The organism is Pseudomonas sp. LH21 (genome assembly GCF_036549575.1).
GTDB lineage: Bacteria > Pseudomonadota > Gammaproteobacteria > Pseudomonadales > Pseudomonadaceae > Aquipseudomonas > Aquipseudomonas peradeniyensis.
In genome coordinates, this window is the sequence record NZ_CP144367.1 from 448,319 (window position 1) to 504,285 (window position 55,967).

Annotated in this window: 51 protein-coding genes and 1 tRNA gene (2 of these 52 running past the window's edge); 22 read left to right on the forward strand and 30 right to left on the reverse strand. The window is 64.3% G+C overall.

Annotated features, from left to right (window positions below):
- The 9 genes from bioB to VUG52_RS02180 all read left to right on the forward strand — a co-directional run.
- Window positions 1-360 carry the final stretch of a biotin synthase BioB gene (gene bioB, locus VUG52_RS02140; RefSeq protein ID WP_050703478.1) on the forward strand. The gene continues 699 nt to the left of window position 1, outside the view, so the window shows 360 of its 1,059 coding nt (coding positions 700-1,059); its start codon lies off the left edge, out of view; its stop codon occupies window positions 358-360.
- Between the two features lie 2 nt (window positions 361-362).
- Window positions 363-1,535 (forward strand): 8-amino-7-oxononanoate synthase, encoded by a 1,173-nt coding sequence (bioF, locus tag VUG52_RS02145; protein WP_050703479.1) that lies wholly within the window; start codon window positions 363-365, stop codon window positions 1,533-1,535.
- Entirely contained in the window at window positions 1,528-2,259 is a 732-nt protein-coding gene (locus VUG52_RS02150) for an alpha/beta fold hydrolase (RefSeq protein WP_050703480.1), read from the forward strand. Before bioF ends, VUG52_RS02150 begins: the two co-directional genes overlap by 8 nt.
- On the forward strand, window positions 2,252-3,076 hold the full coding sequence (bioC, locus tag VUG52_RS02155; protein WP_220689965.1) for a malonyl-ACP O-methyltransferase BioC: 825 nt from the start codon (window positions 2,252-2,254) through the stop codon (window positions 3,074-3,076). The genes VUG52_RS02150 and bioC overlap by 8 nt, the downstream gene beginning before the upstream one ends.
- 1 nt (window position 3,077) lies before the next feature.
- Window positions 3,078-3,758, forward strand: a complete 681-nt coding sequence (gene bioD, locus VUG52_RS02160) for a dethiobiotin synthase (RefSeq protein ID WP_028689066.1) — start codon at window positions 3,078-3,080, stop codon at window positions 3,756-3,758.
- Between the two features lie 109 nt (window positions 3,759-3,867).
- Window positions 3,868-4,164 (forward strand): hypothetical protein, encoded by a 297-nt coding sequence (locus VUG52_RS02165; RefSeq protein WP_050703481.1) that lies wholly within the window; start codon window positions 3,868-3,870, stop codon window positions 4,162-4,164.
- A 250-nt stretch (window positions 4,165-4,414) separates the two neighbouring features.
- A complete protein-coding gene (locus VUG52_RS02170) occupies window positions 4,415-6,220 on the forward strand; it encodes a phenylacyl-CoA dehydrogenase (protein ID WP_050703482.1) in 1,806 nt (601 codons plus the stop codon).
- A gap of 358 nt (window positions 6,221-6,578) precedes the next feature.
- Complete coding sequence (locus VUG52_RS02175) at window positions 6,579-7,862, forward strand: GGDEF domain-containing protein (RefSeq protein ID WP_050703483.1); 1,284 nt, start codon at window positions 6,579-6,581, stop codon at window positions 7,860-7,862.
- A gap of 135 nt (window positions 7,863-7,997) precedes the next feature.
- Window positions 7,998-9,776, forward strand: a complete 1,779-nt coding sequence (locus tag VUG52_RS02180) for an acyl-CoA dehydrogenase C-terminal domain-containing protein (protein ID WP_050703484.1) — start codon at window positions 7,998-8,000, stop codon at window positions 9,774-9,776.
- Between the two features lie 387 nt (window positions 9,777-10,163).
- Here VUG52_RS02180 and VUG52_RS02185 read toward each other — a convergent pair whose 3' ends face one another.
- A complete protein-coding gene (locus VUG52_RS02185; protein ID WP_050703485.1) occupies window positions 10,164-11,087 on the reverse strand; it encodes a LysR family transcriptional regulator in 924 nt (307 codons plus the stop codon).
- Window positions 11,088-11,295: 208 nt separating this feature from the next.
- Between VUG52_RS02185 and VUG52_RS02190 the strand changes: the two genes are divergently transcribed.
- Together VUG52_RS02190 and VUG52_RS02195 are read left to right on the forward strand one after the other, a co-directional pair.
- Window positions 11,296-12,573 carry an aspartate aminotransferase family protein gene (locus tag VUG52_RS02190; RefSeq protein ID WP_050703486.1) on the forward strand — a complete coding sequence of 426 codons (1,278 nt, stop codon included), beginning with the start codon at window positions 11,296-11,298 and terminating at the stop codon, window positions 12,571-12,573.
- 157 nt (window positions 12,574-12,730) lie between these two features.
- Window positions 12,731-12,889 (forward strand): YqaE/Pmp3 family membrane protein, encoded by a 159-nt coding sequence (locus VUG52_RS02195; protein WP_009681539.1) that lies wholly within the window; start codon window positions 12,731-12,733, stop codon window positions 12,887-12,889.
- Between the two features lie 127 nt (window positions 12,890-13,016).
- Here the strand turns inward: VUG52_RS02195 and VUG52_RS02200 are convergent, their stop codons facing one another.
- The 9 genes from VUG52_RS02200 to VUG52_RS02240 all read right to left on the reverse strand — a co-directional run bounded on the left by VUG52_RS02200 (window position 13,017) and on the right by VUG52_RS02240 (window position 23,325).
- A complete protein-coding gene (locus VUG52_RS02200) occupies window positions 13,017-14,870 on the reverse strand; it encodes a S9 family peptidase (RefSeq protein WP_050703487.1) in 1,854 nt (617 codons plus the stop codon).
- A complete protein-coding gene (pqqE, locus tag VUG52_RS02205) occupies window positions 14,836-15,984 on the reverse strand; it encodes a pyrroloquinoline quinone biosynthesis protein PqqE (protein ID WP_050703488.1) in 1,149 nt (382 codons plus the stop codon). The genes VUG52_RS02200 and pqqE overlap by 35 nt, the downstream gene beginning before the upstream one ends.
- The gene (pqqD, locus tag VUG52_RS02210) at window positions 15,956-16,231 is read right to left on the reverse strand and encodes a pyrroloquinoline quinone biosynthesis peptide chaperone PqqD (protein WP_050703489.1); all 276 of its coding nucleotides are present in this window, start codon (window positions 16,229-16,231) and stop codon (window positions 15,956-15,958) included. Before pqqD ends, pqqE begins: the two co-directional genes overlap by 29 nt.
- Entirely contained in the window at window positions 16,228-16,983 is a 756-nt protein-coding gene (gene pqqC / locus VUG52_RS02215) for a pyrroloquinoline-quinone synthase PqqC (protein ID WP_050703490.1), read from the reverse strand. Before pqqC ends, pqqD begins: the two co-directional genes overlap by 4 nt.
- Window positions 16,984-17,101: 118 nt before the next feature.
- Window positions 17,102-18,013, reverse strand: a complete 912-nt coding sequence (pqqB, locus tag VUG52_RS02220) for a pyrroloquinoline quinone biosynthesis protein PqqB (protein ID WP_050703491.1) — start codon at window positions 18,011-18,013, stop codon at window positions 17,102-17,104.
- 91 nt (window positions 18,014-18,104) lie between these two features.
- Window positions 18,105-18,176 (reverse strand): pyrroloquinoline quinone precursor peptide PqqA, encoded by a 72-nt coding sequence (gene pqqA, locus VUG52_RS02225; protein ID WP_003243383.1) that lies wholly within the window; start codon window positions 18,174-18,176, stop codon window positions 18,105-18,107.
- A gap of 171 nt (window positions 18,177-18,347) precedes the next feature.
- Window positions 18,348-20,663, reverse strand: a complete 2,316-nt coding sequence (pqqF, locus tag VUG52_RS02230; protein WP_050703492.1) for a pyrroloquinoline quinone biosynthesis protein PqqF — start codon at window positions 20,661-20,663, stop codon at window positions 18,348-18,350.
- Window positions 20,664-20,843: 180 nt separating this feature from the next.
- Window positions 20,844-21,626, reverse strand: a complete 783-nt coding sequence (locus tag VUG52_RS02235) for a carbon-nitrogen hydrolase family protein (protein ID WP_050703493.1) — start codon at window positions 21,624-21,626, stop codon at window positions 20,844-20,846.
- A gap of 16 nt (window positions 21,627-21,642) precedes the next feature.
- Entirely contained in the window at window positions 21,643-23,325 is a 1,683-nt protein-coding gene (locus tag VUG52_RS02240; protein ID WP_050703494.1) for a flavin monoamine oxidase family protein, read from the reverse strand.
- A 652-nt stretch (window positions 23,326-23,977) separates the two neighbouring features.
- On the opposite strand from VUG52_RS02240, the gene VUG52_RS02245 reads away from it, so the two are divergent.
- Window positions 23,978-24,268 (forward strand): DUF3077 domain-containing protein, encoded by a 291-nt coding sequence (locus VUG52_RS02245; protein ID WP_050703495.1) that lies wholly within the window; start codon window positions 23,978-23,980, stop codon window positions 24,266-24,268.
- A gap of 16 nt (window positions 24,269-24,284) precedes the next feature.
- Here VUG52_RS02245 and VUG52_RS02250 read toward each other — a convergent pair whose 3' ends face one another.
- The gene (locus VUG52_RS02250) at window positions 24,285-24,746 is read right to left on the reverse strand and encodes an Lrp/AsnC family transcriptional regulator (protein ID WP_050703496.1); all 462 of its coding nucleotides are present in this window, start codon (window positions 24,744-24,746) and stop codon (window positions 24,285-24,287) included.
- A 156-nt stretch (window positions 24,747-24,902) separates the two neighbouring features.
- On the opposite strand from VUG52_RS02250, the gene VUG52_RS02255 reads away from it, so the two are divergent.
- Window positions 24,903-25,598: a CatB-related O-acetyltransferase gene (locus tag VUG52_RS02255; protein WP_050703497.1), complete on the forward strand. Its 696-nt coding sequence runs from the start codon at window positions 24,903-24,905 to the stop codon at window positions 25,596-25,598.
- A 54-nt stretch (window positions 25,599-25,652) separates the two neighbouring features.
- Here the strand turns inward: VUG52_RS02255 and VUG52_RS02260 are convergent, their stop codons facing one another.
- Entirely contained in the window at window positions 25,653-26,024 is a 372-nt protein-coding gene (locus VUG52_RS02260; RefSeq protein ID WP_046857393.1) for a hypothetical protein, read from the reverse strand.
- 451 nt (window positions 26,025-26,475) lie between these two features.
- Between VUG52_RS02260 and VUG52_RS02265 the strand changes: the two genes are divergently transcribed.
- From VUG52_RS02265 to VUG52_RS02285, 5 genes are all read left to right on the forward strand, one after another.
- Window positions 26,476-27,612: an RNA ligase RtcB family protein gene (locus tag VUG52_RS02265; protein WP_050703498.1), complete on the forward strand. Its 1,137-nt coding sequence runs from the start codon at window positions 26,476-26,478 to the stop codon at window positions 27,610-27,612.
- Entirely contained in the window at window positions 27,612-28,232 is a 621-nt protein-coding gene (gene prfH / locus VUG52_RS02270; RefSeq protein WP_050703536.1) for a peptide chain release factor H, read from the forward strand. The genes VUG52_RS02265 and prfH overlap by 1 nt, the downstream gene beginning before the upstream one ends.
- Before the next feature lie 114 nt (window positions 28,233-28,346).
- Window positions 28,347-28,790: a hypothetical protein gene (locus VUG52_RS02275; RefSeq protein ID WP_156329572.1), complete on the forward strand. Its 444-nt coding sequence runs from the start codon at window positions 28,347-28,349 to the stop codon at window positions 28,788-28,790.
- A 243-nt stretch (window positions 28,791-29,033) separates the two neighbouring features.
- Window positions 29,034-29,348 (forward strand): type II toxin-antitoxin system RelE/ParE family toxin, encoded by a 315-nt coding sequence (locus tag VUG52_RS02280; protein WP_050703499.1) that lies wholly within the window; start codon window positions 29,034-29,036, stop codon window positions 29,346-29,348.
- On the forward strand, window positions 29,348-29,638 hold the full coding sequence (locus tag VUG52_RS02285) for a helix-turn-helix domain-containing protein (RefSeq protein WP_050703537.1): 291 nt from the start codon (window positions 29,348-29,350) through the stop codon (window positions 29,636-29,638). Before VUG52_RS02280 ends, VUG52_RS02285 begins: the two co-directional genes overlap by 1 nt.
- A gap of 113 nt (window positions 29,639-29,751) precedes the next feature.
- Here VUG52_RS02285 and VUG52_RS02290 read toward each other — a convergent pair whose 3' ends face one another.
- The 6 genes from VUG52_RS02290 to rpsU form a co-directional block, all read right to left on the reverse strand.
- A complete protein-coding gene (locus VUG52_RS02290; protein ID WP_050703500.1) occupies window positions 29,752-29,940 on the reverse strand; it encodes a hypothetical protein in 189 nt (62 codons plus the stop codon).
- Between the two features lie 561 nt (window positions 29,941-30,501).
- Window positions 30,502-30,578, reverse strand: a tRNA-Ile gene (locus VUG52_RS02295).
- A gap of 17 nt (window positions 30,579-30,595) precedes the next feature.
- The gene (locus tag VUG52_RS02300; protein ID WP_050703501.1) at window positions 30,596-34,339 is read right to left on the reverse strand and encodes a bifunctional diguanylate cyclase/phosphodiesterase; all 3,744 of its coding nucleotides are present in this window, start codon (window positions 34,337-34,339) and stop codon (window positions 30,596-30,598) included.
- 120 nt (window positions 34,340-34,459) lie between these two features.
- Window positions 34,460-36,310 (reverse strand): RNA polymerase sigma factor RpoD, encoded by a 1,851-nt coding sequence (rpoD, locus tag VUG52_RS02305; protein WP_050703502.1) that lies wholly within the window; start codon window positions 36,308-36,310, stop codon window positions 34,460-34,462.
- A 67-nt stretch (window positions 36,311-36,377) separates the two neighbouring features.
- On the reverse strand, window positions 36,378-38,366 hold the full coding sequence (dnaG, locus tag VUG52_RS02310; RefSeq protein WP_050703503.1) for a DNA primase: 1,989 nt from the start codon (window positions 38,364-38,366) through the stop codon (window positions 36,378-36,380).
- A gap of 281 nt (window positions 38,367-38,647) precedes the next feature.
- Window positions 38,648-38,863: a 30S ribosomal protein S21 gene (rpsU, locus tag VUG52_RS02315; RefSeq protein WP_003255575.1), complete on the reverse strand. Its 216-nt coding sequence runs from the start codon at window positions 38,861-38,863 to the stop codon at window positions 38,648-38,650.
- A gap of 205 nt (window positions 38,864-39,068) precedes the next feature.
- Here rpsU and tsaD point away from each other — a divergent pair, with 205 nt between their 5' ends.
- Window positions 39,069-40,094: a tRNA (adenosine(37)-N6)-threonylcarbamoyltransferase complex transferase subunit TsaD gene (tsaD, locus tag VUG52_RS02320; RefSeq protein ID WP_050703504.1), complete on the forward strand. Its 1,026-nt coding sequence runs from the start codon at window positions 39,069-39,071 to the stop codon at window positions 40,092-40,094.
- A 25-nt stretch (window positions 40,095-40,119) separates the two neighbouring features.
- Here the strand turns inward: tsaD and plsY are convergent, their stop codons facing one another.
- The gene (gene plsY / locus VUG52_RS02325; protein ID WP_050703505.1) at window positions 40,120-40,689 is read right to left on the reverse strand and encodes a glycerol-3-phosphate 1-O-acyltransferase PlsY; all 570 of its coding nucleotides are present in this window, start codon (window positions 40,687-40,689) and stop codon (window positions 40,120-40,122) included.
- Window positions 40,690-40,763: 74 nt separating this feature from the next.
- On the opposite strand from plsY, the gene folB reads away from it, so the two are divergent.
- Together folB and folK are read left to right on the forward strand one after the other, a co-directional pair.
- Window positions 40,764-41,120, forward strand: coding sequence for a dihydroneopterin aldolase (folB, locus tag VUG52_RS02330; RefSeq protein ID WP_050703506.1), 357 nt, complete (start codon window positions 40,764-40,766; stop codon window positions 41,118-41,120).
- Window positions 41,111-41,620 carry a 2-amino-4-hydroxy-6-hydroxymethyldihydropteridine diphosphokinase gene (folK, locus tag VUG52_RS02335; protein ID WP_050703507.1) on the forward strand — a complete coding sequence of 170 codons (510 nt, stop codon included), beginning with the start codon at window positions 41,111-41,113 and terminating at the stop codon, window positions 41,618-41,620. The genes folB and folK overlap by 10 nt, the downstream gene beginning before the upstream one ends.
- 109 nt (window positions 41,621-41,729) lie before the next feature.
- Here folK and VUG52_RS02340 read toward each other — a convergent pair whose 3' ends face one another.
- From VUG52_RS02340 to VUG52_RS02390, 11 genes are all read right to left on the reverse strand, one after another.
- Window positions 41,730-42,827 (reverse strand): hypothetical protein, encoded by a 1,098-nt coding sequence (locus tag VUG52_RS02340; RefSeq protein WP_050703508.1) that lies wholly within the window; start codon window positions 42,825-42,827, stop codon window positions 41,730-41,732.
- A gap of 57 nt (window positions 42,828-42,884) precedes the next feature.
- Window positions 42,885-44,453 carry a SpoVR family protein gene (locus tag VUG52_RS02345; protein ID WP_050703509.1) on the reverse strand — a complete coding sequence of 523 codons (1,569 nt, stop codon included), beginning with the start codon at window positions 44,451-44,453 and terminating at the stop codon, window positions 42,885-42,887.
- Complete coding sequence (locus VUG52_RS02350; RefSeq protein WP_050703510.1) at window positions 44,450-45,721, reverse strand: YeaH/YhbH family protein; 1,272 nt, start codon at window positions 45,719-45,721, stop codon at window positions 44,450-44,452. Before VUG52_RS02350 ends, VUG52_RS02345 begins: the two co-directional genes overlap by 4 nt.
- A gap of 119 nt (window positions 45,722-45,840) precedes the next feature.
- The gene (locus VUG52_RS02355; RefSeq protein ID WP_050703511.1) at window positions 45,841-47,763 is read right to left on the reverse strand and encodes a PrkA family serine protein kinase; all 1,923 of its coding nucleotides are present in this window, start codon (window positions 47,761-47,763) and stop codon (window positions 45,841-45,843) included.
- Between the two features lie 282 nt (window positions 47,764-48,045).
- Entirely contained in the window at window positions 48,046-48,375 is a 330-nt protein-coding gene (gene glpE / locus VUG52_RS02360; RefSeq protein WP_050703512.1) for a thiosulfate sulfurtransferase GlpE, read from the reverse strand.
- A gap of 13 nt (window positions 48,376-48,388) precedes the next feature.
- Window positions 48,389-49,246: a symmetrical bis(5'-nucleosyl)-tetraphosphatase gene (locus tag VUG52_RS02365; protein WP_050703513.1), complete on the reverse strand. Its 858-nt coding sequence runs from the start codon at window positions 49,244-49,246 to the stop codon at window positions 48,389-48,391.
- Window positions 49,246-49,626 (reverse strand): Co2+/Mg2+ efflux protein ApaG, encoded by a 381-nt coding sequence (apaG, locus tag VUG52_RS02370; RefSeq protein WP_050703514.1) that lies wholly within the window; start codon window positions 49,624-49,626, stop codon window positions 49,246-49,248. The genes VUG52_RS02365 and apaG overlap by 1 nt, the downstream gene beginning before the upstream one ends.
- Before the next feature lie 116 nt (window positions 49,627-49,742).
- Window positions 49,743-50,543: a 16S rRNA (adenine(1518)-N(6)/adenine(1519)-N(6))-dimethyltransferase RsmA gene (gene rsmA / locus VUG52_RS02375; protein ID WP_050703515.1), complete on the reverse strand. Its 801-nt coding sequence runs from the start codon at window positions 50,541-50,543 to the stop codon at window positions 49,743-49,745.
- Complete coding sequence (gene pdxA, locus VUG52_RS02380; RefSeq protein WP_050703516.1) at window positions 50,540-51,529, reverse strand: 4-hydroxythreonine-4-phosphate dehydrogenase PdxA; 990 nt, start codon at window positions 51,527-51,529, stop codon at window positions 50,540-50,542. Before pdxA ends, rsmA begins: the two co-directional genes overlap by 4 nt.
- Window positions 51,526-52,845, reverse strand: a complete 1,320-nt coding sequence (locus VUG52_RS02385; protein ID WP_052896494.1) for a peptidylprolyl isomerase — start codon at window positions 52,843-52,845, stop codon at window positions 51,526-51,528. The genes pdxA and VUG52_RS02385 overlap by 4 nt, the downstream gene beginning before the upstream one ends.
- A complete protein-coding gene (locus tag VUG52_RS02390; protein WP_050703518.1) occupies window positions 52,826-55,636 on the reverse strand; it encodes an LPS-assembly protein LptD in 2,811 nt (936 codons plus the stop codon). Before VUG52_RS02390 ends, VUG52_RS02385 begins: the two co-directional genes overlap by 20 nt.
- 132 nt (window positions 55,637-55,768) lie before the next feature.
- On the opposite strand from VUG52_RS02390, the gene VUG52_RS02395 reads away from it, so the two are divergent.
- Window positions 55,769-55,967, forward strand: the 5' portion of a protein-coding gene (locus VUG52_RS02395; protein WP_050703519.1) for an aminoglycoside phosphotransferase family protein. It continues 821 nt past the right edge of the window; only the first 199 of its 1,020 coding nucleotides appear in the window; the start codon lies at window positions 55,769-55,771; its stop codon lies beyond the right edge, outside the window.

Here is a 55,967-nt window from a genome sequence, read left to right on the forward strand (position 1 = left end):
GCCGGCACGCCGCTGGCCGATGAAGAGGACGTCGATCCGTTCGATTTCATCCGCATGCTGGCCGTGGCCCGGATCCTCATGCCCAAGTCCCATGTGCGCCTGTCGGCCGGTCGCGAGCAGATGAACGAGCAGATGCAGGCCCTGGCGTTCATGGCCGGCGCCAACTCGATCTTCTACGGCGAGAAACTGCTGACCACCGGCAACCCGCAGGCCGACAAGGACATGCAGCTGTTTGCCCGCCTCGGTATCCAGCCGGAAGCCCGTGAGGAGCACGCTGACGAAGTGCACCAGGCCGCCATCGAGCAGGCGCTGGTCGAGCAGCGCAGCAGCGAGTTGTTCTACGACGCAGCCTCGGCCTGAGCATGGCCTTCGATCTCGCCGCGCGGCTGGCCGAACGGCGTGCCGCCGACCTGTATCGCCAGCGACCGCTGCTTGAAAGCCCGCAGGGGCCGCAGGTGGTGGTCGATGGCCAGCCGCTGCTGGCCTTCTGCAGTAACGACTACCTGGGCCTGGCCAATCACCCCGAGGTGATCAAGGCCTGGCGCGACGGCGCCGAACGCTGGGGTGTCGGCGGCGGTGCCTCGCACCTGGTGATCGGCCACAGCACCCCGCACCATCAGGTGGAGGAGGCGCTGGCCGAGCTGACGGGCCGGCCGCGCGCGCTGCTGTTCTCCACCGGCTACATGGCCAACCTCGGCGCGATCACCGCGCTGGTCGGGCAGGGCGACACGGTGCTGCAGGACCGCCTCAACCACGCCTCCCTGCTCGACGGTGGACTGCTCAGTGGCGCCCGCTTCAGCCGCTACCTGCACAACGACCCGGCCAGCCTGGCCAGCCGCCTGGACAAGGCCAGCGGCAACACCCTGGTTGTCACCGACGGCGTGTTCAGCATGGATGGCGACTGCGCCGACCTGCCGGCCCTGGCCAAGGAGGCCCGCGCACGCGGTGCCTGGCTGATGGTCGATGACGCTCATGGCCTGGGAACCTTGGGCGCCAATGGCGGTGGCCTGGTCGAGCATTGCGGCCTGGGTGTCGAGGACGTGCCGGTGCTGATCGGCACGCTGGGCAAGGCCTGCGGTACCTCCGGCGCCTTCGTCGCCGGCAGCGAGGAGCTGATCGAGGCGCTGGTGCAGTTCGCACGGCCCTACATCTACACCACCAGCCAGCCACCGGCACTGGCCTGCGCCACGCTCAAGGCCCTGGACTTGCTGCGTCGCGAACACTGGCGGCGCGAACACCTGGCCGCGCTGATCCGGCAGTTCCGCACGGGCGCCGAGCAGATAGGCCTGACCCTGATGGACAGCTACACCGCGATCCAGCCGATCCTGATCGGCGATGCGGGGCGGGCGCTGGCATTGTCCCGTTTGCTGCGCGAGCGCGGGCTGCTGGTCACGGCGATTCGCCCGCCCACCGTGCCCGCCGGCAGCGCCCGCCTGCGGGTGACCCTGAGCGCTGCCCACAGTGAGGCGCAGGTGCAGCTATTGTTGAATGCATTGGCCGAGTGTTATCCACAGCTGGAGTCCGCCGATGCGTAACCGACTGATCCTCCTGCCCGGCTGGGGCCTGGGCACCGCTTCACTGGAGCCGCTGGCCGCCAGCCTGCGCGCCCAGGATCCACGCCTGCAGGTCGAGTTGATGCCGCTGCCGGAACTGGCCCACAGCGATGTCCAGGCCTGGGTCGACCATCTCGACCGCAAGCTGCCGACCGACGTGTGGCTGGGCGGCTGGTCGCTCGGCGGCATGCTTGCCAGCGCCCTGGCGCACCAGCGCGGCGACCACTGCTGCGGCTTGCTCACCCTGGCCAGCAACCCCAGCTTCGTGGCCCGGCCGGACTGGCCGCACGGCATGCCCGCCGACACCTTCGGCACCTTCCTCGACGGCTGCCGCAGCCACACCCATGTCACCCTCAAGCGCTTCCGCACCCTGTGCAGCGAGGGCGCGCAGCAACCCCGCACCTTGCTGCGGCAGCTGGGGGTGGGCGTGCCCGACACCGATCCGCTGTACCTGGCCACCGGACTGGAAGTGCTGGCCAGCCTCGATACCCGCACCGCCCTGGAGCAATACGGCGGCCCGCAGCTGCACCTGTTCGCCGGCAGTGACGCGCTGGTGCCGGTGGAAGCAGCCAAGGCCCTGAGCGACCTGCTGCCCGACGTGGAAGTCGGCCTGGTCGAAGACAGTTCCCACGCCTTCCTGCTGGAGTATCCCCAGGAGCTGGCGGCGGGCATCAAGAGTTTCCTGCATGAGAGTGGCGATGACTGACCTTTCCCAGCCCACCCTGCCCGGCACCTTGCCGGACAAGCGCCAGGTGGCGGCTTCGTTTTCCCGCGCCGCGTCCAGCTATGACAGCGTCGCGGCCTTGCAGCGCGCGGTAGGCATGGCGCTGCTGGAAAAGCTGCCCAGCGACCTTGCGCCTGCGCGCTGGCTGGACATGGGCAGCGGCACCGGCCATTTCAGCCGGGTGCTGACCGAGCGTTTCGCGCAATCGAGTGGCGTGGCGGTGGATATCGCCGAAGGCATGTTGCGCCATGCCCGTGAGCAGGGCGGCGCCCGGCACCATGTGGCGGGTGACGCCGAGCGCCTGCCGTTGCGCGATGGTTGTGTCGACCTGTTGTTCAGCAGCCTGGCGGTGCAGTGGTGCGGTCAGTTCGCCAGCGTGCTGGGCGAGGCGCGGCGGGTGCTGCGCCCAGGCGGTGTGCTGGCCTTCAGCAGCCTGTGCGTGGGTACCCTGGATGAGTTGCGCGCCAGCTGGCAGGCCGTGGATGGCATGGTGCACGTCAATCGCTTCCGGCGTTTCGAGGATTACCAGCGCCTGTGCGGTGACAGCGGGCTGGAGCTGATCGACCTGGAGCGGCGCCCCCACGTGCTGCATTATCCCGACGTGCGCAGCCTGACCCATGAACTCAAGGCGCTGGGTGCGCACAACCTCAACCCGGGGCGTCCGTCGGGGCTCACCGGTCGGGCGCGGATGCAGGGGCTGTTGCAGGCCTACGAACAGTACCGCCAGGCGCAAGGCCTGCCGGCCACCTACCAGGTGGTCTACGGCGTCCTGCGCAAGCCGTTGGACGGGGAGCAGTGACATGAGCCAGGCCTATTTCATTGCCGGCACCGACACCGATGTCGGCAAGACCACCATCGCCGCAGGTTTGCTGCATGCAGCGCGGCAGCTGGGGTTGAGCACCCTGGCGGCCAAGCCGGTGGCGTCCGGGTGCGTGGTGACGGCCAAGGGGCTGCGCAACAGCGACGCCTTGGCGCTGATCGACGAAAGCTCGGTCAAGCTGCCCTATGAAGCGGTCAATCCCTTCGCCTTCGAGCCGGCCATCGCCCCGCATGTGGCGGCCCGCGAGGCCGGGGTGGCGCTGAGCGTGCCGGCGCTGCGCGATGCCATGCAGCAGGTGCTGGCGCAGCACGCCGACTTCACCTTGATCGAAGGCGCCGGTGGCTGGCGCGTGCCGCTGTCCGACCATGCCAACCTGTCGGACTTGGCCATCGCCTTGAAGCTACCGGTGATCCTGGTGGTGGGGGTGCGCCTGGGGTGCATCAACCACGCCTTGCTGAGCGCCGAGGCGATCGCCCGGGACGGCCTGCAACTGGCGGGATGGGTGGCGAACATCGTCGATCCGCGTACATCGCGCCTGGAAGAAAACCTGTCCAGCCTGGCCGAGCGCCTGCCCGCGCCATGCCTGGGACGGGTGCCGTGGTTGAAGCAGGCTGGCGCGGACGCGGTGGCTGCGCATTTGCAGCTGGACCTGCTGGATTAGGCCTTTGCCTATTAGCTGGCACTAGGCTATTAGGGATTTAAACGGGCCTTTTTCCCGATGTGCTGCTTTAATAAGGCCTGTTCCTCATCCAGCGTCATGGAGTCCTGACATGGAAATCAATGCGAGCTCCGCCTTCTACGCGGGCCTGGGTGCCATCCAGAACGGCCAGAACCGTGTCGACCAGGCCGCCCAGCAGATCGCCAGCGGCGCTGTCGAGCGTGGCACCAGCGGGCAGTCCACCGAATACCAGGCCGAGCGCCTGCGTGGTGTCGACCGCAGCCAGCAACTGGACCTGGCCACCAGTACCGTGCAACTGGCCCTGGGCAAGCACGAAGTCGAACTCGGTGCCAAAGTCGCCAAGGCTTCCGATGAAATGCTCGGTCGGTTCATCGACACCTACGTCTGACCCGCTGAAACACATTCGCTTACTTCGCGGGGCAAGCCCGCTTCCATTCGTGGGAGCGGGCTTGCCCCGCGATGCGTTTGAGGGTGCTTGGCGTAAATGTCATATTCGGCGGCGTAAATGCCATTGTTAGCCCACCTTGACAGCGAGGCCACCTAAACGTAAGTTTCAAACAACTGTTTGACCGAAAGCCGCAAAGAGCTGGTCGGTATCCGCGGTCTCCCCACCGAACTCATCACAGAGGTTCATCGCAATGCCTGATTACAAAGCCCCCTTGCGTGATATCCGCTTCGTCCGCGACGAGCTGCTCGGCTATGAGGCGCACTATCAGAGCCTGCCGGGCTGCCAGGACGCCACGCCCGACATGGTCGACGCGATCCTGGAAGAAGGCGCGAAGTTCTGTGAAGAGGTGCTGGCCCCGCTGAACCGCGTCGGCGACCTGGAAGGCTGCACCTGGAGCGAGTCGGGTGTGAAGACCCCGACCGGCTTCAAGGAAGCCTACCAGCAGTTCGTCGAAGGCGGCTGGCCGAGCCTGGCCCACGATGTCGAGCACGGCGGCCAGGGCCTGCCCGAGTCGCTGGGCCTGGCCCTGAGCGAAATGGTCGGTGAGTCGAACTGGTCGTGGGGCATGTACCCGGGCCTGTCCCATGGCGCGATGAACACCATCTCCGCCCATGGCACCCCCGAGCAGCAGCACACCTACCTGACCAAGCTGGTGTCCGGTGAGTGGACCGGCACCATGTGCCTGACCGAGCCACACTGCGGCACCGACCTGGGCATGCTGCGCACCAAGGCCGAACCTCAGGCCGACGGCAGCTACAAGGTTTCCGGCACCAAGATCTTCATCTCGGCCGGTGAGCACGACATGGCCGACAACATCGTCCACATCGTCCTGGCCCGCCTGCCCGACGCTCCGGCCGGCACCAAGGGTATCTCGCTGTTCATCGTGCCGAAGTTCCTGCCCAACGCCGAAGGCGGCGCGGGCGAGCGCAACGGCGTGAGCTGTGGCTCCCTCGAGCACAAGATGGGCATCCACGGCAACGCCACCTGTGTGATGAACTTCGACGGCGCCACCGGCTACCTGATCGGCCCGGCCAACAAAGGCCTGAACTGCATGTTCACCTTCATGAACACCGCTCGCCTGGGTACCGCGCTGCAAGGCCTGGCCCACGCCGAGGTGGCGTTCCAGGGTGGCCTGAAGTACGCCCGTGACCGCCTGCAGATGCGCTCGCTGACCGGTCCGAAAGCACCGGACAAGGCCGCTGACCCGATCATCGTCCACCCGGACGTGCGTCGCATGCTGCTGACCATGAAGGCCTTCGCCGAAGGCAACCGCGCGATGGTGTACTTCACCGCCAAGCAGGTGGACATCGTCAAGTACAGCCAGGACGAGGAAGAGCGCAAGAAGGCCGACGCCCTGCTGGCCTTCCTGACCCCGATCGCCAAGGCGTTCATGACCGAAGTCGGCTTCGAGGCCGCCAACCACGGCGTCCAGATCTACGGCGGCCATGGCTTCATCGCCGAGTGGGGCATGGAGCAGAACGTGCGCGACAGCCGTATCTCCATGCTGTACGAAGGCACCACCGGCATCCAGGCCCTCGACCTGCTCGGCCGTAAAGTGCTGATGACCCAGGGCGAGGCGCTCAAGGGCTTCACCAAGATCGTCCACAAGTTCTGCCAGGGGCAGGAAGGCAACGCCGCCACCAAGGAGTTCGTCGAGCCGTTGGCGGCGATCAACAAGGAGTGGGGCGAGCTGACCATGAAGATCGGCATGGCCGCGATGAAGGACCGCGAGGAAGTGGGTGCTGCTTCGGTGGACTACCTGATGTACTCCGGCTACGCGTGCCTGGCCTACTTCTGGGCCGACATCGCCCGCCTGGCCGCCGAGAAACTGGCAGCCGGTACCAGCGAAGAGGCGTTCTACACCGCCAAGCTGCAGACTGCGCGCTTCTACTTCCAGCGCATCCTGCCGCGTACCCGCTCGCACGTGGCGGCGATCCTGTCCGGTGCCAACAACCTGATGGCGATGAAGGAAGAAGACTTCGGTCTGTCCATCTAAGCCGGTTGGTTGTACGAAAAACCGCCTGCCCTTACCGGCAGGCGGTTTTTTTTCGCCCGGACTTTAACGCGTGCCCTCTGTAGGAGCGGCCTTGTGCCGCGAAAGGGCTGCGCAGCAGCCCCAGGATTTCAGCATTGATGCAAAGATCGCCGGGGCTGCTCTGCAGCCCTTTCGCGACACAAGGCCGCTCCTACAGGGATCGGGCGAAATCAGGAATGTCGCATCCAGTAACGAGAAAGTCTCAAGCTTGGCCCCTGATCTGCCGTTAAAGCGGGCATCTGTATTCATCTATTCATGTGCACTGCCGATGAAGTAGGGGCACAATGCCATTATTGATCTGCCGGGTCGGAGATTACCCTTGTTTCGTCTATCCGCTGTACGCGCGAGCCACTTCCTGCCTTCGCTGATTCTATTGCTGGCAGGGCTTGCGGCAGCCTATGTGAGGGACCTCAGCGTCTTCTTCACATCGCTGTTCAACGTTCTACCCACCTTGGTGCTGCTGCTGGGTGGCGCCTACTGCGCCGTGTACCGCCGCCAGCGCGAGCTGTTCCTGATGGTCACGGTGTACATCGCCTATTTCCTGCTCGATACCCAGACCGATTTCTACCGCGACAACGGCCGGGTCCGCGAGGATGCGGCGGTGATCTTCCACCTGGTGTGCCTGCTGCTGCCGGCGCTGTTCGGCCTGTACGGGGCGTGGCAGGAACGCACCCACCTGGCCCAGGACCTGCTGGCACGCTTCGCCGTACTGTTCGCGGTGAGCAGCGTGGCGGTGGCGCTGGAGCAGAGTTTCCCCGAGGCACTGCTGGGCTGGCTGGCCGAGATCCGCTGGCCCGCGCTGCATGGCCAGTGGATGAGCCTGATCCAGCTGGCCTACGCCCTGTTCCTGGCGGTGTTCATCCTGCTGGTGGTGCAGTACCTGCGTGAGCCCAGACCCTTGCATGCCGCGCAGATCATCGGCCTGATCGGCATCTTCTGGATGTTGCCCAAGACCTTCATCCTGCCGTTCACCCTGAACATCATGTGCAGCCAGGTGATGTTGATGATCGCCGCCGCGGTGTCCCACGAGGCCTACCAGATGGCCTTCCGCGACGAGCTGACCGGCCTGCCCGGGCGGCGCGCCCTGAACGAGCGCATGCAGCGCCTGGGGCGCAACTATGTGATCGCCATGACCGACGTCGACCACTTCAAGAAATTCAACGACACCCACGGCCACGACGTCGGTGACCAGGTATTGCGCCTGGTCGCCAGCCGCCTGTCCAAGGTGACCGGTGGCGGGCGCGCCTATCGCTACGGCGGCGAGGAGTTCGCCCTGGTGTTCGCCGGCAAGACTGCCGAAGAGTGCCTGCCGCACCTGGAGTCGGTGCGCGAGATGATCGCCAACTACGCCATCCAGCTGCGTGACCAGAACAGCCGTCCGCAGGATGATTCCACCGGGCGCCAGCGTCGTGGCGCAGGGGCCAATACCACGGTGTCGGTGACCATCAGCATCGGCGTCGCCGAGCGCCAGGTCGAGCACCGCAATCCCGACGAAGTGCTCAAGTCCGCCGACCAGGCGCTGTACAGCGCCAAGGGCGCGGGGCGCAACTGTGTCATGACCTTCGGCCAGCAATCGCGGCGCGGGGCCGTGCGCATGGCGTGAATTATCGTGTGACCATGTAAGACTATTCGGTCGCATGATGACCCTATGTCTCGTAAAAGTTGTTCGGTTACACTGCGGTCATCCCAGTGCCGCGGCCCCGACGGGCCGCCCCGACCCCGATAGCGAGAGGTTGTCATGGCTGAATATAAAGCGCCCCTGCGCGATATGCGCTTCGTCCTCAATGAAGTCTTCGACGTGGCCACGCTCTGGTCGCAACTGCCCGGTCTGGCCGAGGCCGTCGATGCGGACACGGCCATGGCCGTGCTGGAGGAGGCCGGCAAGGTCACCGGCAAGACCATCGCGCCGCTGAGCCGCGCCGCCGACGAAGAGGGTTGCCACTGGGACAACGGTTCGGTGCGTACCCCGGCGGGCTTCATCGAGGCCTACCAGACTTACGCCGAAGGGGGCTGGGTCGGCGTTGGTGGTGATCCGCTCTTCGGTGGCATGGGCATGCCCAAGGTCGTCTCGGCCCAGGTCGAGGAGATGGTCAACGCCTCGAGCCTGGCCTTCGGCCTGTACCCGATGCTGACCGCCGGCGCCTGCCTGTCGATCAACGCCCACGCCAGTGAAGCGCTCAAGGAAAAGTACCTGCCGAACATGTACGCCGGCGTCTGGGCCGGTTCCATGTGCCTTACCGAGCCTCACGCCGGTACCGACCTGGGCATCATCCGCACCAAGGCCGAACCGCAGGCCGATGGCAGCTACAAGGTCAGCGGCACCAAGATCTTCATCACCGGCGGTGAGCACGACCTCACCGAGAACATCATCCACCTGGTGCTGGCCAAGCTGCCGGATGCCCCGGCGGGTCCGAAAGGCATCTCGCTGTTCCTGGTGCCCAAGTTCCTGGTCAATGAAGATGGCAGCCTCGGCGCACGCAACCCGGCCACCTGCGGCTCGATCGAGCACAAGATGGGTATCCAGGGCTCGGCCACCTGCGTGATGAACTTCGACGAAGCGGTCGGCTACATCGTTGGTGAGCCGAACAAGGGCCTGGCGGCGATGTTCACCATGATGAACTACGAGCGCCTGGGGGTCGGTATCCAGGGCCTGGCTTCGGCCGAGCGCTCCTACCAGAACGCCGTGGAGTACGCCCGCGACCGTCTGCAGAGCCGTGCCCCGACCGGCCCGCAGGCCAAGGACAAGGTGGCCGACCCGATCATCGTCCACCCGGACGTGCGCCGCATGCTGCTGACCATGAAGGCGCTGACCGAAGGCGGTCGCGCGTTCTCCACCTATGTGGCGATGCAGCTCGACAGCGCCAAGTACAGCGAAGACGTCGCGGTCCGCAAGCGCAGCGAGGAGCTGGTGGCGCTGCTGACCCCGGTGGCCAAGGCCTTCCTCACCGACCTGGGCCTGGAGTGCACCGTGCATGGCCAGCAGGTCTTCGGCGGCCATGGCTACATCCGCGAGTGGGGCCAGGAGCAGCTGGTGCGTGATGTGCGCATCACCCAGATCTACGAAGGCACCAACGGTATCCAGGCCCTGGACCTGGTAGGTCGCAAGGTGGTGGCCAGCGGCGGCGCCTACTACACGCTGTTCGCCGACGAGATCCGCCAGTTCATCGCCACCGCCGGCGGCGAGCTGGGTGAATTCACCAAGCCGCTGGCGGCATCCCTTGACCAGCTCGACGAGCTGACCGCCTGGGTGCTGGACCAGGCCAAGGGCAACCCCAACGAAATCGGCGCGGCCTCGGTCGAGTACCTGCACGCGTTCGGCTATGTCGCCTATGCCTACATGTGGGCACTGATGGCGCGTGCGGCCAAGGCCGGTGAAGGGGATGCCGACTTCTACGGCGCCAAGCTGGGCACGGCGCGCTTCTACTTCGCACGCCTGCTGCCACGGCTTCACTCGCTGGTGGCATCGGTGAAGGCGGGGAGCGAGTCGCTGTACCTGCTGGACGCCGCGCAGTTCTGACCATATTTGGGGCTGCTTTGCAGCCCATCGCGGCACAAGGCCGCTCCTACAAGGGGGATGCAATCCGTCTGTAGGGGCGGCCTTTTGTTTTGTCAGGGCGGCGTGTTTGCGAATGGGCTGCTTTTGTAAGCTTTGGCTTACACGACGTGGTGACGTTTCGCCTCTTTCCTAAGATTGGATCCACGGTTACTCTTTCTTACATGGACGTAGCGCAGGACGCGCAATGGACAGAGCAGGACGCCTTACACGGAAGTAGCGCAGGAAGCGCGAAAAGATAGAACAGGGACACGAAGGATTTCCTGCCAGGATGGCGGGATGATAGGGATGTCGAAGGGAAACAGTCTGGAAAACCCCGCTTAGGCGGGGTTTTCTTTGTGCGCGTGTTTTTCAGCCGAGCACGTCCAGTGGCGAGACACCCAGCTGACGCGGGTCGGCTTCCTCTTCCAGCAAGGTCCGCAGCAGCTCCACCGACGCCTGCTGGCGCTGGGCATCGCGGAACACCAGGCCGACCTTGAGCGGAACCCGCGGCTCGCTCAGGGGCTTCCACAGCAGTTCCTGCTCGTCCTGCGCGGCATCCTTGGCCCGGCCCGGCAGGATGGTCGCCAGCGCCGTGTGCGCCAGGCTGTCGAGGATCCCCGCCATGTTGTTCATCTCGGCCTGCACCTGGGGCCTGCGGCCCTGGCTGGCCAGCTGCGCCTTCCAGATCTGGCGGATCTGGAACTCCTCGCCGAGCATCAGCATCGGCAGCTCCGCCGCCTGGCGGATCGAGACCTTCTTGAAGTCTTTCAGCGGGTGGGTCCTGGGGATCACCAGCTGCAGTTCGTCCTCGTACAGCAGCAGGCCGTGCAGCCCGGGCTGGCGCGGCGGCAGGTAGCTGATGCCGATGTCCAGGCCGCCATTGAGCAGGCGCCGCTCGATCTCCGACCCCGACAGTTCATAGATCTGCACCACCAGATGCGGCTGGGCCTTGCGCACCCGCTCCAGCAACTGCGGCACCAGGCTCGGCCGCACGGTCTGCAGCACGCCGATGGCCAGGGTGCGCAGCGACTGGCCCTTGAAGTTGCCCATGGCCTCGTGGGCCCGTTGCAGGCCGTCGAGCAGGGGCACGGCGTGGTTGTACAGCGTGTGAGCGGCCAGCGTGGGCAGCAGGCGCTTGTTGCTGCGCTCGAACAGGCTCAGGTCGAGGCTGTGCTCCAGCTGGCGGATCTGCTGCGACAGTGCCGGCTGCGACAGTGACAGACGCTCGGCGGCACGGCCCACATGGCCTTCTTCGTAGACCGCGACGAAGTAACGCAGTTGGCGAAAATCCATAAGTAATACTTATCGAAAAAGCTGGAAAAACGAAATGGCCGGGAATCGGCCGGAAGCCTAGTCTATCGCCGTATTCCAACGGGTTACAGCGGTCATAAAGGCGATTGTTACCCCGGATGAAAAACACTTTTGATAGGCAAGGCAAAATATCCGATTCCGGCGCCAGACCGGAACCTTGACCGCCCACCCGTGATTGGCCGGAGCCCCGATGAACCTGTTCAACCTGCGCCGCTCGGCGCCAGCCGTCGCCGAGCCCAAGCCTGCTCCGGTGATCGAGCCGGCCGGCGCGCAGCTCTCCCGCGAGCGGCTGATGCCCAGCACCGAGCGTGCACCGCAGGTGTTCGTGCGTGGCCAGGGTTCCTGGTTGTGGGACAGCGAGGGGCACGCCTACCTGGACTTCACCCAGGGTTGCGCGGTCAACAGCCTGGGCCACAGCCCGAGCGTGCTGGTCAAGGCGCTGGGCAACCAGGCCCAGGCGCTGATCAATCCCGGTGCGGGCTATCACAGCCGCGGCCTGCTGAGCCTGGTCGAGCTATTGTGCCAGCGCACCGGCAGCGACCAGGCCTACCTGCTCAACAGCGGTGCCGAAGCCTGTGAGGGCGCGATCAAGCTGGCGCGCAAGTGGGGCCAGCTGCACCGCAACGGCGCCTATCACATCATCACCGCCAGCCAGGGTTGCCATGGCCGCACCCTGGGGGCCTTGTCGGCTTCCGATCCGCTGCCGTGCAACCGCTGCGAGCCCGGCTTGCCGGGCTTCAGCAAGGTGCCGTTCAACGACCTGGCGGCGCTGCACGCGGCGGTCGACTCGCGCACCGTGGCGATCATGCTCGAGCCGATCCAGGGCGAAGCCGGCGTGATCCCGGCCACCCGTGATTACCTCCAGGGTGTCGAGCGCCTGTGCCGTGAACTGGGGATTCTGCTGATCCTCGATGAAGTACAGACCGGTGTAGGACGCTGTGGCGCCTTATTGGCAGAAGAATCCTACGGCGTACGGGCCGACATCATCACCCTCGGCAAAGGCCTGGGCGGTGGCGTGCCGCTGGCGGCGCTGCTGGCCCGTGGCCGCGCCTGCTGCGCCGAGCCGGGCGAGCTGGAAGGCAGCCACCATGGCAACGCGCTGATGAGCGCCGCCGGACTGGCCGTATTGCAGACCGTGCTGGAGGCGGGCTTCTTCGAGCAGGTGCTGGACAGTGGCCGGCACCTGCGCGATGGCCTGAGCCGCCTGGCGGGTCGCTACGGCCAGGGCGAGGTGCGTGGCCAAGGGCTGCTGTGGGGGCTGCAACTGCGTGAAGACAGCGCGGAGCAACTGGTCGAGGCCGCGCTGCAGGAGGGCTTGCTGATCAATGCGCCGCAGGCCGACGTGGTGCGGTTCTCGCCGGCGCTGACCGTGAGCAAGGGCAATATCGACGAGATGCTCCTGCGCCTGGCCCGAGCGTTCGCCCGCCTGCACGCCCAACAGCACAACCGCCGCGAAGTGCCGGCCTGACCGGTTGCCTCGGCGAACAGAATTTCAACGAACCGTCTGGCGTTCCTGCGCATCGCCCCTGGCCTGAAATACATGGCCCGGGGCGTTTTTTTTGCCCGGTGGAACCTCTGCGAGGCACGGCTAGTCTGTGTTGATACACCCTCAAGGAGCGCAGCACATGGACTTCATCCGCATCATCATCGCCATCATCCTGCCGCCGCTGGGCGTGTTCCTCCAGGTGGGGTTCGGCGGGGCGTTCTGGCTGAATATCCTGCTGACCTTGCTGGGTTATATCCCCGGGATCGTGCATGCGGTGTACATCATCGCCAAGCGCTAGGGGACACGCGGCCCCTGTAGGAGCGGCCTTGTGCCGCGAAAGGGCTGCAAAGCAGCCCCAGGATCTCTGCGACAAAGCAGAGATCGCCGGGGCCGCTTCGCGGCCCTTTCGCGGCACAAGGCCGCTCCTACAGGGGTTGCGTATGGTTTGAAGGGGCCTTGCCAAGCAACCGGCAGTAGAACTTCCACTCTTCCTCGAGCGCATGCGCCAGGTTCACCGCCTGGCGAAAACCATGCCGCTCGCCCGCGTAGAAATGCCCCTCGGCCTCGATACCATTGGCCTCGAGCGCTTCAAGCATGCTGCGGGTCTGCTCCGGCACCACCACCGCGTCCAGCTCACCCTGGAAGAAGATCACCGGCACCTTGATCCGCCCGGCGTGCAACAGCGGCGTGCGCTGGCGATAACGCTCGGCATCGCGCCGGGGGTCGCCGATCAGCCAGTCCAGATAGTCGCCTTCGAACTTGTGGGTGGCCCGGCCCAGCGCCTCGGGGTCGCTGACACCGTACAGGCTGGCGCCGCCGCGGAAGACGTCGCGGAAGGCCAGGGCGCACAGGGTGGTGTAACCGCCGGCGCTGCCGCCACGAATGAAGGCCTGGTCGGGGTCGATCAGGCCCTGGCCGGCGAGGTGGGCGACTGCCGCGCAGGCATCTTCCACATCACTCGCTCCCCAGTTCAGGTGCAGTGCCTGGCGGTAGGCGCGACCATAGCCGCTGCTGCCCCTGTAGTTGAGGTCGGCGACGGCAAAGCCGCGCTGGCTCCAGTACTGGATGCGCGGGTCGAGCACCGGGTAGCAGGCCGAAGTCGGACCGCCGTGAATGAACACCACCAGCGGCGATGGCCCGCCCGTGCCTTGCATGGCGGGGTAGAAGAACCCGTGGGCGGTGCCTTCGCCACTGGCGTAACGAATCGGCTGTGGGAGGCTGATGTCCTCGGCAGGCAGCACCTCGGCGCCACCTGCCAGCACCTGGACCTCGTGGCTGCGCCGGTCGATGGCGATCACGGCCGGTGGGCTGATCGGTGAAGCGGCTACGGCATAGAGCTGTCCGTCATCCAGCGCCAGGCTGCGAAAACGCGTGTACGCACTGGCGTAACGCTCCACCTCGCCATCGGCGCGGCGCAGCCCCAGTTGCCCGAAACCGTCCTCGAACCAGGTGGCCAGGTAGCTGGCGGGGCCAAGGGCCAGCCAGGTGCTGGCGCCCAGTTGCCAGGGGGCGGCGGCATGGTCGGCGGGCGCGGCGGGTAGGCGTTGCCAGTGGCCGTCGAGTTCGCCCCAGGGCTGCCAGAAACCGTCGCGGTCGGACAGGCAGTACAAGCGGCCTTGCTCATCGAAGCGCGGCTGTTGCAGCGACTCGTCCTGCCCGGCGATGCAGCGTGCCGGGCCCCAGGCGCCAGAAGGTTCGCGTTGCCGGCACATCAGGCGGGTGACGGTCCAGGGTTGGGCCGGGCGGTCCCACTCGATCCAGGCCAGGCGTTCCCCATCGTGGCTCAGCGTGGGGGAGGCGTAGAAGTCGGCCCCTTCGGCCAGGACCTGTCGATTCTCCGTCGAGAGACTCACCAGGCGATGCAACACCTGTTCGCCATGCTGCTCTTCGACGGCCAGCACCTGGCCGGCCTGCCACTGCACATCACCATAGCGGCAGTCGTCGGCGTGGGTAAGCGGGCGTGGTGGGCTGCCATCCAGGGCCTGCAGGTAGACCTGCTGGTCCTTTTCGTTGACGAACACCAGCCCGTTGTCGCACAGGCAGAAGCTGCCGCCACCGTACTCATAGACCCGGCTGCGCACACTGAACCCGTCCGGGGTCAGGCAGCGGGCCTGCTGATTGCGCCAGTGCCAGACCCGGCAGGCGCCATCGGCGGGGCGGAACTCGTTCCAGAACACACCTTGCGCGCCGACTTTGAGCTCGGCGAAATCGGTGCCGGCGGCCACCGCCTGGGCGGCGCTGAACTCAGCCACGGGCGATGACATGGGAATTGCGCTCATTGCGGAAGGTCATCTGTTCGATCTCCAGCGTTGCGTGTTCGGCCTCCTCGCGGGCCTTGAGGATGATGCCATGGTCCGGCGACTTGCCGCACACCGGGTCCGCCTTGCTGGCGTCGCCGGTGAGCATGAAGGCCTGGCAACGGCAGCCGCCGAAGTCCTTCTCCTTCTCGTCGCACGAGCGGCACGGTTCGGGCATCCAGTCATAGCCGCGGAAGCGGTTGAAACCGAACGAGTCGTACCAGATATGCCGCAGGTCGTGGTCACGCACATTGGGGAACTGCACCGGCAGCTGGCGCGCGCCATGGCAGGGCAAGGCGGTGCCATCCGGGGTGATGGTCAGGAACAGGCTGCCCCAGCCGTTCATGCAGGCCTTGGGGCGCTCTTCGTAGTAGTCCGGGGTGACGAAGATCAGCTTGCACGGCTTGCCTTCGGCCTTGAGCTTGTCGCGGTACTCGTTGGTGATGCGCTCGGCCCGCTCCAGCTGGGCGCGGGTCGGCAGCAGGCCCAGGCGGTTGAGGTGCGCCCAGCCGTAGAACTGGCAGGTGGCGAGTTCGACGAAGTCGGCCTCCAGGGCCAGGCACAGCTCGATGATGCGGTCGATCTTGTCGATATTGTGCCGATGGGTGACGAAGTTGAGCACCATCGGGTAGCCATGGGCCTTCACCGCCCGGGCCATCTCCAACTTCTGCGCAAAGGCTTTCTTCGAGCCGGCCAGCAGGTTGTTGACCTGCTCGTCGCTGGCCTGGAAGCTGATCTGGATATGGTCCAGCCCGGCCTGCTTGAACGCGGCGATCTTCTGCTCGGTCAGGCCGATGCCGGAGGTGATCAGGTTGGTGTAGTAGCCCAGGCGCCGGGCTTCGCCGATCAGCTCGGCGAGGTCCTGGCGCACCAGCGGCTCGCCACCGGAGAAGCCGATCTGCGCCGCGCCCATCTCGCGGGCTTCGGCCATCACCTTGAACCACTGCTCGGTGCTCAGCTCCTTGCCCTGCTCGGCGAAGTCCAGCGGGTTGGAGCAGTACGGGCACTGCAGCGGGCAGCGGTAGGTGAGTTCGGCCAGCAGCCACAGCGGCAGGCCTACTGGTACCTCAGGCGAGGGTGATCCAGTGTTCGGCACGGGCCACCTCCATGAATTGCTCGATGTCGTCGGCGACTTCGGGCACACCGGGGAATTGCCGCTCGAGTTCGGCGATGATCGCCGCGACATCGCGCTGGCCATCGATGAGCCCGCCGATCAGCCCAGCGCTGTCGTTGAGCTTGATCATCCCCTCGGGGTACAGCAGCACATGGCCCTTCTGCGCCGGCTCGTACTGGAAACGGTAGCCGGGGCGCCAGGCGGGCACCTGTTGACGGTCGAAACTCATAGGGCGATCCCCTTGTGCCAGACCCGCTCACTTGTGACGCTGTGATAGGGCGGGCGGTTCAGTTCATAGGCCATGCTCATGGCGTCGAGCATGCTCCACAGGATATCCAGCTTGAACTGCAGGATCTCCAGCATGCGTTCCTGCCCCTCGCGGGTGGTGTAGTGCTGCAGGGTGATTGCCAGGCCGTGCTCCACATCGCGCCGGGCCTGGCCCAGGCGGGTGCGGAAGTATTCGTAGCCGGCCGGGTCGATCCACGGATAGTGCTGCGGCCAGCTGTCCAGGCGCGACTGGTGGATCTGCGGGGCGAACAGTTCGGTCAGCGAGCTGCTGGCCGCTTCCTGCCAACTGGCGCGACGGGCGAAGTTGACGTAGGCATCGACGGCGAAGCGCACGCCGGGCAGCACCAGTTCCTGGCTGCGCAGCTGGTCAGGGTCCAGGCCCACGGCCTGGCCGAGGCGCAACCAGGCCTCGATGCCGCCGTCCTCGCCGGGGGCGCCATCGTGGTCGAGCAGGCGCTGGATCCACTCGCGGCGCACTTCGCGGTCTGGGCAGTTGGCCAGGATCGCCGCATCCTTCATCGGGATGTTGACCTGGTAGTAAAAGCGGTTGGCCACCCAGCCCTGGATCTGCTCGCGGCTGGCGCGGCCTTCATACATCGCCACATGGTAGGGGTGATGGATGTGGTAGTAGGCGCCCTTGGCGCGCAGGGCCTGCTCGAACTCGGCAGGGGACAGGGGCATTGCATCGCTCATGGAGGGCTCCTGTGATGGTTCGTTGTACGTGGGAGCGGGCTTGACCCGCGATGGCGGCGTCAGCCTCACCATCGCTATCGCGGGGCAAGCCCGCTCCCACGTTGTGCAAGGGCTGCCCTTACAACACGATGCTCATGCCATCGAAGGCGACTTCCACGCCCCGGCGCTGCACTTCTGCGCGTTCGGGCGAGTCTTCATCGAGAATCGGGTTGGTGTTGTTGATGTGGATAAGCACCTTGCGCTGGCGCGCGAAGCCGTCCAGCACCTCGAGCATGCCGCCCGCGCCGTTCTGCGCCAGGTGGCCCATCTCGCGGCCGGTGCGGGTGCCGACGCCGCGGCGCTGCATTTCATCATCCTCCCACAGGGTGCCGTCGACCAGCAGGCAGTCGGCGCCGTGCATCATCTCCAGCAGCTTGGTGTCGACCTGGCCCAGGCCCGGCGCATAGAACAGCTTGCCGCCAGTGCGGGTGTCCTCCACCAGCAGCCCGAGGTTGTCGCCCGGGTGCGGGTCGAAGCGGTGCGGGGAGTAGGGTGGAGCGGCGCTGCGCAGCGGGAAGGGGGTGAAGCGCAGGTTCGGGCAGGCGTCGATGACGAAGCTGCCTTCGAGCTCGATGCGGTTCCACACCAGGCCGCCGTTCCAGTGGCTGAGCATGTTGAACAGCGGGAAGCCGGTAGTCAGGTCCTGGTGAACCATGTCGGTGCACCACACCTGGTGCGGGCAGCCCTCGCGCAGGCTGAGCAGGCCGGTGGTGTGGTCGATCTGGCTGTCGAGCAGGACGATGGCGTCGATACCGGTGTCGCGCAGGGCGCGGGCCGGCTGCATCGGCGCGAACGCCTGGAGCTGGGCGCGGATGTCCGGCGAGGCGTTGCACAGGATCCAGTGCTCGCCGTCGTCAGACAGGGCGATGGACGACTGGGTGCGCGCCGTGGCGCGCAGGGTACCGTCACGGTAGCCCTTGCAGTTGGCGCAGTTGCAGTTCCACTGGGGGAACCCGCCACCGGCGGCGGAACCGAGGATCTGGATGTACATGGGTACTCTCTAGCCGCAAAGGTTAGCCCGAAAGCCGTATCGGAAAAACGCAAACGCCCCGGCGGGCCGGGGCGTCGAGCCGCGCAGCCGCTTAACGGTTGGCGAAATACATGGTCACTTCGAAGCCGATACGCAGGTCAGTGTATGCAGGTTTGGTCCACATGGGCTTGCTCCTTCCGGATGGGGTTTGGGGTGGTCGGCTCACTATTGGGTACTCCCCGCAGAGAGAGGTTCCATTGGCCGAGATTGCGCTATCTTACAAGAAAAATTTGTACCGAAAGGTTAATTCTTCGAAAAGCGCCATTGCATTTGCGGTAACAATCCCGCCACTTTTTCATAGCCATTCGGCGTCCGGGGCAGTGGCGTTGGCCAGGCACAACCAACCGTGCCTTGCATCGAGCAACTGCTGGAGCAACGCATCCAACTGGCCTTGTTCGACATTGAGGATAGACCTTCGCATACGCGATAGGTCGGCATTGTGTGTCGCGATATGTGCCTGCCAGGCCCATTGCGTGACATCGGTGTTGGCCATCGCGGTCTCGTCGAACTGGTCGGCCAGCTGCGCTCGCGCCGCTGGGGCCAGCGCGACGCCTTGGTGCAGCAGGTCCAGCAGGTGGTCAAGGATCTGCGCGTGGCTGGCGTGTGGTGATTGCACGCCAAACAGCAGCCCGCCGTAGCCTTCGATCTGACGAAAGGCGCTGAACACGGCGTAACCCAGCTGCAGCTCGACGCGCAGGCGCTGGTAGAACGGGCCTTGCAACACGTGGGCGAGCAGTCGACCGGCGGCCTGCAGGTCAGTCGGCAGCGGACAGAACAGCAACAGCGCAGGCTCGCTGCCCGAGGTCGGTATCTGCCGCCAGTGGCGTCCGAGGATCGGGCGCGCTGGCGAGGGGGCGATCGGTTGTCCCATGAGGCCTTGCAGTGCCGTGCCCAAGGCGCCCTGTTGGGCGGGGGCGAACCCTTGTGCCAAACCCTGCCAGCGGGCGTGCTGCCAGAGTGCGTCGAGCCGCGGCTGGTCCAGGGTGCAGGCCGGCTGCGGTTGCTCTTCACCCATCAGTAAAGCGTCCGGCAGTGCCTTCAGCAGCGCACGGATCGGTATCAGCGGCGCTTCGGCTGCCGCTGGCGAGTACCAATGCTCCTGGGCTGGCGTGCGCAGCAAGGTCAGGGCCTCGTGCGTGGCATTGATCACGGCCAGCGGGTGCCCCGCGAGGCGCAACTGCCAGTAATCGCCAATGGCCTCGAAGCCCAGTCGCAACGCTGCCTGGTCGGCACGCTCGCGCAGGGGTTGCAGACTATGTTGCAGAACGACCTGCATGCGCTGACGCAGCGGTGAAGGAATGTGCCAACGCAGGTCGAGGCTCGCAAACTGACGAGAGGGCGGCAGGCAGTCACCGAGACCAAGTCCTGCCGGCAACGGCGTGTCGATCATGGGAAGTTCGGTTGCCAGCAGCGCTTCATCGGGGGGCAATTGCCAGTCTCCGGCATCCGTGGAAGGCAGGTCCAACAGCAGTGCAGCGAAGGCTTCCAGGCCTTTTGTCCCCAGCCCTGCGAAAGGCCGGCCGGCACTGTCGCGCTGGGCCAGTTCCATTGCGCTGGCGGCCTGTTCGTGGCGTTGCTGCAGGCGGACGAAGCGGTCGTTCAGCGGCTTGTGGTCCTGTTGGCGCAGAAAACCCAGCCAGCCGTGCAGCAGCTCCCGGGTCTTGTCCGGACAAGCCTGGTCCGACAGCTGCAACTGGACATGCCAGAGCAACTGCCCGGCATGGGCGTGGAGCTGTTGCGCCTTGCAGTCCTGCAGCCAGCCGCGTCGGCGCAAGGCGTCGAGCCAACCGCCGGGCCGGCTGTCGGTGAGCTGGGCCAGCAGCAGCTCGAGCGCCTGTTCCGCGCCATCCGGCAGTCCGTCATGGGCGAACAGCAGGTCGCGGCGGTTGCCCCAGGCGTCTGGTTGGTGCAGTGGCGCGTCGAGCAAGGCGGGTGGCCGTTGCCGGGTGACGCTTTCGCCCTTGGCGAACAGCCCGCCGAACTGCCTGCCCAGGTGCGCCAGTTCATCCAGCGGCTGCGGGCCGGCCAGGCTCAGGGTGAGTTGCCCGCCCTGGTAGAAGTCGTGGTGGAACTGCCTCAGCCCTTGCTGGAACGCCTGGCTTTCCAGCGGCAGGCTGTGGCGGTTGCCGGCGTGGAAGCCGCTCAGCGGATGGCGTGCCGACACCGCCTGCAGCAAGGCGAACTGGCGCTGGGCCTCGGGGTTGCGCGACCAGGCGATGAACTCGGCATGGATCACCTCGCGCTCGCGGCGCTGGCGTTCGATGGCGAAGTCCGGCTCGGCGAGCATCTGGCACAGACGCTCCAGCCCACCGGCCAGCGCCGCGGGGGGCACTTCGAAGAAGAAGTCGGTGGTGCGTTCGCGGGTGCTGGCGTTGACCTGGCCGCCCAGGCCCTGAACGTAGCGCATCAGGCCGTCGTCCAGCGGAAAACGCCTGTTTCCGAGGAAGAACAGGTGTTCGAGAAAGTGCGCCAGGCCCGGCCAGCGCGCGGGTGCGTCATGGCTGCCGGCATGCACCCGCAACGCCGCCGCCGCACGCTTGAGGCGTGGCGCGTGGCGCAGGGTCAGGTGCAGGCCGTTGGCGAGGGTGAGGTGGCGAATGGCGTCGGACATGACGCCATGCTAGCGCGCAATGCCGAGGTTGTCTGTTCTGGCCTTTTCGCGGCACAAGGCCGCTCCTACAGGCGACCGCGCCCCCCTGTAGGAGCGGCCTTGTGTCGCGAAAGGGCTGCAAAGCAGCTCCGGCAAATCCAAGCCGAGCGCCAATTCTCAATACCTTGAAAGGGCCGACTGTTAATGCAGATCCCGACGCAGGTCAGCCAGGTAGGGAAACGCCTCCCGCCCTTTCAATACCCGCTCGCGTTGCAGGTCCGCCAGCAACAGCCCCTCTTCGTCCCCGGCCATCACCAGCACATCGCCATCCGGCCCGACGATGCTGCTCTGCCCGCAATACCGGATCTCGCCCTCGCTGCCGCAGTAGTTGGCGTACACCAGATAACACTGGTTCTCCTGCGCCCGCGAGCGCACGGTCACCTGGCAGACGAAGTCGTAAGGTGCCATGTTCGCCGTCGGCACCAGGATCAGCTCGGCGCCGTTCAGCGCCAGGCGCCGGGCGTTCTCCGGGAATTCGATGTCGTAGCAGATCAGCAGCCCGACCTTCCAGCCGTCCAGCTCGACCACCGGGAAGTGATCGGCGCCCGGGCTGAACATCGAGCGGTCCAGCTCACCGAACAGGTGGGTCTTGCGGTAGTTGCACAGGCTGCGGCCATGGGCGTCGATCAGTTGCACGCTGTTGTGGATCGACCCGTCCTCGGCCCGTTCCGGATAGCCGTAGACGATGGCGATCCGGTGCGCCTGGGCGATCTCGACGACGCTCATGGCCGAGGGACCGTCCTCGGCCTCGGCCAGTCGTTCCACCTGGTCCAGGCCGATGTTGTAGCCGCTGAGGAACATCTCCGGGCACACCAGCAACTGCGCGCCTTGAGCGGCGGCCTGCTGGGCCTGGTGTTGCAGGCGCTCGAGATTGCCGGGCACGTCCAACGGCTTGGGCGTGCCCTGGAACAGGGCGATGCGCATGGCGCTACTCCTACGCTCAGTCGGCCAGGGCGATCGGGCCGATCTCGTGGAACACATCGCCCGGGCCGGGGTTGTCCGGGTGGGTCTGGCCACCGAAGTGGTTCATGATACCCCACACCGCATTGAGCGAAGTCTGCACCGCGCCTTCCACCCAGGCCGGGGTCCACGACACGTCGTCACCGGCGATGAAGATGCCGCGCTGTTCGGCGGGCATGTCCTGCTGCATGAAGTGCGCGTACATGCGCTGGTTGTAGCGGTAGTGGCCCGGCAGCGCGCCCTTGAAGGCGCCGAGGAAGTGCGGGTCGGCCTCCCACGAGATGGTGATCGGGTCGCCGATGATATGCCCGGCGATATCGGTCTTGGGGTAGATCTTCTTCAGTGCGTCGAGGGCCAGCTGCACGCGTTTTTCGGTCGGGTGCGGCAGCATCTTCAGGGCGTCGCTCATCCACGCGTAGGACAGGCAGATCACCCCCGGCTTATCGTCGCCGTTGTCGAACAGGTAGGTGCCGCGGGTCAGGCGATCGGTGAGGGTCATGCTCATCAGGTCGCGGCCGGTTTCCGGGTCCTTGTCCTTCCAGAACGGCCGGTCGACCATGACGAAGGTCTTCGACGACTGCATGTAGCGGGTACGGTCCAGGGCCATCCACATCTTCTGCGAGAACAGCGACTCCTCGCAGTCGATCTGGGTGGTCAGCAGCCAGCTCTGGCAGGTGGTGAGCACTGCCGCGTAGTGGCGCACGTCACCGTAGTTGTCGGTGACCGCCAGGCGACCATCGCTGGCCCGGGCGATGCGCTTGACCCCGGTACGCGGCGCGCCGCCGTGCAGGCCGCTGAGGCTGGTGCCGGCCGGCCAGTGGGCGCAACGTTCCGGTACATGGCGCCAGATGCCCTGCGGCACCTGCTCGACGCCGCCGACCACCAGGTGCTGGTGATCGTCGCAGTTGGTCATCACCACGCGGAAGATTTCCAGCATCGAGTTGGGGAAGTCCGAGTCCCAGCCGCCGGTGCCGAAGCCGACCTGGCCGAACACTTCGCGGTGCTGGAAGCTCAGCTTGGCGAACGAGCGCGAGGTGGCGACGAAGTCATAGAAGGTGCGGTCGTCCCACAGTGGCACGAGCTTGTTCCACAGGTCCTTCAGGCGCGGCACGTCGCGGTCGCGAATGGCCTGCTGGATATCGCCGAACTGCGCGCCGCTCTCCAGGGCGTCGGCCCAGGCGTCGGCCACTTCGTGGAACAGCTGCGGCAGGTCGGCGGATTTTTCGGCGTAGTAGGTCTGACCTTCCAGGTCGATGACCGTGCTGCCCGAAGCCGGGGTCAGCGGGTTGGGGAAAGGCTTGGTCTCCAGGCCCAGCTTGTCGACGTAGTGGTAGAACGCCGTGGACGACACCGGGAAGCGCATGCCGCCCAGTTCGGCGACGATGCCGTCGGTGCCGTTGAACGCCTGCGAGCGCAGCCGGCCACCCAGCTTGGAGGCCTCGTACACCACCGGCTTGAGGCCCAGCTTCATCAGCTCGTAGGCCGCCACCAGCCCGGCGATGCCGCCACCGACGATCGCCACCTCTTCGCCATGGCGCTCCTTGGGAATGCTGCCCAGGCCGGCCGGGTGTTCCAGCCAGTCGTCGAAGGCGAACGGGAAGTCGGGACCGAAGATGGTGATGGGTTTCTTGCCGTCGGCGGGGTGGCGGTTTTTCTTGTTCATGTAATGACCTTGCCAGGGGCTGCGCAGGGGGCGGAGCCTGAGTATAGAGAATGCCTGGTGGCCATTTTATGAAGTGGGGTGTTCGTAATTAAGGTGCAGATTGGCGTCGTTATGTGCTTTGTTTAGTCATAGTGTTCTGTATTTTGCAAAAAATGACGATTATTCCTCGGTGTAAGCTGCACCCTTCGTGGGAGCGGGCTTGACCCGCGATCACCGGCGGAGCCGGTGCCATACACCGCATCGCTGGGCAAGTCGCATCGGCGCACCGCCGCCCCCACGCTGGTGATGCTTGCAACTTTGTTTCCTGCGCGCCCCGATAGCGACCGCGTCTTTCTGACGAGAATCAGCTTGGTCCTACAGAGACATGTAATAACAGGAAGTATCCTACGAGCCATGTAGCCTCGGTCTGGCAGTTTGGGAGAACCCTTCGCGGTTAACTTCAGCCGGTCACCGCCTATTCGGTGAGCGGGCGTGAGAACCCTCTTCCAACTTTGAGCGCCGAGGCATGCGTTATGGCAGCCTTGCGCGGGCAGGCTTTTGCCTGGCCGGTTTCCAAGTTGGCCGGATTCTCACCCCGCGTACGGCTGCCACCCAATTCCCGTGAGAAGGATGCCGATGGCAGTAATTCCTGGCTCAACTTGGATACTGCGCTATGAAAAAGATCGTCCCCGACCCACCCCTCGCCCTGAACCCGACCACCGAGCAGTCCTTCTGCTCCTGCCAGTCCAGCCATCCCCCCATCTTCACCGTGCGCCCCGGCGTCGATGCCGCCGACGCCCTGGTCCACGCCAGCATGCTGGCCCGGGCCATCCAGGAAATCGCCGATGAATACGCCCAGCATCATGCTCCCGAGGCGGGGCGGGCGATGATCTGGTCGATCCTGCATTCGGCGGAAACGGTGCGCGCGCTGCTGGAAGGGCTGCTCGACGCGATGGAGGCCTGAGGGCCGGGGGCCGCGGTCAGCTCGGCTGGCCGCGGTCCACTTTGCTGCTGAGGATGATCGACGTGGTGGTCTTCTCCACCCCGTCGAGGCTGCCGATCAGGTCGAGCAACTGGTCCAGTTGCTCCGGCGAGTCGCTGAGCAGCCAGGCCACGTAGTCGAATTCGCCACTGACCGCGCACAGTTGCTGGACCTGCCCCATGGCGCTGAGGTGGCGCACGATGTCTTTGCCCGAGCGTGGCTGTGCCTTGATCCCCACGTATGCCTGCAGGCCGCCGCCGATCAGGCGCTGCCCCAGGCGCACGCCATAGCCGGTGATCACCTTGTTGCGCTCCAGGCGCTCGAGCCGCGAGTTCACCGTGGTGCGGGCGATGCCCAGTTGGCGGGCGAGGGTGGCGACACTTTCGCGGGCATTGATCTGCAGCAGCGCGATCAACTGGCGATCGATGGCGTCAAGGGCGATGGAGGAGGTGGCCGGCATGGTAGGTCTCTTTTGTCGAGCTGCTAGCCTATGCAAGCGCGACCGCTTCGCGCAAGGCGCACAGAGGCGTCCGGGGCTGGCATTGCGCCGACAAGGCGGTACGATGGCAGGCCGCTGCCATCGGGCAGCCTGGACCATGGCAGGAGTGATTGACCCATGAAGTTCAAGGACTGGTACTGGCGGCGATGGATTCGCCAACACGGTTGCAAGGTGAGCACAGGCATTTCCAAGTTTGGCAAGCGGGCAAAGCTGGCGCTCGAGGCCGAAGTGCGCATTGGCGATGTGGCGGTCAGCGCCGCCACCCTCGACGTCTCGATCGGGGCTCATACCTATATCCGCAGCGGCGGTTCGCTGCAGGTGGTCGAATCGATCGGGCGTTACTGCTCCATTGGCAGTGCAGTGGTCATCGGCCAGGAAAAATACGCTCACCCGACCGACTGGCTGAGTTCGCACCCTTTCCAGTTCACCGGCACCCAGTGGCAATACGAACCGCCGAGCACACCGGCGCGGATCGGCCACGACGTGTGGATCGGCGAGGGCGCGATGATCATGGAAGGCGTCGAGGTGGGCACGGGCGCGATCATCGCCACCCGCGCCCTGGTCACCCGGGACGTGCCGCCCTATGCCGTGGTGGCGGGCTTTCCAGCCAAGGTCGTGCGTTATCGATACCCGGAAGCGATGATCGAGCGCTTGCTCGCATCGCGCTGGTGGGAGCGCGATACCCGGCAGTTGCTGGAGCTGCCGCTGCACGACCCTGCCGCCTGTCTTGATCGGATCAGCGGGCTCGGTGAGGCAAGTTACGCGAGGATCGAGATTTCGCGGCGTGGCTGCAAGGTGCTGACGTCGGCTTGAATTGCCGAGAATCTGTCACGACCGGGGCTGCTGCGCAGCCCTGATCGGATTTGATCAACGTGACGCACTGGTCTGCGCCGTGGCGCAAGGCGACTTCAGGCCAGCAGTCATGCTCTCGACGTTGTCGAGCATCTGGTTGCCCTTGTTGACCTTCTGCGCGTTCTCCGCAAGCTGCATGCGTTGGTCATAGGTGGCTGAAGTGCCATTCATGCTGTTCTTGGTTTCGAGCACGGAGTTGGCGATGCTGAGCAGGCTGCGGCCGGTGGAGATCAGGTTGTCGGTCGCACTGGGCGTGCACGGGGCGTTGCCGCCGGCCATCTGGCTGGGCTGCTGGCCCTGGTTGTAGGAGCCCGGTGCCACGCAACCTGCGAGCGTGGCCAGCATCGGTACAACGAGCAGGGCCCCAAGCGTTCCTTGGATGTTCATGTGACGTTCCCTCGATCACTGGGCTCCGACCCGGTGCCGAAGCGATGGAGGGATTCTAGAAACGCGGCAGTAATGGCGAAATAGAACGGGTGTGCTAAAGGCACTTTGCCGCTGGTCAGCGCGACCCGAGCTACAAATCCAGGGGAAGCTGGGCACTGTACCGCCCGTGTATTGTTTTTTGTACCGCGGAGCGGCCAGGTTTTTCGGCCATGACGTTGTTCTCCTGGTGAAAATGTGATCAAGGTTGTTGCAAGGTGGCAATTACATACCTAAGATCCCCGCCTTCTCTCACCCGACAGCAAAGGAGGTACATCATGCAACAGTTGATCACCCTTTGCAGGTCGCGCCTGGCTTGAACGCATTCGCCGCTACTCGTTAGCGGTACCGCAACGCCCGGCCTCTGGCCTGCCAATCCGAACATCTTTTTGTTTCAACCCATCAGGATTGGACTATGGGCACTTGCATTCGCAATTTGTCCGACGGCGCCGTATTGGTCGCCGCGGACGACACCTGGATCGAAGGAAAAGCGATCCAACAACTCGAAACCACCGCTCGCCTAGGGGGCATGCATCGGGTGGCCGGCATGCCGGACCTGCATCCGGGGCGTGGCTATCCGGTCGGCGCGGCATTCTTTTCCGTGGGGCGTTTGTACCCGGCGCTGGTCGGCAATGACATCGGCTGTGGCATGGCGCTGTGGCGCACGGACATCCCGACCGCCAAGCTGCATCTGGACAAGCTGGAGAAACGCCTTGGCAACCTCGACCTGCCGCTCGACGAGACGTGGCAGGAGGCCGTCGCCAGCTTCGGTTTGCCTGCCACGGGGCACGAGCGTTCTCTAGGCACCATTGGTGGTGGTAACCACTTCGCCGAGCTGCAGCAACTCGATGAAAGCTACGACGATACGGCCCTGGCAGCCTTGGGCATCGAGCGCAAACACCTGCTGTTGCTGGTGCACAGCGGCTCGCGTGGTTTGGGCGAGGCGATCTTGCGTGAGCAGGTCGACCTGTTCGGTCATCACGGACTGGAGGCGGGCAGCGAGGCCAGCACTCATTACCTGGGCCGGCACGACGGCGCGCTGCGTTTTGCCGAAGCCAACCGTCAGTTGATTGCCCGGCGCATGCTCGACCGCTTGCGTGCCGATGGCGATGTACTGCTCGACATCAACCACAACCTGGTGTCGCCAGCGCAGGTCGACGGGCTCGATGGTTGGCTGCATCGCAAAGGCGCCACACCGTCGGATCAGGGGGCGGTGGTGATCCCTGGTTCGCGCGGCGACTACAGCTACTTGGTACAGCCGATCGCCGACGAGCGCAGCCTGTTGTCCCTGGCCCATGGCGCCGGACGCAAATGGATGCGCAGCGAGTGCAAGGACCGCCTCGCCTCGCGCTACAGCGTCGAGCAACTGAGTCGTACGGCACTAGGCAGCCGCGTGATCTGCGCCGACCGGGCGCTGATCTACGAGGAAGCGCCGGAGGCCTACAAGGCTATCGACTCGGTGGTGGGTGCCTTGCGTGAAGCGGGGTTGGTTCGCGTGCTGGCACGACTGAAACCGGTGCTCACCTACAAGACGCGCGGAGGGTGCTGCTGATGATCCTACTGCAACTCTCGGCGGCTCAGGGGCCGGAAGAATGTGCCCTGGCAGTGGCCAAGGCATTGCTCAGGCTGCAGGCCGAAGCGGATGCCCAGGCCGTGGCGGTACGGATACTCGAAGAAGAATCGGGGCCGCGGCGCGGTACCTTGCGCTCGGTGTTGCTGGCACTGGATGGTGAGCAGGCCGAGCGCCTGGCGGATCACTGGACGGGCTCGCTGCAATGGACGTGCAGCAGTCCGTACCGGCCTGGGCATGCGCGCAAGAACTGGTTCTTTGGGGGCGCACGGTTTGCGCCACCGGCACCGGAACTGGCGAGCGAGATCCACTTCGAGACCTTGCGTTCGTCCGGGCCGGGTGGCCAGCATGTCAACACCACCGACTCGGCAGTGCGCGCCACGCACCTGGCCAGCGGCGTCAGCGTCAAGGTACAGAGCGAGCGTAGCCAGCACGCCAACAAACGCTTGGCGCTGCTGCTCATCGGTCAACGCCTGGCGCAGCAGGCAGAGCAGGTCGACAGCGAACTGCGCGCGGAGCGGCGGTTGTTCCATCACCGCATCGAGCGTGGCAATCCCCTTCGGGTGTTTCGTGGCGAGCGCTTCGAGCCGGCCGACGAGTAGATTGTGTGCGAATAGTCGTCGAGCAAAAGTCAGGCCGGGCGGTGTAGACGATGCCGGCTCCACAAAAACGGATGAGGAAAGGACCCGGCTTGCAGTCGGGTTTACGCGTTGCAAATGAGCATTCCGTATCTGAGGCGACCCCGCCAAAAACACAAAGGCGCGGGCAAGACCAGAAAGTCGGAGCCAGTCGGTTCGCAAAGCGGCTCATGCGGTATCTGCCGGGGCTGGGCAATCGGCCTCGGTGGGTTTGAGGATTTTTCGCAGCGTCCTTTGATCCACATTCAGCTGCCCCGTAATCAGCTCTGCGGTGCAGTTGAGGGCAACCTCCAAAGCCTCTCTATCAAGCCTGAAAGCCTGAAAGCCTTGCGATTGCTGGGAGCAAGGCTCTATTCCTGCGTCCAATGGAGCAGAAATAGCACCGTCAAAACTGAGCGGTGCATGTTGAAAAAATCCGGGCGCACCCCTATTGCCATTGGGTCTGGTGCCGCAGAGCGCGGCCACAATCTGCCAGTTTCTCGTGCAATGGCTTTGCATTCCTTTGCAAAACTTTGCACTTAGTGCAATGGCCGTTCAGCTGCCAGAGCCCGCAGCGGGCCTGGGCCGGGCATTCAGTTGCACTACCCACGGCCTTTGCACTTTTTTGCGACGCAAAGCGCGTCGGCGAGAGGGGGATAAGTGATTTTCTGACCGGATTTTTTTTCGCGCCGGATTTTCGCCCGGCTTGGGCAGGGTTGAAGAAAGCCGCACGCTGGCCTATAGTGCAGCTACGCCAATGACGCATAAGGGCGCGCAAGGGAAGCAATGATTTTCGTCGAGACGTCGATCTTCACTGAGGACTTGCATGAGCTGCTGAGTGATGATGAATACAGGGCTTTCCAGCAGCATTTGGCTGTGAACCCGACCGCTGGGGATGTGATCCAGCACACTGGCGGGCTTCGCAAGATTCGCTGGGCTGCAAACGGCAAGGGCAAGCGTGGTGGAGTTCGAGTGATCTACTACTACATCACCGCAGCTGCGCAGATTCGGCTACTGGTGATCTACCGGAAGGGCGTGAAAGACGACCTCTCAGAAGACGAGAGGAAAGAGCTGCGCAAACTGAACGAAGGGTGGCAATGATGGAAAAGGGTCTGTTCAATCGCCTGAAAGAAAGCATGACGCAGATGAACGAGATTGATCGGGGCGAGCGTCAACCGTCCCGTGAATTTCACGTAGACGCCGTACAAGTCAAAAACATTCGCAAGGCTACAGGGTTGTCGCAGATTGCCTTTGCCGAAACGATTGACGTTGCCGTGGGTACTTTGCGCAATTGGGAGCAGGGGCGTCGAGACCCTGAAGGGCCTGCCAGGGCTTTGCTCCGGGCCATCCATAACGACCCGGCTAATGTCCTTGCCGCACTGAAGCAGTAAAAAAAACCGCCTTGGTAGGGCGGTTTTTCTGTAAGCGCAGCCGGATAGTGGCTGGCCTGCTGTTCTCACAGGACGCTTCAACGTCTGCAGAGTCTACACCCAATGCTGGGACTTCAGGTCAGTGTTAGTTCCAGGTCGTCGCCAGTCCATCGCGTCGGCGGTTTCTCATTGTTCAGGCTGCGCTCAAGCAGCTCTACCCTGTGCTCCAGAGCGGCTTTTTCAGCAGCGAGCAGCGCCGCCTTATGCTCCGCCTCCCTGAGCCGATTCCTCAGGCCATCTAAGTTCCTGGTGCGTTGATCCATATCCTGCGCTCCGCTGCGCAGTTGCTGCTCTTGTCGTTCAACTGCACGCTGCCGATCCGCCACCAGGGCGGTTGCTTTCTTCGCTGCTCTGGTGCGCGATAGCGCTGCCTGTTTTGAGCGTGCATGACGGGCTGCGCCATGGGCATTGGCGCTTCATCCGCAGCAGCCAGGGTCGAATAGAACGCCGACACCGCCTCATGTTTTGCCTTGGAGCCCTCCACACCGCGCTCCAGGCCGCGCTGCTAACCAACCTTTGCGTGGAATTCGGTTTGCATTGCTCTCAGCTTCTGGGGGCCACCGAGGAAGTCACGGCACGATAGACGTTTGTCTGCCGTTATCGGCACAACGTAAACGACCAGTGAGGCGTTGACTCATCTAGTGCGCTGGGCGTGGACGGGGAGCGCGCCGCTACGTGAAATCTGGGCTGATACCTGGCCTTGGCCCCTGCACTTTGCGCCGGGGAGCGCGTCAGTTGCGCGACGGTGTGGACGAAACGGGGAAAATTTATGCCCTAAAAACACAAATGGCCTACGCTTATTAGGCGTAAACCATTGATTTTGTTGGTGGGCCCACACGGACTCGAACCGTGGACCAAAGGATTATGAGTCCTCTGCTCTAACCAACTGAGCTATAGGCCCTCAGCAGGTGCGCAGGATTATAACGAGGGTTTCGATAGCGTGCCATCCGAAAGATCCGTTTGTGCTATGCGAAGAAAGGTCGCCGCGAACTCGTCCGGCGGCAGTGGCAGGCTGACGATGTAGCCCTGGATCTGCTCGCAGCCTTCGGCGGCCAGGAAGCGTTGCTGCGCCTGGTTTTCCACGCCTTCGGCAATGATCGTCAGCTGCATGCTGCGGCCCAGGGCGATGATGGCGCGGGCAATGGCGGCGTCGTGGGGGTCATCGGGCAGGCCGCGGATGAACGACTGGTCGATCTTGAGGATGTCCAGCGGCAGGCGCTTGAGGTAGCTGAGCGACGAGTAGCCGGTGCCGAAGTCGTCGATGGCCAGTTGCACGCCCAGCAGCTTGAGCTGATGCAGCACGCTCAGCGCTTCCTCGGCCTGGCTCATGATGAAGTTCTCGGTGATCTCCAGCTGCAGGTCGCCGGCCTTGAGCTGGTAGCTGCGCAGCAACTGTTCGATGCGCCGGGCCAGGCTGGGCTGGCGCAACTGGGCGCCGGCCAGGTTGATCGAGAGCGGGCCAAAGGCATGGTAGGCCTTCTTCCAGGCGTGCATCTGCCGGCAGGCCTGCTCCAGCACCCAGTCGCCGAGCTGCAGGATGGTGCCGTTCTCCTCGGCCAAGTGGATGAACTGCTCGGGCGGCACTTCGCCGAAAGTGGGATGGGTCCAGCGGACCAGCGCCTCTGCGCCGACCAGGCTCTGGGTCTTGAGGCTGAACTTGGGCTGATAGCACAGGCTCAGCTCGTTGCGCTCGATGGCGCGGCGCAGCTCGTGTTCCAGGGCAATGCGTTCGCTGGCCTGGGTGGTGAGCTCGCGGGTGTAGGCCTCGACGCGGTTGCGACCCTTGGCCTTGGAACGGTACATCGCGGCGTCGGCGTTGCGGATCAGGCTGGCGACATCGGTGCCGTCCTGCGGGTACAAGCTGATACCGATGCTGGCGCTGGTGAAGAACTCGTGCTCGCCGGCCTGGAACGGTGCGTGGAAGCCGGCCAGCAGCTTGTTGGCGATGGCGCTGGCATCGCTGGGCTTGTGCAGGCCGGGCAGGAGAATGATGAACTCGTCGCCGCCGAGGCGGGCCACGGTGTCCACGTCGCGCACCTGCTCCTTGAGGCGCTGGGCGATGCCTTTGAGCAGCAGGTCGCCCACCGGGTGGCCGAGGCTGTCGTTGATGTGCTTGAAGCGGTCGAGGTCGAGGAACAGCACCGCGCCCTGGCGGTTGGATATCTGCGCGCAGTTCAGCGCGGCCTGCAGGCGGCTTTCGAACAGGGCGCGGTTGGGCAGGCCGGTGAGCGGGTCGTGGTGGGCCTGGTAGTCGAGCTTGGCCTGGGCGTGCTTGAGGCTGGAGATGTCGGCGAACACGGCGACGAAGTGAGTGATCTCGCGCTCGTGGTTGCGCACGGCGCTGATGGTCAGCCAGCCGGGGTACAACTCGCCGTTCTTGCGTTTGTTGAAGATCTCGCCCTGCCAGTGCCCCTCGGCGGTCAGCTGGTGCCACATGGCGGCGTAGAAGGCGCTGTCGTGCTGGCCGGAGGCGAGCAGGCGCGGGGTCTGGCCGAGGGCTTCGATCTCGCTGTAGCCGGTGATCTCGCTGAAGGCGCGGTTGACCGCACTGATGCGCTGGTCGGTGTCGGTGATCAGCACGCCCTCGGCGGTGTTCTCGAACACCGTGGCGGCCAGTTGCAGCTTCTCCTGCATCAGGTGGCGCTCGGTGATGTCGCGGGCGATGGTCAGCATGCAGTCGACGCCGCCGATCGGCAGCGGCCGGGCGGACAGCTCGCAGAGACGGATCTGCCCGTCGCTGCGGCGGATATGGCAGCTGAAGTCGCGCACGAAACCGTCGCGCTGCAGTTGATCGACCAGGCGCTGGCGCTCGTTGAGGTCGACCCAGATGCCCAGGTCCAGCGAGGTCTGGTCGACCGTGGTGCTGATGTCGTAGCCGGTCAGGCGGCAGAAACCTTCGTTGACCTCCAGCAGCAGGCCGTCGCTCTGGCGCGAGAGCAGCAGGCCGTCGGGGGAGGCGTGGAAGGCCTTGGCGAACTTCTCCTCGGAGGTCTGCAACTGCTGCTGGGTTTCCTTGAGCTGGCTGATGTCGCGGATTGCCACCACCAGTGCCGGCATGTTGTCCAGTTCGAAGGTTTCGGCCGAGGTCAGGCCGGTGAACAGTTCGCCGTTGCTACGGCGGAAGGTCATTTCCAGGTTGCGGATACCGCCGCGGTGCAGGCGTTCGAGCAGGGCCGGGCCCGTGCCGGCCACGCCCCACAGGCCGAGCTCGGTGGCGGTGCGGCCGATCACCTGGGTGGGATTCAGGCCGATCAGCTCCTCGAAGGCTTCGTTGACCTCCAGCAGGCAGCCATCGCTGTGCCGGGCAATGACCAGGATGTCCGGGCATTGCTGGAACACCGAGGCGAACTTCTGCTCCGACAGGCGCAGGGCATCCTCGGTGTGCTTGGTTTCGCTGATGTCGATCATCAGCCCGCGCATCAGCGGCTTGTGGCCGTGCTCGATCATGCTGACGATGTTGCGTACCCACAGGGTATGGCCGTCGGCGCGGATCACCCGGTAATCGAGGCTGTGGTCGCGCCCGGCCGCCGTTTCGCTATCACAGTAGGCTTGCGCCCAGAGGGCATCCTCCGGGTGCAAGATGCTGCGCCAGAAGCCGGGCTTGAGCCATTCAGCCGTGGGGTAGCCGAGCAGGTCCTCGGCGTGGGGCGAGACATAGCTGTAGCTGAAGTCGTTGGCGTCGGCCTCCCAGGCCACCGCCGACAGGCTCTCGACCAGGCCACGGTAGTGATACTCGCTGCTGCGCAGTTCCTGCTCCAGGGCGATGCGCCGGGAAATCTCCGAGCTCAGGCGGCGGTTGATGCGGATCACCACCGCCAGGATGGCCATCAGCACCAGCACCGCCGGCAGGCCATAGAGCAGGACATCGTGCCAGAAGGTCCGCTGATCGACGACGTTGCCCACCCAGCGTTGCTGGATTCGGCTGACTTCGCTGCTGCTCATGTCGGCCATCACCTTGTCGAGGATGCCGACCAGCACCTTCTGCTGGCGGGGCACGGCCATGGCCAGCTGGTAGCGGTAGGGCGTTTCGCCGCTGACGTACAGGCCGTCCAGCTTGAGCTGGCGCAGGCTCCAGATGCTCGAGGCGAGGTCGCCGACCACCGCGTCCACCTCGTCGGTGGCCAGGGCCTGCAGGGTCGAGCTGACGTTGGGCATGGCCACCAGGTTGAGGTCCGGGTGGTGGGTGCGCAGCAGTTCGTGGGGCGCGTAGTTCTCCACCACGGCGATCTTCAGCCCGTAGAGGTCCTTGAGATTGCGCGGTTGCGCGCCGCCGGAGTGGGCGAGGATGACGATCGGGAAGTCCAGGTAGGGGCGGGTGAAGGCCAGGTAGTTCTGGCGCTCCGGGGTGGACATGATCCCGGGAAGCAAGTCGAGACGGTTGCTGCGTGCCTGTGCGAGCACTTCGGTCCAGCTGCTGGGCTCGATCGGCTTGAGAGTGATTCCCAGGCGTTCCTGGATCAGGGCGATGTAATCGGCGGCCAATCCCTGGTAGCGACCTTCCTGGTCGCGAAATTCGAACGGCGGCCATGAAGCATCGACGCCCAGGCGCAGCTGCGGGTGGGCGCTGAGCCAGGCTTGTTCCTCGTCGGTCAGGGTCAGGGCGCCGGCCGTTGTGTTCCAGGCGAGCAGGAGCAGCAACAGGAAGGCCGGCATCATGGGCATAGCGGCCTCTCGATCAGGGGGACTGATTCGAGTGTAGACGGGCATCTCGCCCGCTGGGTAGACAGTGGCAACGACCTTCTGTCACATAAGAAAAACCCCGGCCTGGGCCGGGGTTCTTCTTTACTCGTCGAGGAAGGAGCGCAGGTGCTCGCTTCGCGTCGGGTGGCGCAGCTTGCGCAGCGCCTTGGCTTCGATCTGACGGATCCGCTCGCGGGTCACGTCGAACTGCTTGCCTACCTCTTCGAGGGTGTGGTCGGTGTTCATGTCGATGCCGAAACGCATGCGCAGCACCTTGGCTTCGCGCGCGGTCAGGCCCGAGAGCACGTCACGGGTCGCTTCCTTGAGGCTTTCGACCGTGGCCACGTCGATCGGGGACTGCATGGTCGAGTCCTCGATGAAGTCGCCCAGGTGCGAATCTTCGTCGTCACCGATCGGGGTCTCCATGGAGATCGGCTCCTTGGCGATCTTCAACACCTTGCGGATCTTGTCCTCAGGCATCTCCATGCGCTCGCCCAGCTCTTCCGGGGTCGGTTCGCGACCCATTTCCTGCAGCATCTGCCGGGAAATACGGTTGAGCTTGTTGATCGTCTCGATCATGTGCACCGGGATACGGATGGTGCGCGCCTGGTCGGCGATCGAACGGGTGATCGCCTGGCGGATCCACCAGGTGGCGTAGGTCGAGAACTTGTAGCCGCGACGGTATTCGAACTTGTCCACCGCCTTCATCAGGCCGATGTTGCCTTCCTGGATCAGGTCGAGGAACTGCAGGCCGCGGTTGGTGTACTTCTTGGCGATCGAGATCACCAGACGCAGGTTGGCCTCGACCATTTCCTTCTTGGCGCGGCGGGCCTTGGCTTCGCCGATGGACATGCGACGGTTGATGTCCTTGATCTCGGCGACGGTCAGGCCGGTCTCGGTCTCGAGGTCGATCAGCTTCTGCTGGCAGGCGACGATGGCGGCGTCCTTTTCACCCAGGGCGGCGGCCCACTTGGTGTTGCGCTTGGCCAGGTCACCGGACCAGGTCTGGTCGGTCTCGTTGCTCGGGAACAGGCGCAGGAAGTCGGCGCGCGGCATGCGGGCGTCACGCACGCACAGCTGCATGATGGCGCGTTCTTGCTGGCGCAGGCGGTCAAGGGCGCCGCGTACACGCTCGACCAGTACGTCGAACTGTTTCGGTACCAGCTTGATCGGCATGAACAGGTCAGCCAGGGCCTGCATGGCGACGATGCTGTCCTTGTGGACTCGACCGTGCTTCTTCAACACTTTGAGGGTGTCGGTCAGCTGATCCTTGACCGCACCGAAACGCTGCGCGGCAACGACCGGATCCGGGCCGCTCTCGGCCTCTTCCTCGTCATCGCCGTCGGCGTTTTCTTCGTCTTCTTCGTCTTCCTCTTCCTTCGCAGCAGCGGCCTTCGCGCCTGGAATCGGCACTTCTTCGGTCGGCGCGGCGATGTTGTCGTCAGGGTCGATGTAACCGCTGAGAACGTCGGACAGACGGCCACCTTCGCTGGTGACGCGATCGTATTCGCCGAGGATGTAGTCGACAGTGCCCGGGAAGTGAGCGATGGCGCCCATGACTTCACGGATGCCTTCCTCGATACGCTTGGCGATTTCGATCTCGCCTTCGCGGGTCAGCAGCTCGACGGTACCCATTTCGCGCATGTACATGCGCACCGGGTCGGTCGTGCGGCCGATATCGGTCTCTACTGCCGCCAACGCTGCGGCGGCTTCTTCGGCTGCGGCTTCGTCGGTGTCGGCTTCCGCCAACAACAGGGCATCCGCATCCGGAGCACTCTCGAATACGTTGATCCCCATGTCGTTGATCATGCGGATGATGTCTTCCACCTGTTCCGGATCTGAAATATCCTCAGGCAGGTGGTCGTTGACCTCCGCGTAAGTCAGGTAGCCCTGCTCACGACCGCGGGTGATCAACTCTTTGATACGAGATTGCTGTTGCGCTTTTCCGGACATAACACCCTATCCACTGAAGGTCTTGGCGGGCAAAAAACAAGCCGAGGATTATACCCGAACCTGGACCTCACGCGCCAGATGAGGTCGGGTTTTGTGCGGGAACATTGCGGCTCAGCAGGGCGAGCAGCTGAGATTTCTCCTCTGTGCTCAGTTCACTTAGACGTGCTTTCCTGAGCAGATGTTCCAGGCTGCGCTCGCGTTGGCGGGCGGACAAACTAGTTATAGTGTCGAAAAACTGTTGTTCAAGGTTATCGGCATCGATCAGCCATTCCTTTTCCGCCAGGGCGCGCAGCAGGCGGCCCTGTTCGGTGCCGTGCCAGCGTGCGATCAACTGCATAGAGCTTAGCTTAGGATTCTTTTGCGCGGCCTCGATCAGCGCCACCAGCAGCTGGCTGTACAGCTGCTCTTCGTCGGCGAAGTGGCTGGCGTCCTCGACCTTGCCGGCCAGCAATGGGTGGTGCAGCAGGGTGCGCAGGGCCGAGAGCGTCGGCGGCTCGACTGGCGCCGGCACCCGTGGCGGGGCTTCGCCGCGCTGGCCGTCGCGCTGCCAGGGCTTGCCGCCTTTTTTATCCCACGGCTTGCCGTCCCACTGCTTCTTGCCGCCGCCCTTGTTCGGCGTCCAGGGGCGTTGCTCCTGCTGCTGCGGGGCATACTCGGGCTGGTAGTGCAGGTCGCCATGGTCCGGCGTGTAGCTGGCCATGGCGTCGTAGTCGTAACCGGGGTCGTAGTCCGGCACGCTGGGCGTCGGCACGCTCTGCGCCAGCTGTTCCATTTGCTGCGGGTCGAGCCCGGTGATGTCCTTCAGGCGGTTGCGCATCAGCTGGCGCAGGTTGGCGCCCGGCACTTTTTCGATCAGCGGTGCGGCCAGGGTGACCATGTGCGCCTTGCCTTCCAGCGAGCGCGGGTCGGCCTCGTTGCTCAGCTGCTCGAAGAAGTAGTCGGCAAGCGGTTGGGCGTGCTGGTTGAGGCGGGCCTGGAAGGCGTCGGTGCCTTCGGCGCGCACCAGGCTGTCCGGGTCTTCACCCTCGGGCAGGAACAGGAAGCGCGCGCGGCGGCCGTCCTGCAGGCTCGACAGGGTCGCCTCCAGGGCGCGCCAGGCGGCCTTGCGCCCGGCCTGGTCGCCGTCGAAGCAGAACAGCACGCTGGGCACCACGCGGAACAGGCGCTTGAGGTGCTCTTCGCTGGTGGACGTACCGAGGGTGGCCACCGCGTTACGCAGGCCCTGCTGGGCCAGGGCGATGACGTCCATGTAGCCTTCGACCACGATGATCTCGTCAAGGTTGCGGTTGTGCTTGCGCGCCTCGTACAGGCCGTACAGCTCCTGGCCCTTGTGGAACACCGGGGTTTCCGGGGAGTTCAGGTACTTGGGCTTGTCGTCGCCCAGCACGCGGCCGCCGAAGGCGATGACCCGGCCACGGCTGTCGCGGATCGGGAACATCACCCGGTCGCGGAAGCGGTCGTAGCGCTTGCCGCTCTCGGCGTTCTCGATCAGCAGGCCTGCGTCGATCATCACTTTCTGCTGCAGCGAGTCGGCGCCCAGGTGCTTGAGCAGGTTGTCCCAACCCGGCGGGGCGAAGCCCAGGCCGAAGTCGCGGGCGATCTCGCCGGACAGGCCTCGACCCTTGAGGTAGTCCACCGCCGCCTTGCGGGTGGCATGGCCGCGCAGGGCCTGGCGGTAGAACTCGCTGGCTGCCTCCAGCAGCGGGTACAGCGGTGAATCGGTTGGCTGGCGTGGCTTCTGTCCGCGGCGGCCTTCTTCCCGGGGTACTTCCATGCCGGCTGCGCGGGCCAGTTCCTCGACCGCCTGGGGAAAGTCCAGGTTGTCGTGGTCCATGATGAAGCCAAGCGCGTTGCCGCCGGCGCCGCAGCCAAAGCAATAGTAGAATTGCTTGTCGGGGCTGACGGTGAAGGAGGGGCTCTTTTCCTTGTGGAACGGGCAGCAGGCGGAGAGATTCTTGCCGGTCTTCTTCAGCTGGACGCGCGAACTCACCACATCGACGATGTCGGTGCGGTTGAGAAGGTCATCGATGAAGCTCTGGGGAATCAGCCCGGCCATGGCAGTCTCGTCATCTGGCAGCTGGCAAGTCTAAACGCTTGTGCGCGGGTTTGGCGTGGGGTATCTCGCAGGAAGAGGAGTGTGCTCGTCACCAGCCCATGAAGGGCTCGTCAGAAAGGACGTGCACGCCTGGTCGGGGACCAGTTCTGACGCGTTGATGCGGGTTGCCCATGGCTTTTGCCGGGGCGCCCAAGGCGCATGGCCAAGGGTTTGAAGCGACCGCTGCCATCAGCCCGGCACGAGGCCGGGCATGGCAGAAGCTTTGCGTAGAACGGCTGTACTTAGTACAGACGAACGGCGCGGCGCTGTTCGCGCTGAACCTTCTTGGCGTGACGCTTTACAGCGGCAGCGGCTTTGCGCTTGCGCTCGGCGGTCGGCTTCTCGTAAAACTCGCGGCTACGAACTTCAGCCAGTACACCGGCTTTTTCGCAGGAGCGCTTGAAACGACGCAGAGCTACGTCGAAGGGTTCGTTCTCTTTAACTTTGACGGCTGGCATCCAGGGCTACCTTAATTCATTACCGGGGTAGACGTGCTCCTGGCAAAACATAAGGTGTGCTGGAGAACGTCGGTTTTCAAGGGTTGCGGATGTTAACCCTTAGCTGGCCGGAATGCAAAGCCTCTGATCGAAAACCGCTGGTCGGCACCGGACACGGGGACTATCATGCGCGCCTTCGAATTCAGCCTCGACAAGGCACGGACCCATGCTAGTACTGGGATTGGAAACATCCTGCGACGAAACTGGCGTCGCATTATACGACAGTGAGCGCGGCCTGGCGGCCGACGCGCTGTTCAGCCAGATCGACCTGCACCGCGTCTATGGCGGCGTGGTGCCCGAGCTCGCCTCGCGCGATCACGTCAAGCGCATGCTGCCGCTGATCCGCCAGGTGCTGCAGGAAGCCGACTGCGTCGCCACCGAGATCGACGCGATCGCCTACACCGCGGGTCCTGGCCTGGTGGGTGCACTGCTGGTGGGTGCTTCCTGCGCCCAGGCGCTGGCGTTCGCCTGGGATATCCCGGCGATCGGCGTGCACCATATGGAAGGCCACCTATTGGCGCCGATGCTCGAGGAGCAGCCGCCGGAATTTCCGTTCGTCGCTTTGTTGGTGTCCGGTGGGCATACCCAGCTGGTGCGCGTCGATGGCATCGGCCAGTACGCGCTGCTGGGCGAGAGCCTGGACGACGCCGCTGGCGAAGCTTTCGACAAGACCGCCAAGCTGATCGGCCTCAATTATCCGGGTGGCCCCGAGATCGCCCGCCTGGCCGAGCAAGGCACGCCCGGGCGGTTCGTGTTCCCGCGGCCGATGTGCGACCGGCCGGGCCTGCAGTTCAGCTTCAGCGGCCTCAAGACCTTCGCCCTGAACACCTGGCAGCAATGCCGCGACGCTGGGGACGACAACGAGCAAACCCGTTGCGACGTGTCGCTGGCGTTCCAGCAGGCGGTGGTGGAGACTCTGACCATCAAGTGCAAGCGCGCGCTCAAGCAGACCGGCCTCAAGCGCCTGGTCATCGCCGGTGGCGTGAGCGCCAACAAGGCCTTGCGTGTTTCGCTGGAAGAGATGCTGGCCAGCCTCAAGGGCAACGTCTATTACGCACGTCCACGGTTCTGCACCGATAACGGTGCGATGATCGCCTACGCCGGTTGCCAGCGCCTGTTGGCCGGGCAGCAGCAGGACCTGGCCATCAGCGTGCAGGCGCGCTGGCCGATGGAGCAGTTGCCTGCGGTGTGAGAGGCGCCGGGCTTATGCCCACGCCTCAGAAATGGCGTTCGCGCCCGGCGAACAGGTCGCGCAGGTTGTTGCGGTGGCGCCAGACGATCAGGATCGTCAACACAGTCATCGGCAGCAGTGCTTCGGGTTCGCGCCAGGCCAGCAGCGGCAGCGTCAATGGCGTGGCGATCAGCGCCGCCAGCGAGCTGGTGCGAGTGAGGTAGAAGGTCAGCAGCCAGGCGCCGATGGCCAGGAGCGCGGCGGGGAAGTACAACGCCATGAGCATGCCGGCGGCAGTGGCCACGCCCTTGCCGCCCTGGAAGCGGAAGTACACCGGGAACAGGTGGCCAAGCACCGCGCAGATGCCGACCCAGGCCTGCTCCTGCTGGTCGAGCCCGGCCAGGCGTGCCAGCAGTACTGGCAACATGCCCTTGCACAGGTCGCCGAGCAGCGTCAGGATCGCCAGTTTGCGGCCGGCCAGGCGTAGCATGTTGGTCGCGCCGGCATTGCCCGAGCCGCTGGAGCGCGGGTCGGGGCTGCCGCTGAGGCGGCTCAGGACGATGGCGAAGGACAGAGAGCCGAGCAGGTAGGCAAGCAGCGCCAGTGACCAAAACATGCTAACTATTCCGGGCGAGGACGCCCTGATTCTAACGGCGCCCGTCGCCCTTGTCGTGCTGTGGAGAGAAGTGCTTGGACAGAGTGTTCATCGAAGGCCTGGAAGTCGATACCGTCATCGGTGCCTATGACTGGGAGCGGGATATTCGCCAGTGCCTGCGCCTGGACCTGAGTTTCGCCTGGGACAACCGCCCGGCGGCGGCCGGTGACGACCTGTCGCTGGCGCTGGACTACGCCAGTGTCTCGGCGCGGGTCCAGGCCTTCGCCGAGCAGGCGCGCTTCGAGCTGGTGGAGACTTTCGCCGAGCGTCTGGTGGCGGTGCTGATGGACGAGTTCAACATCCCGTGGGTGCGCCTGAAGCTGACCAAGCCGGGTGCGGTGCCTGCGGCCCGTGGCGGTGTAGGCGTGGAGATCGAGCGCGGATGTCTTTGAGTACCGTCTATCTCGGGCTGGGCAGCAACATCGACCGCGAGCGGCACTTGTGTGCGGGGCTTGATGCGTTGGCTGGCATGCTCAGTGACATGCACTGCTCCGCAGTGTTCGAGAGCCAGGCCGTGGGAATCAAGAGCGGCCCGTTCTACAACCTGGTGGTGCGCGGACGCACCGACCTGCCACTGCTGGAACTCGACCGCCGGCTCAAGTTCATCGAGGCCGAAAACGGCCGCTACGCCCCGGATCGCAAGGGGCTGCCGCTGGATATCGATGTACTGATGTTCGATGACCTGTGTGGCACGTTCAATGGTCTGGTGTTGCCGCGGGCGGAGATCTTGAAGAACGCCTTCGTGCTCTGGCCGTTGTCGTTGCTGGCGCCGGAGCTGGTGCATCCGGGCGTGGGCAAGTCCGTGGGGCAGCTGTGGCGCGAGGCGAGCATTGAACAGGTACTGGCGCCAGTGCCGTTCGAATGGCGGGGCTTGCAGCTGACCCTGATGTAAGCCGGTACCGCCTTCTTCGCGGGTAAACCCGCTCCCACAGGTATCGCGCCGCTGTTGAAGGCGGTGAAAACCTGTGGGAGCGGGTTTACCCGCGAATGGCGGCGGCAGATCAAGCTGATTTGTATGCTTCGAGCGCCTTCAGCCGTTTGTCTTTTAGTGCGTCTCCCAAGGCCTTTCCGGTCAGTCCTTTCTCTACCAGTGACTTCACTTCCACAGCCCGCGCTGCTTCAGCAGCTCCCCGCAGGTAAATGCCCTGAGGGTAATCCGAGTCTGGTGCAGCCATCTCGCACGCGGCGATGAACTCCTCGAAACGTTGCGGTCGTCGATACACATCGAACTTCTGCAGCAGCTCCAGCAGGCTCGACGGCTCCAGTGCCCAGGCTTCATCGGCGCATTCGGCGAACTCTCCCACCAGCACCGCCAGTTCCTGGCATTCGCGTGGGACCTTGAAGCGCTGGTTGAGTGCCTTGATCGCCGTTGGCTCCAATCCGCGCAGCAGGCATGCCCAGCGCACCGGCAGTGATTGCTGGTGGCTGGCCGCCTGGTGCAGCGCAGCCAGTGTATCGGCGCCGTGCGCCAGCTCTGGCATCAGCTCGTTCAGCGCGCCGCAACTGCGCAGCACCTCGATGAACACCTGGGGCTCGCTTTCCATCAATGCCCGCTCGATCTCCTTCCAGCTGCGTTCGGCAGTAAGCGCCTGCAGTTCGCCCGACTCGGCGATCTGGCGCATGAGGGCCAGGGTTTCATCGGCAACCTCGAAACCCAGAGGTGCATAGCGCGCCGCAAAGCGGGCAACACGCAGCACTCGCAAAGGATCTTCGGCGAATGCCGGGGAAACATGGCGCAGGATCCGTTGTTCGAGATCGACCTTGCCGTGATAGGGATCGTGCAGCGCGCCGTGTTCGTCCTCGGCCATGGCATTGATGGTCAGGTCGCGACGCACCAGGTCTTCTTCGAGGGTGACTTCGGGGCTGGCATGAAAGGTGAAACCGCCATAACCACGACCGCTTTTGCGCTCGGTACGGGCCAGGGCATATTCCTCACCGGTCTTTGGGTGCAGGAACACCGGGAAATCGGCCCCGACCGGGCGAAATCCCTGGGCCTGCATCTGTTCGACGGTGGCGCCAACCACCAGCCAGTCGACGTCGCTGACCGGACGGCCCAGCAGGCGGTCGCGCACGGCGCCGCCAACCTTGTAGATCTGCATGTGAAACCTCCATTTCTGCCGACAGGATACCTTGTCGGCAAAAATGGAGGTTGCTGGCTACAGGTGGTGTACCACGGCCAGGTCCATGCGTCCGTAGTCGCCGGTCTCGCTGTGCTCGCTGCGCGGTGGCATGTGATGGGTCTTCATCACTTGGTCGCCCTGCACGGTCTCCAGGTGGATGTCGAAGCCCCACAGGCGGTGCAGGTGCTTGAGCACCTCCTCGGTGGAGTCGCCCAGGGGTTTGCGGTTGTGCTGCTGGTGACGCAGGGTCAGCGAGCGGTCGCCGCGCCGGTCGATGCTCCAGATCTGCACGTTGGGCTCGCGGTTGCCCAGGTTGTACTGCGCGGCCAGCTGCTCGCGGATGGTGCGGTAGCCGTCCTCGTCATGGATCGCCGGCACCAGCAGGTCGTCGCGCTGGTCGTCGTCGAGGATGCTGAACAGCTTGAGGTCGCGCATCACCTTGGGTGACAGGTACTGCAGGATGAAGCTTTCATCCTTGAAGCTGCTCATGGCGAACTTGATCGTCGACAGCCAGTCGCTGCCGGCGATATCCGGGAACCAGCGGCGATCCTCCTCGGTGGGGTGCTCGCACATGCGGCGGATGTCGGTGTACATGGCAAAGCCCAGGGCATAGGGGTTGATGCCGCTGTAGTACGGGCTGTCGAAGCCTGGCTGGAACACCACGCTGGTGTGCGACTGCAAAAACTCCATCATGAAGCCTTCGGTGATCAGCCCCTCGTCGTACAGGTCGTTCATCAGGGTGTAGTGCCAGAACGTCGCCCAGCCTTCGTTCATCACCTGGGTCTGGCGCTGCGGGTAGAAATACTGGGCGATCTTGCGCACGATGCGCACCACTTCGCGCTGCCAGGGCTCCAGCAGCGGGGCGTGCTTCTCGATGAAGTAGAGGATGTTCTCCTGGGGCTCGGCCGGGAAGCGCGCGTCGTCTCTCTCGCCGCCTTTTTCGGCGCCCTTGGGGATGGTGCGCCAGAGGTCGTTGATCTGCCGTTGCAGGTGCTCCTCGCGCTCCTTCTGCCGACGCCGCTCTTCCTCGGCGGATATGGGGTAGGGGCGCTTGTAGCGGTCCACGCCGTAGTTCATCAGGGCGTGGCAGGAGTCGATCAGGTCCTCGACGGCATCGATGCCGTGGCGCTCCTCGCATTGGGCGATGTACTGCTTGGCAAACACCAGGTAGTCGATGATCGAGCTGGCATCGGTCCAGGTGCGGAACAGGTAGTTGCCCTTGAAGAAGCTGTTGTGGCCGTAACAGGCGTGGGCGATCACCAGTGCCTGCATGCACATGGTGTTCTCTTCCATCAGGTAGGCGATGCACGGATCGGAGTTGATCACGATCTCGTAGGCCAGGCCCATCTGGCCACGGCTGTAGGACTTCTCGGTACTGAGGAACTGCTTGCCGTAGGACCAGTGGTGATAGCCCAGCGGCATGCCCACCGAGGCGTAGGCGTCCATCATCTGCTCGGCGGTGATCACTTCGATCTGGTTGGGGTAGGTGTCCAGGGCGTAGCGGGCGGCCAGGCGACTGATCTCGCGGTCGTAGGTCTGGATCAGCTCGAACGTCCATTCGGAGCCGGTGGAAATGGGCTGGCGTCTCTGCTCTCTGGCGGTCATGTGGCTAACCTGCGCTGGAAGAGTTCACGGAAGACCGGGTAGATGTCGCCGGCCGATACCAACTGCTGCTGGGCGAAGGTGTCGGGGAACGCCTCGCCGATGCGCTCGTATTCGTACCACAGCGCCTGGTGCTCGCGTGGGGTGATCTCGACGTAAGTGTAGTACTGCACGTGCTGCATGATCTGGTTGGCGAGGATGTCGCGGCAGATCGGCGAGTCGTCGTTCCAGTTGTCGCCATCCGAGGCCTGGGCGGCGTAGATGTTCCAGTCGCTGGCCGGGTAGCGCTCGGCCATGATCTCCTGCATCAGCTTGAGCGCGCTGGAGACAATGGTGCCGCCGGTTTCGCGGGAGTAGAAGAACTCTTCCTCGTCCACTTCGCGGGCGCTGGTGTGGTGGCGGATGAACACCACCTCGATGCGGTCGTAGTTCCGTTTGAGGAACAGGTACAGCAGGATGAAGAAGCGCTTGGCGATGTCCTTGGTGGCCTGGGTCATGGAGCCGGACACGTCCATCAGGCAGAACATCACTGCCTTGGAGCTGGGATTGGGCTGCTTGACCAGCAGGTTGTACTTCAGGTCGAAGGTGTCGAGGAACGGCAGGCGGTTGATGCGCGCCTTGAGGCGTTCGATCTCGGTCTCGGTGTCCTGGATGTCGGTGAAGTTGTCCGGTTCCTCGACCTTGAGCCGGTCCAGCTCCTTCTGCGCCTCGCGCAACAGGGCACGGCTGCTGCCGGTCAGGGCGATGCGCCGGGCATGGGCCGAGCGCAGGGTGCGGACGATGTTGATGCGCGACGGGTTGCCCTCGTTGGCAATGCCTGCGCGCACGGTCTTGAAGGTGTCGGCCCCGGTCAGGTGACGCTTGACCAGGTTGGGCAGCTCCAGGTCCTCGAACATGAACTCGAGGAATTCTTCCTGGGTGATCTGGAACACGAAGTCGTCCATGCCCTCGCCGGAGTTGCCGGCCTTGCCGCGGCCACCGCCACCGCCGCCACCTTGTGGCCGGGCGATGTGTTCGCCGGCGGTGAATTCCTTGTTGCCGGGGTGGACGATGGTCTGCTTGCCGCCGCGACCGTGGTGCAGCACGGGTTCGTCGATGTCGCGACCCGGGATGCTGATCTGTTCGCCATGCTCCATGTCCATGATGGAGCGGCGGCTCACGGCCTCTTCGACGGCCTTCTTGATGTGTTCACGGTAACGCCGCAGGAAGCGCTGGCGGTTGACCGTGCTCTTGTTCTTGCCGTTCAGGCGTCGGTCGATTACGTAGCTCATGGTCCCTCCGGTAGCTGGGAACAGCTGCACGCTTCAAGCTACGAGCTGCACGTAAAAGCAGCCGCCGCCGTCCGGGCCGGCAATGCCAGCCTCGGACGCACGGCGTGTAGCGTGTCGCCTTATTGCGATTTCCTGACCCGCAGGTACCATTCCGACAGCAGTCGAACCTGCTTGTCGGTGTAGCCACGCTCCACCATCCGGGTGACGAAGTCGTTGTGCTTCTGTTGATCCTCCTTGCTGGCCTTGGCGTTAAAGCTGATGACCGGCAGCAGGTCCTCGGTGTTGGAGAACATCTTCTTCTCGATCACCACCCGCAGCTTCTCGTAGCTGAGCCAGCTGGGGTTCTTGCCGTTGTTGTTGGCCCGGGCGCGCAGCACGAAGTTGACGATCTCGTTGCGGAAGTCCTTCGGATTGCTGATGCCGGCCGGCTTCTCGATCTTCTCCAGCTCCTCGTTGAGGGCGATGCGGTTGAGGATCTCGCCGGTTTCCGGGTCGCGGTATTCCTGGTCCTGGATCCAGAAGTCGGCGTACAGCACATAGCGGTCGAAGATGTTCTGGCCGTATTCGCTGTAGGACTCCAGGTAGGCGGTCTGGATCTCCTTGCCGATGAACTCGATGTAGCGCGGCGCCAGGTATTCCTTCAGGTAGCGCAGGTAGCGCTCGCGCACCTCGGCCGGGAACTGCTCCTGCTCGATCTGCTGCTCCAGCACATACAACAGGTGCACCGGGTTGGCCGCCACTTCGTGAGGGTCGAAGTTGAACACCTTGGAGAGGATCTTGAAGGCGAAGCGGGTCGACAGGCCGTTCATGCCCTCGTCGACGCCCGCGGCGTCGCGGTACTCCTGGATCGACTTGGCTTTCGGGTCGGTGTCCTTGAGGTTCTCGCCGTCGTACACGCGCATCTTCGAGTAGATGTTGGAGTTCTCGGGCTCTTTCAGGCGTGAGAGCACGGTGAACTGGGCCAGCATCTTCAGCGTGTCAGGCGCGCAGTGCGCCTTGGCCAGGGAGCTGTTGATCAGCAGCTTGTCATAGATCTTGATCTCGTCGCTGACGCGCAGGCAGTACGGCACCTTGACGATGTAGATCCGGTCGATGAAGGCCTCGTTGTTCTTGTTGTTGCGGAAGGTGTGCCACTCCGATTCGTTGGAGTGGGCCAGCAGGATCCCGGAGTAGGGGATCGCGCCCAGCCCCTCGGTGCTGTTGTAGTTGCCTTCCTGGGTGGCGGTGAGCAACGGGTGCAGGACCTTGATCGGCGCCTTGAACATCTCGACGAATTCCATCAGGCCCTGGTTGGCCCGGCACAGCGCGCCCGAATAGCTGTACGCGTCGGCGTCGTTCTGCGGGAATTCCTCGAGCTTGCGGATATCCACTTTGCCCACCAGGGCCGAGATGTCCTGGTTGTTCTCGTCGCCCGGCTCGGTCTTGGCGATGGCGATCTGGTTGAGGATGGACGGGTAGAGCTTGACCACCCTGAACTTGCTGATGTCGCCGCCGAACTCCTGCAGGCGCTTGGTGGCCCAGGGCGACATGATGGTATTGAGGTAGCGGCGCGAGATGCCGTATTCCTCTTCGAGGATCTGGCCGTCCTCGGCGGCGTTGAACAGGCCCAGGGGCGATTCGAACACCGGCGAGCCCTTGATGGCGTAGAACGGCACCTTTTCCATCAGTTGCTTGAGTTTCTCGGCCAGCGACGATTTACCGCCGCCCACCGGGCCCAGCAGGTAGAGGATCTGTTTCTTCTCTTCCAGGCCTTGGGCGGCGTGGCGGAAGTAGGAGACGATCTGGTCGATGCACTCTTCCATGCCATGGAAGTCGGCAAAGGCCGGATAGCGGCGGATCACCTTGTTGGAGAAGATCCGCGACAGCCTGGAGTTGCTTGAGGTGTCGATCAGCTCTGGTTCGCCGATGGCCAGCAACAGCCGCTCGGCCGCCGAGGCATAGGCGCTGCGATCCTCTTTGCACAGCTCGAGGTACTCCTGCAGCGAAAGTTCTTCCTGGCGGGTGGACTCGAAACGTTGTTGGAAGTGGCTAAAAATGCTCATGACGTCACCTCGCTCGATACGTGGAGACGACGCCGGATCAGTCAGCTGATGCTGGCATGCAACCGGGCTCGCCGATTGCTGTATACCCCCCAGAACACCTTGGAACGCTACCGATGACCCGCACGCCGGTGTACCGGCTCTCCCCTTTTTTGGATGGCCTGGGCTTAAGGATAGTTGGTTATACGCAAGGTCAAGGGCGGGGAGCCGAGAAGACGCCTGCGACCGTTCGTCAGGTCGGGCGCAAGCCCGCGCCAAGCGCGGGCTGGAGGAAAAATGAAAAAATTATTCGGCGCTGCCCTGGGCGGTTTCCGCCGGGTAGGTGTTGCGCCACAGCTCGAAGCCACCGTCGATGCTGTAGACGTTGGAGAAGCCCTGGCCGACCAGGTAGGCGGCGGCGCTCTGGCTGGAATTGCCGTGGTAGCAGACAACCAGTGTAGGCGCGTCCAGGTCGGCGTTGCGGATGAAATCGGCGACCGAGTGATTATCCAGATGAGTGGCGCCGGCAATATGCCCGGCGGCATAGGCTTGCGGGTCGCGAATGTCGACCACGACTGCACCTTGCGCACGCAGGGCGAGGGCTTGCTCGGGGGTAATGCGCTTGAATTCGCTCATGGGTGCGGTTCCTTCAGGGGTGTTCGTTGAGTGGAGCCGGCGGGCGCGGGGTGCCCTCGCGGGTGCAGTCGCAGCGGTGGAAATCACCACTGTCGACATTGTACAGGGTCATCGCGCCGCCCCAGACGCAGCCGGTGTCCAGGGCGATCACGCCGGGCACATCAACGCGGCCTTCGAGGGCGGCCCAGTGGCCGAAGATGATCTTCACATGGCGCGAGCGGCGGTCCGAGTGGGCAAACCACGGCTTGTAGCCCTTGGGGGCGCTGTCGGCGCCTTCCTTGGTCTTGAGGTCGAGTTTGCCGGCGGCGGTGCAGAAGCGCATGCGGGTGAAGTAGTTGGTGATCACCCGCAGGCGCTCGACGCCGGCCAGGTCCTTGCTCCACTTGTTCGGCTCGTTGCCGTACATGCCGTCCAGGTACAGCTTCAGGCGGCCGTCGTCGCGCAGTACTTCCTCGACCTCTGCAGCGAGCTCCAGCGCCTTGCCCAGGGTCCATTGCGGTGGAATGCCAGCATGGACCATGGCGATGCTGCGGGCCTCGTCGTAGTGCAGCAGCTTCTGCTGGCGCAGCCAGTCGAACAGCTGGTCGGCGTCCGGGGCCTCGATGATCTCGCGCAGGGTGTCGCTTTTCTTCAGGCGCTCGACGTTGTGCCACGCCGCCAGTAGGTGCAGGTCATGATTGCCCAGCACGCAGACCAGCGCATGGCGGATCGAATACAGGTAGCGCAGGGTCTCGAGGGACTCGGGGCCGCGGTTGACCAGATCGCCCACCAGCCACAGGCGGTCGACCGCCGGGTTGAAGCGTACGCGTTCGAGCAGGCACTTGAGCGGTTGCAGGCAGCCTTGCAGGTCGCCGACCGCGTAGGTGGCCATCAGTGCAGGGCCCCGGGCACGGCCAGGCGGAACGGGGCGATCGTGGCGTCGAAGCGCTTGCCGTCCTCGGCGAACATCTGGTAGCTGCCCTGCATGGTGCCGACGCGGGTGCTGATGACCGCGCCGCTGCTGTAGGTGTGGCTCTGACCGGGCTCGATCAGCGGCTGTTGGCCGATCACGCCGGCGCCGCGCACTTCCTCGACCTCGCCGTCACCGTTGGTGATCAGCCAGTGGCGGGACATCAGCTTGGCCTTGACCGTGCCGTTGTTCTGCACGGTGATGGTGTAGGCGAAGGCGAAACGGCTGCTTTCGGGATCGGATTGGTCTTTGAGGTAGCGGGTCACGACGCTGACGTCGATCTGATAGCGGGGGTCGGACATGCAAGGGCCTTGGGCGAACTGACGCAATAACGCAGTCTAGGCCATTGGCGGGGGTGGAGGCCAGTTATCCCTGATCGCGTGGCAAGCCCGCTCCCACGGAGGGAGCGGGCACTTGGTCAGGCCTGCTGTTCGGCCAGTTTGTCAGCCAGGCGCACGAAGGCGGCCAGGTCCAGCTGCTCGGGGCGTAGGCTGCCATCGACGCCGGCAGCTTCGATGGCCGCGCTGTCGAGCAGGCCTTTCAGGGTGTTGCGCAGGGTCTTGCGGCGCTGGTTGAACGCCTCGCGTACCACCTGCTCCAGCAGTCGCGCGTCCTTGGCCGGGTGTGGCAGCACTTCGTGCGGCACCAGGCGGACGATGGCCGAGTCCACTTTCGGCGGCGGGTTGAAGGCGCCAGGGCCAACGTTGAACAGGTGCTCGACCCGGCAGTGGTACTGCACCATGATCGACAAACGGCCCCAGTCACCGCCACCCGGGCCTGCAGCCATGCGCTCGACCACTTCCTTTTGCAGCATGAAGTGCATGTCGCGGATCAGCCCGGCATGGCTGAGCAGGTGGAAGATCAGCGGGGTGGAGATGTTGTAGGGCAGGTTGCCGACCACTTTCAGGCTGCGCTCAGGCACGCCCAACTGGTTGAAGTCGAACTTCAGGGCATCGCCCTGGTGCAGGCGGAAGTTGCCGCGCCCGGCGAACTTGTGCTGCAGGATCGGCACCAGGTCCTTGTCCAGCTCCACCACGTCCAGCTGTGCGCCGCTGCCCAGCAGGCCCTCGGTCAGGGCGCCCTGGCCCGGGCCGATCTCCAGCAGGTGTTCGCCGGCCTTGGCGTTGATCGCCCGCAGGATGCGATCGATGATTCCGGCGTCGTGCAGGAAGTTCTGGCCGAAGCGCTTGCGCGCCCGGTGTTGGTAGTGCTCGGTCATGGTCGGTTCTCGGCCATCTGGTAGGCGGTTTCCAATGCGACGCGCAGGCTGCCGGTGTCGATCCTGCCGGTGCCGGCCAGGTCCAGGGCGGTGCCGTGGTCGACCGAGGTACGGATGATCGGCAGGCCCAGCGTCACGTTGACCGCAGCGCCGAAGCCCTTGTACTTGAGTACGGGCAGGCCTTGGTCGTGGTACATCGCCAGCACCGCGTCGCAGTGCTCCAGATATTTGGGGGTAAACAGGGTATCGGCCGGCAGTGGACCGCGCAGGTCCATGCCTTCGGCGCGCAGGCGCTGCAGCGCCGGCTCGATGATGTCGATTTCTTCGCGGCCCAGGTGGCCGCCTTCTCCGGCATGCGGGTTGAGCCCGCAGACCAGGATGCGTGGGCTGGCGATGCCGAACTTGTCGCGCATGTCCGCATGCAGGATGCGGGTGACGCGCTCCAGGCGTTCGCCGGTGATGGCGTCGGCGATATCGCGCAGGGGCAGGTGGGTGGTCACCAGGGCCACGCGCAATCCTCGGGTGGCCAGCATCATCACCACTTGCGCGGTGTGGGTGAGGTCGGCGAGGAATTCGGTGTGCCCGGAAAAGGCGATGCCACTCTCGTTGATCACACCCTTGTGCACGGGGGCGGTGATCATCCCGGCGAACTGCCCGTCGAGGCAGCCCTGGCCGGCCCGGGTCAGCGTCTCCAGCACGAACGCGGCGTTGGCCTTGTCCAGCTGTCCGGCCGCCACTGGGTTGGCCAGTGGCGTGTCCCAGACGTACAGGCTGCCGGCGGGGGCTGGCAGGCTGGGGAAGCTGTCAGGGGTGACGGGCAGCAGGCTGACGGCCAGCCCCAGCTGCGCGGCCCGCTCGGCGAGCAGGTCACGGCTGGTGATGGCGATCAGGGGGTGGGGCTGGGCCTCGGCGGCGAGCAGCAGGCACAGGTCGGGACCTATGCCGGCCGGCTCGCCGGGCGTGACGGCGAAGCGCTGGGGCTTCACTGGGCGGCCTGGTCGGCGCCAGGCAGCTTGATTTCAACGTAGGCTTCGTCGCGGATCTGGCGCAGCCAGTTCTGCAGCTCTTCGTCGTACTTGCGGTTGCGCAGGACGTTCATGGCCTGCTGCTCGCGCGCCTGCTCGGTGCTGTCGGTGGCGCGGCGGCCCAGCACTTCCAGCACATGCCAGCCGTATTGGGTCTTGAACGGCTTGGTCACCACGCCTTGCTGGGCGTTGGCCATCTGCTCGCGGAACTCCGGCACCAGGCTGTTCGGGTCGACCCAGTTGAGGTCGCCACCGTTGAGCGCAGAGCCCGGGTCTTCCGAGAAGCTCTTCGCCAGTTCGGCGAAGTCTTCACCATTCTGGATCCGATCGTACAGGCGCTCGGCCAGTTGCTCGGTGGCGGCTTCGCTGCGGATCTCGCTCGGTTTGATCAGGATGTGGCGCACATGCACTTCGTCGCGCAGGATGCTCTCGCTGCCGCCACGCTTCTCCTCGAGCTTGAGGATGATGAAGCCGTTGGGGATGCGGATCGGCTGGGTGATATCGCCAATGGCCATGCTGCTGAGCATCTTGGCGAAGTCGGGTGGCAACTGGCCGGCCTTGCGCCAGCCCATCTCGCCGCCTTCCAGGGCGTTCTCGCTGGCGGAGCGTTCAATGGCCATCTGGCCGAAGTCCTTGCCCTGCCGGAGTTGCTGGTAGACATCGCCGACCTGGCGGGCGGCGGCCTGGATGGCTTCCGAGTTGGCGCCTTCCGGCGTCGGGATGAGGATGTTGGCCAGGCGGTACTCTTCCGACATCTGCATCTTGCCCAGGTCCGAGTTGAGGAAGTTCTTCACTTCCTGCTCGGACACCTGGATACGCTCGGCCACGCGACGCTGGCGCACGCGGCTGATGACCATCTCGCGCTTGATCTGCTCGCGGGCATCGTCGTACGACAGGCCGTCGTGGGCCAGGGCGGCGCGGAACTGCTCCAGCGACATGCCATTGCGCTGGGCAATGGTGCCGACGGCCTGGTTCAGTTCTTCGTCGGTGATGCGGATACCCGAGCGCTCGCCGATCTGCAGTTGCAGGTTCTCGACGATCAGGCGCTCCAGTACCTGCTGCTGCAGGGCGGCGGCAGGCGGCACGCCACCGCCACGCTTGGCGATGGTCTGCTGCACTTCGCGCACGCGCTGGTCCAGCTGGCTCTGCATGACCACGTCATTGTCGACGGTGGCCACGATGCGGTCGATGGGTTGCACCGCGGCATGCACCGCGCCACTCAGCATTGCGGCGCCCAGCATCAGCGGGCGCAGACGATCAATAAGCTTGCTCTTCACGTGTACGGTAACCTTGAATGCCTTGGTCCAGGAACGATTCGACCTTGTTGCCGACTACACCACCGAGCCCCTTGAGCACGATCTGCAAGAAGATCCCGTGGTCGCCTTTTTCGTTTTCCGGTACAGCTTGGCTGAAATCGTCATAATCGATCCAGTAGCGGTTGATCAGACGCAGTTTCCAGCAGCAGTTGTCATATTCAAAGCCGCCCATCGCTTCCAAGGTGCGGTTGCGGTTGTAGTCATGTTGCCAGCGGGCAATGACGCTCCATTGCGGCACGATTGGCCAGATGACCGAGAAGTCGTGCTGCTGGATCTTGTAGTAATCCTTGATGTAACCCGGGGTTCCCGGAGTGCCATAGTCACCGCCGCCGACTCGCCAGTTACCGGTTTGAGCGTCGTAGGTGATCAGGTCGTTCCGGTAGCGATAGCCGAGATTGACGACCTTGTTCGGGTTGTCTTCAGGCTGGTAGTGGAACATGGCGCTACCCGAGCGAGTACTGCGGGAGTCCGGATCCCAGTTGAAGTCCGAGTTGAAGCGCCAATCGCGATTGAATGCGTACTCATATTCCAGCGCATAAGGCGAAACATCCGACTTGCTGTCCGCCCTGGTGCGGTAGTCGATGCCTGGCAACTGTACCTTGCGATCTTTAAAGTAGAGTGCCTGGCCGATGCTGAAACGCTGGCGCTGGAAACCGTTGTCTTCGACCCAGCGGTTGGTCACGCCCAGCGACAGCTTGTTCTCGTCACCGATCCTATCGATCCCACTGAAACGATTATCCCGGAACAGAGAGGCATAGTTGAACGTATTCTCGCCGCTGTCGAAGATCGGGATGTCGGTTTGATCCTTGTACGGAACGTAGAGATAAAAGAGGCGTGGCTCCAAGGTCTGGCGATAATTCGTTCCGAACAGCTGGGTGTTGCGGTCGAAGTACAGGCCGCTGTCGATACTGAAAATTGGAATATCGCGGTTCTGGTTGCTCTTGTAGTCGCCGTACAGCGTGCGCATGCCAGGGTTGTCGGCTACGTCGTTCTTGCCCTTGCTGTCGAGGTCAAGGTCGTAATGTGTATAAGAGTACTTGAGCTTAGGCTTGAAAAAGCCGTAGCTGGCCTCGAGAGGCAAACTCATCGAGGGGGCGAGATTCAGGCGGGTGCCGTTGGCGCGGGCAATACCGAACACGTTTTCGTCCAACCGGCGGCCTGGAAGACCTGCGGAAGCATCTGGGTTGCCGTCCTTGTCTAGAACGAAGTCATTCTTCAGGTCGCGATCAAAACGTACTGCCTCGGACTCGTAGCTGAAGTCCAATCCACCTGGGTGGAAGGGCAGCATCCCGTTAAGGTTGAGTTGTGGCAGACGGTTATACGGGGTGATCTGCGAAATGGTCGCCATCTCGTAGGCCTGCACATTCAGGCGTGCGGTATAACTGTCGCCCCGATAGGTCAGCGCGCCCTGTTGGTTCACGATGTCCTGGGTCTTGATGCCGATCTGGTCGCTTTCCAGGTCCTGGAAGTAGAACGGATCACTGATATCGGTGTAATCCACCTCGGCCATCAGGCGTTCATCCAACCCGCCCTTGTGCTGCCAGTTGACCATCCAGCGGTCTTTCTTGTAGTCCGTCTGCTTCTTGCGGTCATCGTCCTGATCGTTCAGGAAAGCGCCGCCGAACTGACCTTCGCTGGACTTAGTCAGGTAGCGGAACTCGCCTTCCATCAGCATGCCGCGCTTGGCCATGTAGCGCGGGTACAACGTGGCGTCGTAGTTCGGCGCCAGGTTGAAGTAGTACGGCGTGACCAGCATGAAGCCGGTGTCGCTGCTGGAGCTGAACGACGGCGGCAGGAAGCCGGACTGGCGACGGTCGTCGATCGGGAAGTAGATGTACGGTGTGTAGAACACCGGGAAATCCTTGACCCGCAGCGTCACGTTGGTCGCGGTGCCGAAGCCGGTGGCCGGGTTAAGGGTGATGTTGTTGCCCTTGAGCTGCCACGCGTTGCTGCCCGGCTCACAGGTGGTATAGGTACCGTCCTTGAGGCGGATGATGGCGTTCTCGGCGCGCTTGGCGTACAGCGCGTTGCCGCGGATGTGCGACTTGTGCATCACGTATTCGGCGTTGTCGACCCGGGCTTCGCCGGTGTCGAGCTGGATCTGCGCCTCGTCGCCGACCACCAGCGAGCCGTTGTCGCGGATCTTGACGTTGCCCTTGAGCTCGCCCCGGTTCTCGGCCTGGTACAGGTTGGCTTCGTCGGCCTCGGCCTGCATGCTGCCCTGGCGCATGACCACGTCACCGGCGAGGGTGGCGATCTGCTGCTCCTGCTGGTACTTGGAGACCTTGGCGTTGATGTAGGTGGGCGACTCGTCCTTGGGTGTGGAGTCGTTCATGCCCGGGCGGGTCGGCTCGATGTAGGCGCCGCCGCAATACGGGCCGGTCTCGGCCAGCTGCGCAGCGGTGAGCTTCTCGCGCGGGACCCAGTCCAGGTGGCTGTAGTCTTCACTGCGCGATTTCAGGCCGCGGCCCTTGGCCTCGGTGACCAGCATCGGCTTCTCGGCCTCGGTCGCGGCGGCTTCGCCAGGCGCTTCGGCACCCGAGCTGGCAGCGGCAGCGCCCGGATGTACCGGGCGCGGAGGCAGGTTGGCGGAGGTCTTGGGCTTGCAGTCCCAGCCACCGGCGGCGGACACTTGGCAGTCGAACTGCTCGGCCGCCACCACGTACGACGTGGCCAGGGGTTGCAGGGCCAGCAGACCGCCTGTCACCAGCAATGGAAACTTTCTACGAAACGCGGGGGATTTCAATGCCATCTTATTAGTCCGGGCTTCCTGCGTGCCATCTGCCCGCGTGTGGGGGCCGCACGCCTCTCGATGGTCTGAAAAAGATGCTGGATAATAAAGCATGACCCGCTTGACGGCTAGGGCCGTCGGAGAACCCTCGTAATGCCCGATCACGATGTACGCCTGCAACAACTGACCGCCTGGCTCGCCGGGCAACTGGAGAGCCTGTTCCGTAGCAACGCCTGGGGCGAAGTGCCCACCGGCAGCCTGACCGCCGCCAGCAGCGATGCGAGTTTCCGCCGTTATTTCCGCTGGGAGGGCGCCGGCCACAGCTTCGTGATCATGGATGCGCCGCCGCCGC

Bases quoted from the DNA above. Each gene is read 5' to 3' on its own strand.
- VUG52_RS02260 (WP_046857393.1), bottom strand. From the start codon at position 26,024: ATGAACATCCAAGGAACGCTTGGGGCCCTGCTCGTTGTACCGATGCTG.
- VUG52_RS02355 (WP_050703511.1), bottom strand. From the start codon at position 47,763: ATGAGCATTTTTAGCCACTTCCAACAACGTTTCGAGTCCACCCGCCAG.
- VUG52_RS02345 (WP_050703509.1), bottom strand. From the start codon at position 44,453: ATGACCGCCAGAGAGCAGAGACGCCAGCCCATTTCCACCGGCTCCGAA.
- rpsU (WP_003255575.1), bottom strand. From the start codon at position 38,863: ATGCCAGCCGTCAAAGTTAAAGAGAACGAACCCTTCGACGTAGCTCTG.
- pqqC (WP_050703490.1), bottom strand. From the start codon at position 16,983: ATGAGCGATGCAATGCCCCTGTCCCCTGCCGAGTTCGAGCAGGCCCTG.
- plsY (WP_050703505.1), bottom strand. From the start codon at position 40,689: ATGTTTTGGTCACTGGCGCTGCTTGCCTACCTGCTCGGCTCTCTGTCC.
- VUG52_RS02200 (WP_050703487.1), bottom strand. From the start codon at position 14,870: ATGAGCGCAATTCCCATGTCATCGCCCGTGGCTGAGTTCAGCGCCGCC.
- pqqB (WP_050703491.1), bottom strand. From the start codon at position 18,013: ATGTACATCCAGATCCTCGGTTCCGCCGCCGGTGGCGGGTTCCCCCAG.
- dnaG (WP_050703503.1), bottom strand. From the start codon at position 38,366: ATGGCCGGGCTGATTCCCCAGAGCTTCATCGATGACCTTCTCAACCGC.
- VUG52_RS02170 (WP_050703482.1), top strand. From the start codon at position 4,415: ATGCCTGATTACAAAGCCCCCTTGCGTGATATCCGCTTCGTCCGCGAC.
- tsaD (WP_050703504.1), top strand. From the start codon at position 39,069: ATGCTAGTACTGGGATTGGAAACATCCTGCGACGAAACTGGCGTCGCA.
- pqqF (WP_050703492.1), bottom strand. From the start codon at position 20,663: ATGTCCGACGCCATTCGCCACCTCACCCTCGCCAACGGCCTGCACCTG.
- bioD (WP_028689066.1), top strand. From the start codon at position 3,078: ATGAGCCAGGCCTATTTCATTGCCGGCACCGACACCGATGTCGGCAAG.
- VUG52_RS02190 (WP_050703486.1), top strand. From the start codon at position 11,296: ATGAACCTGTTCAACCTGCGCCGCTCGGCGCCAGCCGTCGCCGAGCCC.
- bioC (WP_220689965.1), top strand. From the start codon at position 2,252: ATGACTGACCTTTCCCAGCCCACCCTGCCCGGCACCTTGCCGGACAAG.
- prfH (WP_050703536.1), top strand. From the start codon at position 27,612: ATGATCCTACTGCAACTCTCGGCGGCTCAGGGGCCGGAAGAATGTGCC.
- VUG52_RS02185 (WP_050703485.1), bottom strand. From the start codon at position 11,087: ATGGATTTTCGCCAACTGCGTTACTTCGTCGCGGTCTACGAAGAAGGC.
- VUG52_RS02180 (WP_050703484.1), top strand. From the start codon at position 7,998: ATGGCTGAATATAAAGCGCCCCTGCGCGATATGCGCTTCGTCCTCAAT.
- apaG (WP_050703514.1), bottom strand. From the start codon at position 49,626: ATGTCCGACCCCCGCTATCAGATCGACGTCAGCGTCGTGACCCGCTAC.
- pqqD (WP_050703489.1), bottom strand. From the start codon at position 16,231: ATGAGTTTCGACCGTCAACAGGTGCCCGCCTGGCGCCCCGGCTACCGT.
- VUG52_RS02290 (WP_050703500.1), bottom strand. From the start codon at position 29,940: ATGGATCAACGCACCAGGAACTTAGATGGCCTGAGGAATCGGCTCAGG.
- VUG52_RS02240 (WP_050703494.1), bottom strand. From the start codon at position 23,325: ATGAACAAGAAAAACCGCCACCCCGCCGACGGCAAGAAACCCATCACC.
- VUG52_RS02390 (WP_050703518.1), bottom strand. From the start codon at position 55,636: ATGGCATTGAAATCCCCCGCGTTTCGTAGAAAGTTTCCATTGCTGGTG.
- VUG52_RS02340 (WP_050703508.1), bottom strand. From the start codon at position 42,827: ATGCAGATCTACAAGGTTGGCGGCGCCGTGCGCGACCGCCTGCTGGGC.
- VUG52_RS02255 (WP_050703497.1), top strand. From the start codon at position 24,903: ATGAAGTTCAAGGACTGGTACTGGCGGCGATGGATTCGCCAACACGGT.
- rpoD (WP_050703502.1), bottom strand. From the start codon at position 36,310: ATGTCCGGAAAAGCGCAACAGCAATCTCGTATCAAAGAGTTGATCACC.
- VUG52_RS02365 (WP_050703513.1), bottom strand. From the start codon at position 49,246: ATGGCCACCTACGCGGTCGGCGACCTGCAAGGCTGCCTGCAACCGCTC.
- VUG52_RS02165 (WP_050703481.1), top strand. From the start codon at position 3,868: ATGGAAATCAATGCGAGCTCCGCCTTCTACGCGGGCCTGGGTGCCATC.
- VUG52_RS02250 (WP_050703496.1), bottom strand. From the start codon at position 24,746: ATGCCGGCCACCTCCTCCATCGCCCTTGACGCCATCGATCGCCAGTTG.
- folK (WP_050703507.1), top strand. From the start codon at position 41,111: ATGTCTTTGAGTACCGTCTATCTCGGGCTGGGCAGCAACATCGACCGC.
- VUG52_RS02245 (WP_050703495.1), top strand. From the start codon at position 23,978: ATGAAAAAGATCGTCCCCGACCCACCCCTCGCCCTGAACCCGACCACC.
- VUG52_RS02350 (WP_050703510.1), bottom strand. From the start codon at position 45,721: ATGAGCTACGTAATCGACCGACGCCTGAACGGCAAGAACAAGAGCACG.
- VUG52_RS02235 (WP_050703493.1), bottom strand. From the start codon at position 21,626: ATGCGCATCGCCCTGTTCCAGGGCACGCCCAAGCCGTTGGACGTGCCC.
- VUG52_RS02265 (WP_050703498.1), top strand. From the start codon at position 26,476: ATGGGCACTTGCATTCGCAATTTGTCCGACGGCGCCGTATTGGTCGCC.
- bioF (WP_050703479.1), top strand. From the start codon at position 363: ATGGCCTTCGATCTCGCCGCGCGGCTGGCCGAACGGCGTGCCGCCGAC.
- VUG52_RS02275 (WP_156329572.1), top strand. From the start codon at position 28,347: ATGAGCATTCCGTATCTGAGGCGACCCCGCCAAAAACACAAAGGCGCG.
- rsmA (WP_050703515.1), bottom strand. From the start codon at position 50,543: ATGACCGAGCACTACCAACACCGGGCGCGCAAGCGCTTCGGCCAGAAC.
- glpE (WP_050703512.1), bottom strand. From the start codon at position 48,375: ATGAGCGAATTCAAGCGCATTACCCCCGAGCAAGCCCTCGCCCTGCGT.
- VUG52_RS02195 (WP_009681539.1), top strand. From the start codon at position 12,731: ATGGACTTCATCCGCATCATCATCGCCATCATCCTGCCGCCGCTGGGC.
- VUG52_RS02300 (WP_050703501.1), bottom strand. From the start codon at position 34,339: ATGCCCATGATGCCGGCCTTCCTGTTGCTGCTCCTGCTCGCCTGGAAC.
- VUG52_RS02150 (WP_050703480.1), top strand. From the start codon at position 1,528: ATGCGTAACCGACTGATCCTCCTGCCCGGCTGGGGCCTGGGCACCGCT.
- VUG52_RS02280 (WP_050703499.1), top strand. From the start codon at position 29,034: ATGATTTTCGTCGAGACGTCGATCTTCACTGAGGACTTGCATGAGCTG.
- VUG52_RS02285 (WP_050703537.1), top strand. From the start codon at position 29,348: ATGGAAAAGGGTCTGTTCAATCGCCTGAAAGAAAGCATGACGCAGATG.